The organism is Pseudomonas sp. GW101-3H06 (assembly GCF_059424605.1).
The window spans coordinates 3447746-3504076 of record NZ_JBWKZO010000001.1 but is presented as its reverse complement, the minus strand read 5'-3'; the positions used below and the strand labels follow the sequence as shown (position 1 = coordinate 3504076).

Sequence of the window (56331 nt, the reverse complement as noted above, 5' to 3'; positions counted from 1 at the left end):
GGGAAGGCTGGTGCCTTGGCGCTCATCGGTCCGAGTTCGCGCATCACCCGATTGAGAATCCCGCGCGCCGGGCGCCCGGTGAACAGGTTGGTGATGGCAGTCTCACTTTCCTTTGCTGTACGCAACGCTTTGTGATGCGATGCACTGACCTTGGCTTCCGGGGTAAACAGATACGCCGTCCCGACTTGCACCGCCGAAGCACCCAGCATGAACGCGGCCGCCACACCGCGCGCATCGGCAATGCCGCCAGCGGCGATCACCGGCACTTTCACCGCATCGACGACCTGGGGCACCAGCGCGAACGTGCCGACCTGACTGCTCAGGTCATCACTGAGAAACATCCCGCGGTGTCCGCCTGCTTCGTAACCCATGGCGATGATCGCGTCACAGCCATGTTGCTCAAGCCAGATGGCCTCTTCGACCGTGGTGGCCGAGGACAGCACTTTTGCTCCCGTAGCCTTCACCCGCTCCAGCAGGGATTTTTCCGGCAGGCCAAAGTGGAAGCTCACGACTTCCGGGCGAAATTCCTCGATCACTGCGCAGCCTGCAGCATCGAACGGCGCACGATTGGATACCGGTGTGGGCGCATCGAAGTCGACGCCCAGTTCGCGGTAATAGGGTTCCAGCAGATTCTTCCAGTCTCGCGCCCGTTGCTCGTCGGCCGGCGGCGGTTGATGGCAGAAGAAATTGACGTTGATCGGACGCTGAGTGTGTTGGCGAATCGTCTTCAGCTCTTCGCGCAATTGCTCAATGCTCAGCATCGCTGCCGGCATGGAGCCCAGGCCACCCGCGTTGCTCGCCGCGATGACCATGGCAGCGTTGGTGGCGCCGGCCATCGGCCCCTGGATGATCGGCAGTTCAATACCGAGCAGGTCAAGAATGCGGGTGTCTGGCCATTGGCTCATTTAGTTGTTCTCCGACGGTGGAATCGGGCAGGGGCGGTAGATCAGGATTTGTAGCAGCATGGGTGACCCAAGACCAGTCATGTTTTGTTTATAGCGCCGGTCGTTTCATGAATTGGCTTAAAGTCGAGTACGGCATTTTTTTGCGATGTGGTATTTAAATCGCACCACAACAGGTGAACCCACCGGAGGCAGTCATGTTCAAAGGCATTTTGATCGACAAAGACGACAGCGGTTACCGAGCCACCCTCCAAGAGATCAATGACGATCAACTGCCCGAGGGCGACGTGACGGTGCGTGTGGCGTACAGCACGTTGAACTTCAAGGATGGCCTGGCGATCACCGGCAGCAGCCCGGTGGTGCGCAAATTCCCGATGGTGCCGGGGATCGATCTGGCGGGGACTGTCGAAGTCAGCGGGCATCCGGACTACAAGGTCGGCGACCAGGTCCTGCTCAATGGCTGGGGTGTCGGCGAAGGGCATTGGGGCGGCCTGGCGCAGAAAGCGCGCCTCAATGGCGATTGGCTGATTCCGCTGCCCAAGGCATTTAGCGCTGCGCAAGCCATGGCCATCGGGACCGCCGGTTACACGGCGATGCTGTGCATCCTCGCGCTGGAACATAGCGGTGTGACGCCCGAGCAAGGCGAAGTTCTGGTCACTGGCGCCAATGGCGGCGTGGGCAGTTTCGCCATCGCACTGTTGAGCAAACTCGGTTACAGGGTGGTCGCGTCCACAGGGCGTACCTCGGAACACGACTACCTCAAGCAATTGGGCGCCAGCGAAATCATCGATCGCGCCACACTGTCCGAGCCTGGCAAGCCACTGGCCAAGGAGCGCTGGGCGGCGGTCATCGACTCGGTCGGCAGCCACACCCTGGCCAACGCCTGTGCCAGCACCAAGGCCAACGGCACCGTCGCCGCCTGCGGCCTGGCCCAGGGCATGGATTTTCCGGCTTCGGTCGCACCGTTCATTTTGCGTGGCGTAACCCTCGCCGGCATCAACAGCGTGACGCAGCCCAAAGCCAAGCGCATAGAGGCGTGGCGTCGCCTGGCGCAGGACCTGGATTTCAATCTGCTGCCGCTGATCAGCCACGAAATCGGCTTGAGTGAAGCCATTGAGGTGGCGCCACGCTTGCTCGCCGGGCAGTTGCGTGGGCGGGTTGTGGTGGATGTGAACCGCTGACAAGCAAAAGATCGCAGCCTTCGGCAGCTCGTGCAGAGGAACGCATTCCAATGGAGGGGCTGTCGCAGGCTGCGATCTGTTATTGGCTTTCCCGCTCCAGCAACTGCCGTTTACGCTCCACACCCCAGCGATAACCCGATAGATTGCCATCGCTGCGCACCACGCGGTGGCAGGGGATCGCCACCGCCAGGCTGTTCGCGCCGCAAGCTTGTGCCACAGCGCGAACCGCTTTCGGCGAGCCAATGCGCTGTGCGATATCGGCGTAGCTCGCAGTGCTACCGGCAGGAATCTCCCGCAAGGCTTGCCAGACCCGCTCCTGAAACGCCGTGCCGCGCACATCCAGCGGCAAGTCCAGGCCCAGGGCCGGGGCTTCGATAAAACCCACGACTCTGGCGATCAACTGTTCGAAGGCTTGATCGGCGCCGATCAGGTTGGCTCGGCGAAACTTGTCCTGCAGATCGCAGACCAGTTGCTGTGGATCATCTCCCAACAGGATCGCGCACACCCCGCGCTCACTTTGCGCCACCAGTATCGCTCCGAGGGAACACTGGCCGACGGCAAAACGAATGTCGTTGTTCTGGCCGGCGGCGCGGTAATCGGCGGGTTTCATGCCCAGCACCTGATCCGCCGCCTCATAGAAACGCCCGTTGGAGTTGAAGCCGGCATCATACAAGGCGTCAGTGACCGAACTGCCATCCGCCAGCCGCTCCCGTACCCGGCGTGAGCGATGGGCCGCGGCGTAACCCTTAGGTGTCAGGCCAGTGACGGCCTTGAACACCCGATGGAAGTGAAAGCTGCTCAGGCCCGCGGCTTCGGCCAGCTCGTTCAGTGCAGGAAGTTCTTCGGCGATTTCGATCCGACGGCAGGCGGCGGCCACAGTTGCCGCATGCCGGGCGGCCATCTCGCTCTGGTCCTTAGCCGCACGCTTGCTCGGACGATAACCCGCCGCTTGCGCCTGTTCGGCGGTATCGAAGAATACGACATTCTGCGGCTTGGGCAAGCGTGCCAGACTGCTGGGATTGCAGTAGATCCCGGTGGTTTTCACTGCGTAGACAAACTGCCCGTCCGCCTGCGGATCGCGGGCAACAACAGCGGCCCAGCGTGGATCGTTTTCGGTGCTGATTTTTGTCGATTGGCTTGTCATGGCTTTATATCCGTTGACCCGTTTGCCGCAGATTAACCACTCGCCAGTACGGCCACACTCCGGCGCTTGCGGTCAAACTCCAATCCTTCATCCAGCGGTGCGAAAAGTGAAGTTGATTCGCTGCTGCCCCAAATGCGGGTGCTGGCCATCCTTGATCGGCAGGACGCCGTGATAACGCAAGCGATCGACGCCGCCCCAGACCACGATGTCGCCATGCAACAACGGCACCCGTTGGCTTTTGTCAGCGCGTTCAAAACCGCCGAACAGGAACATGGCCGGCAGCCCCAGTGATACCGAAACAATAGGCGCCGCGTAGGATTTCTCGTCCTTGTCCTGGTGCAATGACATTTTTGCACCGGGGATATAGCGGTTGATCAGACAGGAGTCCGGCACGAACTCCGTGAACCCTGCTTCCCGCGCCGCGGCTTGCGCCAGTTGGAGGAACACTTCAGGCATGGGTGGCCAGGGCCGGCCAGTCTCCGGATCGTGGCGGGTATAGCGATAACCGCTGCGGTCGGTAGTCCAGCCCCATGTACCGCAGCTGCTCAAGGCGACGGACATGGTGAAACCGCCCGGCGTGACCATCTGCCGAAACGGCGCAGTCGCCAGCACCGCCTCCAGTGCAGGCAACAAGCGCTCCAGCCAGGGCAGGGCAAAGCCTCTCAAGACCCAGGATTGTTCGCCGATCCGCTCGCGTCGAGGTGGCTGCCCGGGTTCTTCATCGGCAAACAGGTCAAAGGTGGTCGGGTTCATGAGGTTCATGATGCGTCGTGGAAGATGATGCCAAGGGTATGCCGTTTTCCGCTGTGCAGGCGACTGACGCCATGACGCAGGGTCACTCGATAGTAACCGCGTGCACCTTTGACCGGGCGCTGATTGACCGCAAAGATCAGGCCGTCACCTTTTTTCAGGCCGATGACCTGCGGGCGCGACTGCATGCGCGGGCGCTGCTCGGTCAGCACGAACTCGCCACCGGTGAAATCTTCACCCGGTTCTGACAGAAGAATCGCTATTTGCAGCGGGAAGACGTGTTCGCCGTACAGATCCTGATGCAGGCAGTTGTAGTCCTGCGGCCCGTATTGCAGCAACAAGGGTGTCGGACGCGCCTGACCGGCGGCATGACAACGTTCGAGAAAGGCTTCATGCGTGTCAGGGAACCGGTTCGGCAAGCCCATCTGTTCATGCCAGCGATTGGCGATCGGCACCAGGCGCGGATAGAGCGAACGGCGCAACCGGGCCACGAGATCCGGCAGCGGGTATCGGAAATACTTGTACTCGCCGCGACCAAAACCATGACGGGCCATGATCACTTGCGAACGAAAAGGCTCGGATTGGGCGTACAAGGCGCTGATGTCATCACACGCCTTGTGGCTCAACAGCGACGGGATGACCGCGCAGCCGTCCTGATCGAGTTGCTGTTCAAGCAGAGGCCAATCCAGTCTGTTCAGGTAGTTCTCGCTCATTACCGGGCCTCACATGATTGAGGAACCAGTTTAGAAAGCTCTGATGATGCGGACACTCCGGCGCTTGCGGTCAAATTCAACGTGCGGATGCGTTACAGCGCTTTGCTCACACTGATTTCGCTGATGACGTCTTCACCCTGGCCGTGCAAAGCGTCCAGTGCCGCCTTCGCTTCTTCCTCGGTACCGTTTTCCAGTTGGGCGAACTCGAAGCGGCGTTCGCCGTTGAGCTTGTATTTGATGACGTATTTGGTTGTCTGGGCCACGGTCATACCTGTCTGTTTGATGCTCTGTTCAAAGCGGGGACGTCACTCAGCTCAGTTTCGAACTGGAGCGGCGGATGATCTTGATCGAATGGGTCAGGGTCGGTTTGCGGGTCACGCTGATTGCCCGGCGGTTGACCGTGTCGATGGTGATGTTCCAGAAACCGGTGCTCGGCGCAGTGATGCGGGCCGGGAAGGTGTCGAACGCGCCACCGTGGTAGGTGTGACGGCCGCCATTCTTGAAGCTGCGGAAGTTGGCGTCGTTCATCAAACGGATGTTGCACATCTGCGAGCATTGAATGACGACGATGTCGTCTTCGTTGAGGTGCTCGCGCTGGTGGATAAATTTCATGGGCGCCTCCAGAAGGGCTTTTTCTACAAAATCAAAACGATAGCAGTGGGCAATGGGCGCAGTTTATCAGCCCGCAGCCGTTATTATCTGGCTGCCTGGGTCCGCTTTGACAATTAAAAACGGTTATTTGGCATTCTTTCAGCGATAAATGCTGTCGGGCCCGGAGAAAAAACGCCTCTGTGCTGTCGGAGGGTCTTTATCGGAGGTTTTGTATGAAGTGGGGTGTGTGGGTCCTGCCAATGGCGTTGGCGACAGGTGGTTGTGCAAGTGTCTCGGACATCAACGAGACCCTGCCCACCATGAACGTGATTTCCGGCAAGAAACCCCATGAGTACGCGCAATGCCTGAGCGAAAAACTCGCCGGCAGTCGCGGCGCCCTGCAGATCGAGCCACAGAAAGACGGGGTTCGGGTGATTGTGCCGCAGAAACTGTCATCGGGGCCGGCCGCCGTATTTGATATCGAAGAGCGCTCCGGCGGCAGCGCGATCAAGCTTCATGAACGTATCTCCAACGTGCCGCTACGCCCCTTTGATGTACGCAATGCCGCTACCGCGTGCATTTCCGGCTGATCAACTGACTCTATTCAATAGGCAGGGGCAGGTCGCCTTACTTGCAGACCACGACCACGCTGCGGTTCTTGTAGTTGCCGACGTCGACCCCCAGGGTCTTGTCGCTTTCCTCGGGGGCCGGCGTGCCGTCGGTGCCTACGATGCGGTAACCGGTACCGGCACAGGAGGCATCGGCCTTTTCATAGCAGGCCGCCCAGGAATTGGCTTCCCCGGAGCAATCAATGGCCAGGCCTTGTTCGCCGTTGTTCAGATAGGTGGTTTCGGACGTCGCGCAGCCACTCAGGGCCAATACCGCAATCAGCGGCAAAAATCGGGTCATGTCGTTGTCATCGTCATAGTGATGGGCAAAGCCTGTGACAGCGTCGCGGGCAAAAGATTATAGCGAAAGGCCACTTTTCTTCAGTCGTCACAAAAAAGCCCTGCGCAATGGCAGGGCTGTGGGCATGTCAGTTCTTGTCTTTACCGCGCCGTTTAGGTTCCGGGTGTTCCAGCTCCAGCACCGACGCCACTTCGATCGCCATGGCTTCGGTCGGAAAAGGCCCGACGATATTTTCGCCCCCGGCGTTGCCTATCCACCACTGGCCGTCTTTTGCCTTGTTGATCAGGTACCCGTTGACGCTTTTTGCTGCCGACATCTATCTGCCTCGTTGGCTGGTTCAAGTGCGCCATAATAGCGCCAAATAACCTGGCGGGTGTCGAACGATGCGGCAGGTGTGATTGTTTGTCAGTAGACAGAGCGTGCAATCCTGGCGGTCTCTGCTATCACTTACAGGTTGCCGAAGGACGAACATCACCTCTTGCGGAACTATCCGCCAGAATATTTCTCTATGATGGCATCGGTTAGCCAGCGCGGGGCATTGTAAGGTGCACGCCGCCTGATTAGACTGCGCCGAAACTCGTACACACAGCCCTTTCAAGGACTTATATGATCAAGAAATGCTTGTTCCCAGCAGCCGGTTACGGTACTCGCTTCCTGCCAGCGACTAAAGCCATGCCCAAGGAAATGCTGCCGGTGGTAAACAAGCCACTGATCCAGTACGGCGTCGAAGAAGCACTGGACGCTGGTTTGAACGAAATCTCCATCGTCACTGGTCGCGGCAAACGCGCCCTGGAAGACCATTTCGACATCAGCTACGAGCTGGAAAACCAGATCAAAGGCACCGACAAGGAAAAATACCTGGTCGGCATCCGCAAACTGCTCGACAACTGCTCATTCTCCTACACCCGCCAGACCGAAATGAAAGGCCTGGGCCACGCGATCCTGACCGGCCGTCCGCTGATCGGCGACGAACCGTTCGCCGTGGTGCTGGCGGACGACCTGTGCGTCAACCTCGAAGGCGACGGCGTACTGACCCAGATGGTCAAGCTGTACAAACAGTTCCGCTGCTCGATCGTGGCGATTCAGGAAGTCGATCCACAAGAGACCAACAAGTACGGTGTCATCGCTGGCGAAATGATCCGTGACGACATCTATCGCGTTCACAGCATGGTCGAAAAACCAAAACCGGAAGACGCGCCATCGAACCTGGCCATTATCGGTCGCTACATCCTGACCCCGGACATCTTCGACCTGATCGAACAGACCGAGCCAGGCAAGGGCGGTGAAATCCAGATCACCGACGCCCTGATGAAACAGGCCCAGAACGGCTGCGTCATGGCCTACAAGTTCAAGGGCAAGCGTTTCGACTGCGGTGGCGCCGAAGGCTACATCGACGCGACCAACTTCTGCTTCGAGAACTTCTACAAGACGGGCAAGGCGTACTGATAGCGCGCTCGACCTGCTTGTATTGAAAAGCCACCTTCGGGTGGCTTTTTCATTTACGGCGCTTGCCCAGCGAGCGCTCACGGGTATGCTGGTCACCTGCCGAGGAGATAGAAAATGGCCCACGACTTTGACCTTTATGTGATTGGCGCCGGTTCCGGCGGTGTGCGGGCGGCTCGATTTGCTGCCGGATTCGGCGCCAAAGTGGCGGTGGCCGAGAGTCGCTACCTGGGTGGTACCTGCGTGAACGTCGGCTGCGTGCCGAAAAAGTTGCTGGTCTACGGCGCGCATTTCGCCGAGGACTTCGAGCAGGCGTCGGGGTTTGGCTGGAGTCTGGATGAGGCGCAGTTCGACTGGGCGACGCTGATCGGCAACAAGGACCGTGAGATCAATCGCCTGAATGGCATTTACCGCAACCTGCTGGTCAACAGCGGTGTGACCCTGCATGAAGGTCACGCGAAAATCGTCGACCCGCACACCGTCGAGATCAATGGCGAGCGTTTCACGGCGAAGAATATATTGATCGCCACAGGCGGCTGGCCGCAGATCCCTGACATTCCGGGACACGAACATGCGATCAGCTCCAACCAGGCATTTTTCCTCAAAGAACTGCCAAAGCGCGTGCTGGTGGTGGGTGGTGGTTACATCGCCGTCGAGTTTGCCGGGATTTTCCACGGCCTCGGTGCGCAGACAACGCTGCTGTATCGCGGTGAATTGTTCCTGCGCGGCTTCGATGGTTCGGTGCGCAAGCATTTGCAGGAAGAGCTGACCAAACGCGGCATGGACCTGCAATTCAACGCCGACATCGAGCGTATCGACAAACAGGCTGATGGCAGCCTGAAGGTGACGCTCAAGGACGGTCGCCAGCTGGAGGCTGATTGTGTGTTCTACGCCACCGGCCGGCGTCCGATGCTGGACAATCTCGGGCTGGAAAACACCGGGGTCAAACTCGACAAGAAAGGTTTTGTCGAAGTGGATGAGCAGTATCAGACTGCCGAGCCGTCGATCCTGGCCCTGGGCGATGTGATCGATCGCGTTCAACTGACGCCGGTGGCACTGGCCGAAGGCATGGCGGTGGCGCGGCGTTTGTTCAAGCCTGAGCAGTATCGCCCGGTGGATTACAAGATGATTCCGACCGCGGTGTTCAGCCTGCCGAACATCGGTACCGTCGGATTGACCGAAGAAGAAGCGCGCGATGCCGGGCATGAGGTGGTGATCTTCGAAAGCCGTTTCCGGCCGATGAAGCTGACCCTGACCGAATGCCAGGAGCGCACGCTGATGAAACTGGTGGTAGACGCCAAGACCGACAAGGTGCTGGGTTGTCACATGGTCGGGCCGGAAGCTGGCGAGATCGTGCAAGGTCTGGCGATCGCCTTGAAGGCGGGCGCCACCAAACGCGACTTCGACGAAACCATCGGCGTACATCCGACGGCCGCCGAAGAGTTCGTCACCATGCGTACGCCGGTCGCCGGTTAATCGTCCCTTGTAGGAGCGAGCTTGCTCGCGAAAAACGTCAAGGCACCGCGATCATTCAGGCGGGGCGCGTTATCGTTGACGTCCATCGCGAGCAAGCTCGCTCCTACATAGGGTCGGGCTCGCTCAGGCGCCTGCTTTCTTCAAGCTCCGCCCGGGCTTTGATCAACTCGATTTCCAGTGACTTGTTAATCTGTGCCTGTTCATCGACATTCTGTTTAAGCGACTGACTTTCCAGCAGGGCGACGCGCAAACGTTCCTGGAGGAGGGTGCGTTCGCCGTCGACACGGGTGGCTTGCTCCAGCAACTGGTCCTGACGGTTGTTGCTCTGCTTGAGCTGTTCCTGCAGCAGGCTCAGCTCGCGCAAGGTGCCGCGATTTTCCGTCAGCAAACGCTCGTTGTCGCGGTGCAGCTGGGTGATTTCATCCTGGCGCACCAGTGCGCTTTGCTGTGCCTGACGCAACTCCATCTGCAACTGCTGCACCTGACTTTCATGGCGGCTGTGTTCCTGCTCGCGTTGCTCCTTGACGGCATTGCGGTAGTGCTCAAGCGCGTCTCGCGCATGCAGGTGCTTTTCCTCCAGCGAGCGGATCTGCTCGTCTTTGTCCTGCAAGCGTAATTCAAAATCGGCCAACGCCTGGTTCAGCCCGGCATTGCGGGTTTGCTCGGTCTGCAGCAGGGCGCGGGTTTCGTGCAGTGCCTCGGACTCCTGGGTCAGTGCCAGGCTCTGAATCTCGTACTGCTGATGCAGTTCGGTGTTGGCTTCCCGGGCTTCTTCCAGCTGCGTTTCCAGCGCCTTACGTTGCGATTCGAACTGTTCGCGAGCCTGATCGATCGGCGCTTGCGCCTGCTCTTTCAAGCGTTGTGCCAGTCGTGAAACCAGTGCCAGCAATTCGTCGTCGATGGGTTCCGAGGCCTCTGTTTCCGCCGTTTCAGGGCCGTCGCCCAGTTCTTTCAAATACCGATGAATCGTGGTTTTCGAGCCGGTATTACCCATTTCGATCCGTACTGCATCGATGCTGGGGTTCTCGCCGCGAGCGAGGATCGCCAAACGCGCAGCTTGCACGACTGCCTTATTTACACCGCCACGGGCCATGACTGCTCCTACCATTTCGTGATGTGGTACGTATTACGTAAATACACATTGTACCATTGTGTTGTGAAAGTTAAATACAGCATGTTCTTGACACGGGATATACTGGTATTACCCCGTGTGAGACCCCGAAAGCCGGTTTTGTGTCTGTTCACACGGTACATTTTCAAGAGTCGACCCATGACCGAGCTGGACCGTTACCTGCAAGCCGCCACACGCGACAACACCCGTCGCAGCTATCGAGCCGCCATTGAGCACTTCGAAGTGACTTGGGGTGGATTTCTGCCAGCCACCGGCGACAGCGTGGCGCGTTATCTGGTCGCTCAGGCCGGTGTGCTGTCGATCAACACCTTGAAGCTGCGATTGTCGGCGCTGGCGCAGTGGCACAACAGCCAGGGCTTCGCCGACCCGACGAAAGCGCCGGTGGTACGCAAGGTATTCAAGGGGATTCGTGCGTTGCATCCGGCCCAGGAGAAGCAGGCCGAGCCATTGCAGCTTCAGCATCTGGAACAAGTGATCGAATCCCTGGAGCGAGAAGTGCAAACCGCCTTGAGTCAGGGTGATCGACCGGGATTGCTGCGAGCCAGGCGCGACACGGCGTTGATCCTGTTGGGTTTCTGGCGAGGTTTCCGTAGCGACGAGTTGTGTCGTTTGCAGGTCGAACACGTGCAAGCCACAGCCGGATCCGGCATCAGCTTGTATCTGCCACGCAGCAAAAGTGACCGCGAAAACCTCGGCAAGACTTACCAGACACCGGCCTTGCAGCGGTTATGCCCGGTGCAGGCATACATCGCCTGGATCACTGAAGCCGCTCTGGTGCGCGGGGCGGTCTTTCGCGGTATTGATCGCTGGGGCCATTTGAGCGAGGAGGGCTTGCACGCCAACAGCGTGATCCCATTGCTGCGTCAGGCGCTTGAGCGTTCCGGCATCGCCGCCGACCATTACACCAGCCACTCGTTGCGCCGCGGTTTTGCTTCCTGGGCGCATCAGAGTGGCTGGGACTTGAAGTCATTGATGAGCTACGTGGGCTGGAAGGACATGAAGTCCGCCATGCGCTACATCGAAGCCAGTCCGTTCCTCGGCATGACCCGGCTCTCGGAAAAACCTTTGTAGAGACTCTGCCCGCGATGACCTTGTTGACGACCATCGCGAGCAGGCTCGCTTCCCCAAGATCGTTTTCTTCTATTAATACCTGTGGCTAATAGCGAAAGCCAATCAGCGGCATCAGGTTTGCCAATGAGCCATCCGTCCGTCGAGTGGGTAAAGTCCACTCCATCAAGTTCTTAACCCCTGACGGAGAGTCAACGATGCCTATCATCAACAGCCAAGTTAAACCGTTCAAAGCTACTGCCTACAAAAACGGCGACTTCGTACAAGTGTCGGACGCTGACCTGAAAGGCAAGTGGTCGGTCGTGTTCTTCTACCCAGCCGACTTCACCTTCGTGTGCCCAACCGAGCTGGAAGACCTGGCTGACAACTACGACGCATTCCAGAAGCTGGGCGTCGAGATCTACAGCGTTTCCACCGATACCCACTTCGCTCACGCTGCCTGGCACAACACCTCGCCAGCCATCGGCAAAATCCAGTACACGATGATCGGCGATCCGACTCACGTGATCTCCCGCAACTTCGACGTGCTGATCGAAGAAGCTGGCCTGGCTGACCGTGGCACCTTCGTGATCAACCCAGAAGGCCAGATCAAAATCGTCGAGCTGAACGACGGCGGTGTGGGTCGCGACGCTTCCGAGCTGCTGCGCAAAATCAAGGCTGCCCAGTATGTTGCCGCTCACCCAGGCCAGGTTTGCCCAGCCAAGTGGAAAGAAGGCGAGGCCACTCTGGCTCCGTCCCTGGACCTGGTCGGCAAGATCTAAGTCAGTGACGCGTAATCCGGGGCGGAACTCCGCACCTGCTCAGTAAGCTGCACCGCCCAATAAAAACGCCCGGGCGAGATTCGCTCGGGCGTTTTTTTATGCAAAAAATTCAGTAAAGGAAATCGCCCGTATGTTGGACGCCAATCTTAAAGCCCAGTTGAAATCGTACCTGGAACGGGTCACCCAACCGATCGAGATCGTTGCTTCCCTCGACGACGGTGCGAAATCCCGGGAAATGCTCGAACTGCTGAAAGACGTTGCCAGTCTTTCTACCCAAATTACCTTGCTCGACAACGGTGACGATGCCCGCAAGCCATCGTTTTCGATCAATCGCCCGGGTGCCGATATCAGCCTGCGTTTCGCCGGCATCCCGATGGGCCACGAATTCACTTCGTTGGTGCTGGCTTTGCTGCAAGTCGGCGGCCACCCTTCGAAAGCCAGTGTCGAAGTCATCGAACAGATCCGTTCGCTCAAAGGCGAGTTCAACTTCGAGACTTATTTCTCGCTGTCCTGCCAGAACTGCCCGGATGTGGTCCAGGCGTTGAACCTGATGGCCGTGTTGAACCCCAACATTCGTCACGTCGCCATCGACGGCGCACTGTTCCAGGCCGAAGTCGATGAGCGCCAGATCATGGCGGTGCCCAGCATCTACCTCAATGGGGTGAACTTCGGTCAGGGTCGCATGGGCCTGGAAGAAATCATCGCCAAGATCGACACCAGCGGCATCGAGCGTCAGGCCGAGAAGATCAGCGCCAAGCAAGCCTTTGATGTGCTGGTGGTCGGCGGTGGCCCGGCCGGTGCTTCGGCGGCCATCTACGCCGCGCGTAAAGGCATTCGCACCGGTGTCGCGGCTGAGCGTTTCGGCGGCCAGGTGCTGGACACCATGGCTATCGAGAACTTCATTTCGGTGCAGGAAACCGAAGGGCCGAAACTGGCGGTGGCGCTGGAGGAACACGTCAAGCAGTACGACGTGGACATCATGAACCTGCAACGTGCCGACAAGCTGGTGCCGGGCACGAATGGCGAGCTGCATGAAATTCAATTCGTCAGTGGCGCCAGGCTCAAAGCCAGGACCGTGATCCTGGCGACCGGCGCGCGGTGGCGTGAAATGAACGTGCCGGGAGAGCAGCAATACCGCAACAAAGGCGTGGCGTACTGCCCGCACTGTGACGGTCCACTGTTCAAAGGCAAGCGCGTGGCGGTGATAGGCGGTGGTAACTCCGGCGTCGAGGCGGCCATCGACCTGGCCGGTATCGTGTCCCATGTCACTCTGCTGGAGTTCGATGTGCAACTGCGCGCCGACGCGGTGTTGCAGCGCAAGTTGCACAGCCTGCCGAACGTTACCGTGATCACCAGTGCGCAAACCACTGAAGTGACCGGCGATGGCCAAAAGGTCAACGGCCTGCGCTACAAGGATCGTCAGACCGACGAACTGCGCAGCGTGGAGCTGGAAGGCATCTTTGTGCAGATTGGCCTGTTGCCCAACACCGATTGGCTCAAAGGCACCATCGAGCTGTCACCGCGCGGCGAGATCATCGTCGATGCCCGTGGTGAAACCTCGATACCGGGCGTGTTCGCCGCCGGCGACGTGACCACCGTGCCGTACAAGCAGATCGTGATCGCAGTGGGCGAGGGCGCCAAGGCTTCCCTGAGCGCTTTCGATCATCTGATCCGCACGTCGGCTCCGGCATAAACGCCGAGGCTGAAAACACAAAACCCCATGACTGGTCATGGGGTTTTGTGTTTCAGGCATTGCACAGGGCAGGCCTCTTCTCTGTGGGAGCGAGCCTGCTCGCTCCCACAGGGGGCACACTGAAAGTCAGAGTGGGGCAGGCTGGATGATCTCGACCCAATAGTTATCCGGGTCCTTGATGAACGCCAGGCTCTTCATGCGGCCGTCATTCAGGCGTTTCTGGAAGTCGCAGCCCAGTGCTTCAAAGCGCTCGCACGCGGCAACGATGTCCGGCACCGAGATGCAGATGTGGCCAAAGCCGCGCGGGTCGGTGTTGCCGTTGTGGTAGGCGAAGCCCGGGTCGTTTTCGGTGCCGTGATTGTGGGTCAGTTCGAGAATGCCGGGGATCGATTTCATCCACTCGGTGCGCGCGGCGGCGTCAGCCGGGATCTGTGATTTATCGACCAGCGCGAGGAAGTACAGGCTGAATTCGGCTTCAGGGAAATCGCGTTTTTCCACCAGCGAAAAACCGAGGATGCGCGTGTAGAAATCCAGCGATCTGGTGATGTCCTTGACCCGAAGCATGGTGTGGTTGAAGACGAATTTTTGCGTCGCGGCATCAGGTTGGGCGGTGACGCCGGGGAAGGTGTTCAGTTCGTGCAGGCTCATGGGCCCTCCGGAATGTAAGCGGGGCTATCGAATGGCGACCATGATACGCAAGGGTTCGGACATCACCAAACCCAATGCGTCGGCTATTGCCTGGCAGCCGGCCCGGGCTCAGACTTCACGGTTCAAAACGCGAGTGTTGATTGCAATGATTCGATTCGGTAAATCGGTGTTTATCCTGGTTGGCATGCTGTCTTGGGTCGCCAGCACCCAGGCCGAGACGCCGGTCATGATCTGGCCTGCGGGTTGGCAGGTCGAAGAGATGGCCCCGGGTGATGCCGCTTCCGCTGTTTCCCGCCAGCGCGCGGTGAAAGTCGATTCGGGCGGCACGCCGGTGATGGTGATGGAATTGACCATGACGCAGGTGGAAAGTGGTCACCAGGTGAACCTTGAAGGCGTGTTGCTGGAGATGCGCAAATCAGTGCAGAAAGACTTTTTTCAGGGCGGCTATCAAAGTGTCTGCAACCGGATTCATCCGACGACCTTGAGCCGATTGTCGGCGCTGGAAACCACCTGCACCATTACGCAAAACGGCCGTCATGTGCTTTCTCAGACTTTGGTCGCTGCAGTGGACGCCAATAAAGCCTACGTTCTTTCCTACGCCGGGCAGGCCGAGGCTTATAAGGCCAGTCAGGATGAAATACAGGCGGCGCGTAGCGCCTTGAAACTTTAATCGAAGACTTTAGTGACTTCAGGCTTTATGCCCATGCGGAAATGTTTAGATACCCAAAAGGATTAAGCAGAAAGTTAGCCGGCAAGTAGCGAGTTGATCGACCAACATCGTTGCATTTAGCGGCTATTCATGAAAAAGCCCCGCATTCGCAGGGCTTTTTTAACGGCGCAAGTGCTTAGCCGCGCAACCAGGAATCAACGGTAGAGGCACCGTATTGTTCCTTCCAGGCTTTCAGGCCGCGGTGGTTGCCACCCTTGGTTTCAATCAGTTCACCGGTGTGCGGGTTCTGATAAACCTTGACCACACGAGCGCGGCGGGTTTTAGGCGCCGATGCCTGCTGCAGACCGGATTTGGCCGGGTTCGGATCGAGAATGGCGATGATGTCGCGCAGGCTCTTGCCGTAGGTTTTCATCAGCCCCTGGAGCTTTTCTTCGAATTCGATTTCTTTCTTGAGCCCGGCATCGTTCTTCAGGGACTCAAGCTGCTTGAGCTGCTCTTGAAGGGCCTTTTCAGCTGCACGAAATTCAGCGAGTCTGGACAATATCTTTACTCCAATAGTGTGTTTGGCTGATACCAACCGCAAACAAAGCTATAAGCCAAGAGCCTTGAAGCGACTCGGTGATAAATGGCTCGCCTGCCAAATAACCGCAGGCAAGAAAAATTGTAGTAGTTAATGAGGCAAGAGTAAATCATGTCTTTTTTTTCATGTAACCAAGCGCGGTTTTTTGTTTCAAATTGGTGCCTTCTATCGCTGTCTCGTCGCTTGAAAACGTTAGTTAATGGTCACTTAATGCACTAACGAACTCCACCCCGGGCATCGGTCGCCCATACAGATAGCCTTGCAGGAAGTTAACGTTATGGGCGGTCAGGTAATCACTTTGTGCCTGTGTTTCCACACCTTCTGCAACCATCGCCAGATCGAGCTTGGCGGCCAGTTCCATGATGCTGTCCAGAATGTGGCCGGACAGTGTGTCGATGCCGATCATCGCAACGAAACTCTGGTCGATTTTCAGGTAGTCGACATTGAACTGGCGCAGGTAGCCGAGACTGGAATGGCCGGTACCGAAGTCATCGATGGCGATCTTCACCCCCAGTTCGTGCAACTGCTCGAACAATTGATGGGTAACAGGCGTGGGCTCGATCAGTTCGCGCTCGGTCAACTCCAGCACCAGGTAAATGGACCCCGGCGCGAAAGCTGCGAGGAATCGGCGGCAATCTTCGACCAGGTCCAGATCCTGGCAGTGATTGGCGGTGATGTTGATGCCGATGTGAAAGGGCTCTTTGAACGACGCGGACAGCGGCGCCAGCAGCGCGGAGGTCTGTTGCATCAATGAGCGGGTCATCGGCACGATCAGTCCGGAGTATTCGGCGAACGGAATGAAAAGGTCCGGACGCACCAGGCCCTCTTTCGGGTGATTCCAGCGCATCAATACTTCAATACCCGACAGTTTTTTGCTGTCACCGTGCACGACCGCCTGGAAGTAAGGAACGAACTCTGCCGCTTCCAGCGCACGCTTCATTTCATGAGTCGGTGATGACGAGCGTTTTTGCAGCAGGTGCCCGATCAAACCGGAAACAGCACCAAAAAAGATCAGCAGGCTGAACAGCGGCGGATATTCACTGCTCATGTAGCGCCAGGTTTCGCCTTCGGGAAAACCGGCCTCTACGCCAAAGGCATAACGGGAAGACTCGAGCCTGGTTTGCGCCACCGGAAATTCTGGCAAGGCGTCATCATGAAACTGGCCGTCGGCGGACAACCAATTGGGGCCGACCTGCAAAACCAGCAGCGTCTTGCCGCCGATCATGCGCAAGACGTTACTCAGGTGATAGCCATCGAGCATGCTCATCGCGCCGCGTTTGCCTTCACCAAGCCGATACACCAGCAATGCGGTGTCGGGCGTGACCGGGTTGCCCTTCATTAATTGCAAACGACCCCCGGCATAGTCCCCAGATGCGATCTTCTCGTGATAGTCGCCAAACAGCGAACTGCAATAAATGGTGTCATCCCACACCAGATTGGTCGAACGCACGAAAGGGCGCCGGGTGACTTGTTCGCGCAACGCCAGGTTGACATCGATGCAACTCTGTCCGGCCAGTGGCAGTAATTCCCGTGCAGCCTGAGCGGTGTTGTCGAGCATCAGTTCGAATTGACGGGTGGCTGCTTCGGCGGTTAGTTCAGCGCTTTGTTTAAGTGTTCGTTCAGCCTGCATATAAAGAATGACAGCACCCAGCACGACCGGGAGCAATCCGCTTGCGAGGGTCACAGAAATCCTGGTGCTGCGTTTGCGGGTCTTGGCGTTCAGTGGCATTCGCGAAACCTGTCGCAATAACATAGGGCTCTCAAATGCCGGCAGGACGCAACGCCCTGCGAGAAGAGTTCAAGTTCGAGCCATGATAGTTGGCTCTTGGCACTTGTGCCGCTCAACGGTAATCGAGCCGCTGGGCCAGTTTGATGAAGGCCAGCGCCGCCGGTGATGCCTGGCGCTGATCGAGTACGGCCAGGCCGACCTGTCGGACTACGGCGGGGGACAGATTCTTTTTCACATAGCGGCTGTCATTCAGTTCGGGTAACGAGCCTTCGGCGACCACGGTCAAGGCCTCGCCGCGCCCCACCGTGTCGAGGGTGCTCAGCAACTGCGAGCAGCGGAAACGGATATTAGGGGTCAGTCGGGCGGCGTTGAACAACCGTGTCACCAGCTCCGAGGATCCGGCCTCGGTCAATACGAAAGGGGCGTGGCACAAGTCGCTCAGGCTCACGCTGTCGCGGGTCGCCAGCGGATGATTGGCCGGCAGCAGCGCGACCATCTGGTCCTCCATCAGCGCCACTGTGTCAAAACGCTCGTCAGGCAGCACCACAAAACCAATGTCGATGCGCCGTTCTTCCAGCCACTGGACCACCTGACGATCCGGGCCTTCGTCGATGTGAACCTCGATGCCCGGATGTTCGGCGCGGTAGTGCTGCAGGATCGAGGGCAGCAATTTGATCGACGAAGTAGGGCCGAATGAGCCGATGCGCAAGGTACCGCGTTTCATGCCCCGGGCATCCGCCGCTTCCTGGCGCAAGGTATTGGCCAGCCCGAGCATGGCCCGCGCGCGCAGCAAAAGCTGCTGGCCGATATCGCTCAATTCAACCGGGGATTGATGGCGGCGCAGCAGTTCGACGCCCAGTTCCTGCTCCAGGGATTTCAACGCATGGGACACCGCCGATTGGGTCATCCCCAGGCGATTGGCCGCCGCCGTGAAGCCGTGGAGTTCAGCCACGGTGGAGAAGATTTCCAGTTGTGTGAAGGTCATGAGTGATTACTCATTTTACGATGACTGAGTATTAGTCCAATGATACAACATCCCTTCGATTGCGAACCCGGAGACGTATGTCCACATGTGAACAAAGCTTGTCCAGACAGTCCAATGTGCCCGTTTATTTGAAATTGGCGACGGTCACCATGATCTGGGGCGGCACCTTTGTGGCCGGGCGGTTTCTGGCTGACAGCCTCAGTCCGCTGTTTGCCGCCAGCCTGCGGTTCCTTCTGGCCAGTGCGGCGTTGCTGCTGTTTTTATTCCTGACCCGCGTACGGCTGGTGCGTCCCAGCCCCAGGCAATGGTTGCAATTGGTGCTGCTGGGGTTTTTCGGGATCTTCTTTTACAACCTCTGTTTCTTTTATGGCCTGCATTACATCAACGCCTCGCGGGCGTCGTTGATCGTGGCGCTGAACCCGGCGGTGATCGGCCTGGCCTCGTGGCTGTTATTCAAGGAGCGCTTGAGTCCGCTGAAAGTCATCGGTATCGCCATCTGCATTGCCGGCGCAAGCCTGGTGATCGTCAGCCGCAACCCGCAACTGCTCGCCGACAATCCCGACGCCTGGATCGGCGACCTGTTGATTCTCGGTTGCGTACTCGGCTGGGGGATTTATTCGCTGTGCTCCAGGGAGCTGAATCACGGCCTGGGGCCGGTGCAAACGGTGACCTGGTCGATTTTGCTGGGCACCTTGATGCTATGGCTGATTTGTGCGATTCGCGGCGAGGTGAGTGTGCAAGCACTTGCCAGTCTTGGCCCGACACAGTGGCTGAGCCTGATGTACCTGGGCGTATTGGGCTCGGCCCTGGCGTACATTGGCTACTACGACGGCATCCGCAAGATCGGTGCGACCCGCTCCGGTGTGTTTATCGCCCTGAACCCGCTGACAGCGGTGATCCTCGGCGCGCTGCTGCTGGGTGAGCAACTGACGCTGGCGATGTACGTGGGGGGAGGGCTGGTTCTGACGGGGATTTACCTGTGCAACAAACCCCTTGCGTCTACGGGTAAAAAGCGGATTTTATACAGAAGGCGGACAAACTGATTTACGCTGTGTAGAATCAGGTTACGCATATAAGAATAACGTCTTCTGGCAGCAGAAGCCTCGCCCGCAAGAGCCTTGGGTCGACAATGAAGAGTTTTGGGTTTCAATTGATCTACGGTGACTTCCTCGCCCGCAGCGTGCGGGGCATCTCCTGCGCGCCACCCACCGGTCTCAGCATTGCTAGCAACTAACCTTTGTTAATTGATTAGAATGATGAGGCGCCAACCATGGCAGATTTATACGAAAACCCAATGGGCCTGATGGGCTTCGAGTTCATCGAATTCGCATCGCCAACCCCCAACACCCTGGAGCCGATCTTCAAGATCATGGGCTTCACCAAGGTCGCGACCCACCGCTCCAAAGACGTGCACCTTTATCGCCAGGGCGCAATCAACCTGATCCTCAACAACGAACCCAACAGCGTGGCCTCGTACTTTGCGGCCGAGCACGGTCCGTCGGTGTGCGGCATGGCGTTCCGGGTCAAGGATTCGCAGAAAGCCTATAAGCGTGCCCTGGAACTCGGAGCCCAGCCGATCCATATCGAAACCGGCCCGATGGAGCTGCACCTGCCGGCGATCAAAGGCATCGGCGGCGCGCCGCTGTACCTGATCGACCGTTTCGGTGAAGGCAGCTCGATCTACGACATCGACTTCGTATACCTCGAAGGCGTGGACCGCCACCCGGTCGGTGCCGGCCTGAAGATCATCGACCACCTGACCCACAACGTGTATCGCGGCCGCATGGCCTACTGGGCGAACTTCTACGAGAAGCTGTTCAACTTCCGCGAGATCCGCTACTTCGACATCAAGGGCGAATACACCGGCCTGACGTCCAAGGCCATGACCGCGCCGGATGGCATGATCCGCATCCCGTTGAACGAAGAATCGTCCAAGGGCGCCGGGCAGATCGAAGAGTTCCTGATGCAGTTCAACGGCGAAGGCATCCAGCACGTTGCGTTCCTGTCCGACGACCTGATCAAGACCTGGGATCACCTGAAAAGCATCGGCATGCGCTTCATGACCGCGCCACCGGACACCTACTATGAAATGCTCGAAGGCCGTTTGCCGAACCACGGCGAGCCGGTCGGCGAACTGCAGGCAAGGGGCATTCTGCTGGACGGCTCGTCCGAATCGGGCGACAAGCGTCTGCTGCTGCAGATCTTCTCGGAAACCCTGATGGGACCGGTGTTCTTCGAATTCATCCAGCGCAAGGGTGACGATGGTTTCGGCGAAGGCAACTTCAAGGCGCTGTTCGAATCCATCGAGCGCGACCAGGTTCGTCGTGGTGTGTTGTCTACTGATTAACCCGGTCTACCGCTAAAAACTGTGGGAGCGAGCAGGCTCGCTCCCACATTGATTTGTGTTTGCCTTAAGGCCGTCGCTGGCGCATCAGGTGTTTGAACCCTTCAAACACCAACACCAGCACTGCCAACCAGATCGGGATATAGGTCAGCCACTCACCCGGCTTGATGCTTTCACCCAGCAACAACGCGACACCGAGCAACAGCACCGGCTCTACATAACTCAACAAGCCGAACAGGCTGAACGGCAGCAAGCGGCTGGCGATGATGTAGACCACCAGTGCCGAGGCGCTGATCAGGCCGAGCAGCGGAATCAGCCAGGCCAATGCCGGGTGTTGATCGAAGACGCCGAAGCCTTGCTCGCCACCGTGCACGAACCAGTAGGCAATCGGCAGCATCAGGGTCATGTCCACCCACAGTCCGCCGAGGTTGTCAGCCTTCAGCCATTTGCGCAGCACGAAGTACAGCGGATAGCCCACGACCACCACCAGTGTGGCCCAGGAAAAACCACCGACCTGATACAACTCATTGACCACGCCCAGGCTGGCGAAGAACACCGCGACTTTTTGCAGGTACGACAGGCGTTCACCGTAGGCGATGCGCCCGGTCAGCACCATGGCCAGCGGCAACAGGAAATAACCCAGCGACACGTCGAGGCTGTAGCCGTTGAGCGGTGCCCACATGAACAGCCAGAGTTGTACACCCAGCAACGCCGACGAGACGATCAGGCCGCCGATCAACTTCGGCCGGAGGCTGATCCGCCGTGCCAGGTCAGCCACACGCCGCCATTCGCCGGACACCACCATGAACACGGTCATGCACGGCACGGTCAGCAGCATGCGCCAGCCGAAAATCTCCACGCCGCTCAGGGGGGTGAGCAGCGAAGTGTAGTAATACATGACGGCAAACAGCACCGAGGCTGAAACCGATAGAGCGATACCTTTAGACAAGCTGTCCTCGCGAGGTTTGAAGGTGAAACGGGGTGCGGAGGATACGTGGTTTTTGTGCTGAATATTGTTCGGGTGATCAATATTTCCCACAGCCCAGTGACGAACCCTTGTGGGAGCGAGCCTGCTCGCGAAGGCGGAGGAGCAGTCAGTGATGATGTCAACTGACCTGGCGCTTTCGCGAGCAGGCTCGCTTCCACAGGTGGGCTATGTGTTACTTCAGTTGTTGTGCGGTTTACGACCTGAGACGAAATGGCTCACATCATTGAACCCCGGTGTCGACGCATGACCCGGCGTCACGAGTGAATCAATGAACGCTTCATCTTCAGTCGTAATCTTCACTGCCTGCGCCTGAGTGTAGGCATCCCACTGCGCTTCGGTGCGCGGGCCGACGATGGCCGAGGTGACGGCGCGGTTGTTCAGCACCCAGGCGATGGCGAACTCGACGATGCCCACCCCGCGTTCCTGGGTGTATTGCTGGATCTGCTGGGCGATGCGCAAGGACTCTACGCGCCATTCGGTTTCCAGGATGCGTTTGTCCTGGCGCCCGGCGCGGCTGTTGGCGTCCGGTTTCACGTCCGGCGCATACTTGCCGCTGAGCACGCCGCGCGCCAGCGGGCTGTAGGGCACCACGCCCAGTCCATAGTTTTGCGCGGCGGTGATCTGCTCGGTTTCGGCCTGGCGGTTGACGATGTTGTACAGCGGCTGGCTGATCACCGGCCGGTCGACCCCCAGCTTATCGGCGACACGTATGACTTCGGCAATGCGCCAGCCCCGGTAGTTCGACAAACCCCAATAGCGGATCTTGCCCTGACGAATCAGATCGCCAATCGCCGACACCGTGACTTCCAGCGGCGTGTTGTGGTCTTCGCGGTGCAGGTAATAGATGTCGAGGTAGTCAGTACCGAGGCGCGTCAGGCTGGCGTCGATGCTATTGAACAGGTGCTTGCGGCTCAGGCCGCTGCGGTTCGGCACCCCATCCACCGGACCAAAACCGACCTTGGTGGCCAGGACCCATTCATGGCGGCGACTGGCGATCGCTTCGCCAACGATTTCTTCGGAGCGGCCGTTGGTGTAGACATCGGCGGTGTCGATGAAATTGATGCCCTGATCCCAGGCCTTGCCGATGATCCGCAGGGAATCTCCGGGGCTGGTCTGTTCGCCGAACATCATAGTGCCCAGGGTCAGAGTGGACACCTGCAAACCCGAATGACCCAGCGTGCGGTAGCTCATGATGAAGTCCTTTTGCCAGTGGGAAGGCTCAATCAAATACCAGAACAATCGCGCGGGGCAAACTGATTTATCAACTACACAAAATCAAAACGGTGGGAGCGAGCTTGCTCGCGAAAGCGGAGTGTCAGTCAACTTGTTTGTTGAATTTCATACCGTATTCGCGAGCAGGCTCGCTCCCACAGGGGATTGGTATTACACCCGCAGCGTGCGCGTCATGCGCAACGCCAGCAGACTCCCGCCGACAATCACCCCCGCCAGTACATACAACGCCGCATCGGTCGACCCGCTAGTGTCCTTGACCCAACCCACCAGGTACGGGCTGAGGAAACCGGCCATCTGCCCCATGGAGTTGATCAGCGCCAGGCCACCGGCGGCTGCGCCGGCGCTGAGCATTGCGGTCGGCACCGGCCAGAACATCGGCAGGCCGGTGAGGGCGCCCATGGTGGCAATGGTCAGGCCGAGGATGGCGATGGCCGGGTTGGCGGCGAAATTCACGGCGATCAACAGACCGAGCGCGCCCATCAGCATCGGCACCACCAAATGCCAGCGGCGTTCCTTGCGCAGGTCCGCCGAGCGTCCGACCATCAGCATGAACAGCGCTGCCAACAAATAGGGGATCGCACTCAGCCAGCCGATCACCAGATTATCGCTGAAGCCCAGGTTCTTGATGATCGATGGCAGCCAGAAGTTGATCGCGTAAACGCCGCTCTGGATACAGAAGTAGATCAGGCCGAAGGCCCAGATCGCCGGGTTCTTGAACACCGCCAGCAGCGAATCGCTGGTGGTTTTCGGCTTGTTGGCCAGGTCCTCGGCGTGGTCGGCTTCCAGCACCGAGCGTTCGAACGGCGTGAGCCACTTGGCGTTGGCGTAACTGTCGCTGAGCAGGAAGTAGGCGAGGGCGCCGAGGATCACGGTCGGAATGCCTTGCAGCAAAAACATCCACTGCCAGCCCGCCAAGCCACCTTGGCCAGCGGCGAAGTGGTTGAGGATCCAGCCGGAAAACGGACTGCCCAACAGGCCCGATACCGGGATCGCCGACATGAACAGCGCCATGATGCGGCCACGGCGGAAGGTCGGGAACCACTGCGAAAGGTAGAGCACCACGCCCGGGAAGAACCCGGCTTCGGCCGCGCCGGTGAACAGGCGCAAGGTGTAGAACTCGGTCGGCGTGGTGACGAACAGAAGGCAGGTCGACAGCGTGCCCCAGGTGATCATCATCAGCGCGATCCAGCGCCGTGGTCCAAATTTGGTCAGGGCCAGGTTGCTGGGCACGCCGCACAGCACGTAGCCGATGAAGAAGATTCCGGCGCCAAGGCCGTAGACCGTTTCGCTGAACTTCAGCGCGTCGAGCATCTGCAACTTGGCGAAGCCGACGTTGACCCGGTCGAGGTAGTTGAACAGGTAGCAGATGAAGATGAAGGGGATCAAACGCAGGGTGATGCGCTTGTAGACGGCGTTTTTCTCGTCAACGATGGCCTGGGTAGCGGCGGCGCTCTGTGACATGGCGGCTCTCTCTTTATTATGATTTTTTGCGATGCAAAGGGTAACGTTGATCGCCCTGCGAGTCTCGGCCACCGCCCGGGTCGTTGTCTTTGTGCCGGCGCACAGGGTTTGCCACCCAGCCCTGTGCGGGCGAACAATCAGCCCATCACGAATTCAAGGAACACCGCTATGTTCGAACTCGATCACGACCTGGCCCAGGACATCGTCGACCGGGCAATGGCCATCCTGCCGTACAACGTCAACGTCATGGACAGTCAGGGATTGATCCTCGGCAGCGGCGAACCGGAGCGGGTCAATACCCGCCATGAAGGCGCGCAACTGGTGCTGGCCAACGGGCGCGTGGTGGAGATCGACGCGCAGACCGCGGTTCATCTCAAAGGCGTGCAGCCGGGCATTAACCTGCCATTGATGCTCGACCAGCGCTTGATCGGTGTGCTGGGCATCACCGGCGAACCCGAACAATTGCGCACTTACGCCGAACTGGTACGGATGACCGCCGAGATGCTGGTGGGCCAGCGCAATCAACAGGCCGAGCAGCAATGGCGGCGCCAGCGTTGCGATGACCTGTTGGCGTTGCTGCTCAGCGACGCCGGGAGTTCACCGCGATTGATCGACGAGGCGCAACAGCTCGGGTTGAAGCCGCAAATGACCCGGGTGCCGTACTTGTTCGAACTGGGCCTGGAGCACGGGCCGGGGCAAACCGTCGAGGCGCTCAGTGCCTGGTTGACCAGCCGCTATCCCGACAGTTGGTGCGTGAGTTCGGCCAAGTCCTCGTTGCTGTGGTGCCGGCCGGCGAACCAGAACGTCGAGCATGACCGCCTGCTGGAAAAACTCGACGGCCTGGGCTGGAACATTCTGCGCATCGCCGTGGGCGGGCAGGCCGATGGGCTGACGGGGTTGTGCCGCTGTTATCGTCGGGTCGGTGACTTGCTGGCCTACGGACGCGATGTGCTGCCGCAATCGCGCTTGTTGACACTGACCCGCTATCGCTTGCCGGTGATGCTCTGGCGTCATCGCAACGACGACGCCCTTGATGAATTGCTCAACCCGTTGCGCAAAGTCATCGCCAAGGACAGCAACGGCCAACTGTTGGCGACCCTGCGCAGTTGGTGCGACCACGACGGCCAGAGCCAGGCCTGCGCTGAAGCGCTGGGGATTCATCGCAACAGCTTGCGCTACCGGATGGAGCGGATCGCCGAGCTGAGCGGCGTCGACCCACTGCGCCTCGATGGCATGCTCGCCCTTTACCTCGGCGTTCAGCTACTCCCCCAGACCGACGACACATCCCCCCTGTAGGAGTTGCCGAAGGCTGCGATCTTTTGATTTTGCTTTAGATCAAGATCAAAAGATCGCAGCCTTCGGCAACTCCTACAGGGGAAGGGCGCGCAGAAGGTTTTGTGGAAATGAACAATAATCCTCATGACCGCTTGTGCAGCGGACCGGCGTCATTGTGCTTGCCGGCTGGCAGCATGGGGGCATTGGAACTGGAGAATTCCCATGAAAATCGTGATTGCCCCCGATTCGTTCAAGGACAGCCTGAGTGCCCAGGGCGTGGCCGATGCCATTGCCCTTGGCTGGGCCGAGGTCTGGCCCGATGCACAGTTGATCAAATGCCCGATGGCTGACGGCGGGGAAGGGACGGTGGAGTCGGTGCTGGCGGCGTGCGATGGTCAGCTTCGGCATGCCGTGGTGCAAGGGCCGCTGGGTACGACGGTCGAAGCCGCCTGGGGCTGGTTGCCCGACAGCCACACCGCGATCATTGAAATGGCCGAGGCCAGCGGCTTGCAATTGGTGCAGGTCGATCAGCGCGATGCCTGCATCAGCAGCACTTTCGGCACCGGTGAACTGATTCGCGCCGCTCTCGATGCAGGCGCACAGCGAGTCATTCTGGCCATCGGCGGCAGTGCCACCAATGACGGCGGTGCCGGGGCGATGCAAGCGTTGGGCGTGAAACTGCTTGATGCCCAAGGCCAGCCCCTGGCACCGGGCGGCCTTGCCCTTGCGCAGCTGTTCCGCATTGATCTGAGCGACATCGATCCACGCCTGGCCGAGGTGCGTTTCGACATCGCCGCCGATGTGAACAATCCCCTCTGCGGTCCCCACGGCGCTTCAGCGATTTTCGGCCCGCAAAAAGGTGCCTCGCTCGAGCAGGTTCAACTGCTGGACCACGCCCTCGGTCACTTCGCCGATCACTGCGCAAATGTGTTGAGCAAGGATGTACGCGACGAGCCCGGTAGCGGTGCCGCTGGCGGCTTGGGATTTGCCGCCAAGGCGTTTCTCGGTGCGCAGTTCAAGGCAGGTGTCGAGGTGGTGGCGGAGTTGGTCGGCCTGGCGGATGCCGTGCAAAACGCTGATCTGGTCATCACCGGCGAAGGGCGTTTCGATGCCCAGACCCTGCGTGGGAAAACTCCGTTCGGCGTCGCTCGGATTGCCCGGCAACAGGGTGTTCCAGTGATCGTCATCGCCGGCACCTTGGGCGAGGGGTATCAGGCGTTGTATGAGCATGGCATCGACGCCGCATTCGCCCTGGCGAGCGGGCCGATGACTCTTGCGCAAGCCTGCAGCGAAGCGCCTCGCCTGTTGCGTGAGCGGGCGAGCGATATTGCCCGCGTGTGGCGGGTGGCTGCGCGCAGAGCCTGACTCTGCTGCGGTTTCAAAGTGGGTGTTCGCACTGCCTTCACCCGGCTACCTGTCAACTTTGACAGTATCGCGTTAAAAAAAAACGGCGCTTAATTCTTCCAGGTCTTGCGACCGGGCAGAACGACAAGCGCTTAGCAGTGTTTAGCCATGGGTTGAACTGCCAGAGAAGTTTGAAGGCCATGACGCTGTTCATGGCTGAACTGAAACGGATTTGGAGAGACAAACATGGCCAGTTCATTCCAGAAACTGACTGCTGAGCAGGTGCGGGACCGTTATCGTCAAAGGTTCCCCCGGGCCGATCTAGTGAAACCCACGATCGTTGATGCCATGGATGGCACTGGATTGATACACAGCAGCAAGCTTGATTTCGCATTGAAAGTCAAAATTCCATTGTGGACTGAACGAGCACCCTTTCCGGGGGCGGTCAATGTGTTGACGATGGAGTGGCTGCTTCCCTCTTCAAAGCAATGGCGAGGCTTCGGTGACCCGGAAGATATTCCCTGGCCCGGCGATTTGCCCGACTCCGCATTCCCACTGGATAGGAGTATCCCGGTTGAGGTATTCAGTGAACACGAAGGGCCGTTTGAATTTCGTTACCGCGTAAAAAACTGGAATAACGCAACCGAACGAGTATCACTGACGGCCCCGGTGCTGCTCGATAGATCCGGGCCGCCCTGGGTCAATCCGCTCACGGCCATGATCGATATCGTTGAAAAGCCCGTGATCACCGATGCTGTTTTGGCGCGAGACGGAGGGGTCTATTGCTTCATCCCGGATTTTGTCGACGCTGACAGGGATGATGTATGGGTTGACGTGTACTGGATGACCAGGCCGCCTTTGCCGACGGAGACTATTACCGATTTTCTCGTGCTTAGCACCCAGCTTCCTTCAGATCGCAAAGTGTTGATACCTGAGGATGTGATCAAGGGTTATGGCTCCAAGACCCAATACGCTGTGGCTGTCCTGCGCGATAAGGCAGGTAACCCCGGTGAACGGTCGCTTCCGGCTACGGTACCGGTTGCGCTGGGTATTCTGCCCAGTGGCTTGCAGCGTTGCACGGTACCTCTGGCCGAGGACGCCGAGACATTGATTGATCGGGCCGACGCGGCTTTTCCAACCAAGGTCCATATCGAGGAGTACACAGGATGGGACGATAGTCATGGCGTACAGATTTGGTGGGGGGGGGCAGAAGCTTCCCCTCACATCCGTTGGCTCACACAATAAGTGGCCACTGGAAATTCAAGTGCCCTGGTCCATCATGTCACTCGTGTACGACTTTGACTCGACCACGCATGTACAAGCCATCGATGTCGACTACCAGATTCTGGTAGGCGATTACCCCTTTGATTCACCGGGTCCTGTCAATATCAATACGGACTTCGCGACTCCCAAGCCGGGTGACCCTGACCCCGAGCCAATCGATATTAGTCTGAATTTAATTGAATTCTTGAGTTTTAGTGGCAGCAGTACCGAATTGACACTGAACGATATCGATGAAGACGCAACCGTATTTATCGAACTGTACGATGGCCCTGAGATCGGCGTTACCTTTACGCCTCGCTACAATGGCGTTCCCCTCTTGGCAGCCCCTCATGTCGTCGATGGAAATGAAGAACCAAACGAAAAAATACCCTTCACCGTGACGTGGGACGAAATCAAACAGTTTCCAGTCATGGAAAACTTGCCGATTGATTACACCCTGACGCATCCAGACTTCAAGAACCCGCAGCAATCAGGTCCTGCCCACATTGATGTGCTCGTTGAAACCGTCCAACATCCTGATCCGCAATTCCCGGAAATACCGGGCGAGCCGGCGAATTTGATCAACTGTAACTTCCTGCGCGAGAAAGGTGGGGTATGGGGCATTGTGATGCACGTTCCAAAATCGACCTATCTGAAAAAAAATACCGCGATAGTGCTTGAGTGGAAAACTTATGAGCCCGGTGGTACGGAAATAGCCACCCACACCGAGACGCTGACTGTTTCCCAGGAAGAGGAAGATAACGGTCTCGATTGGCTCGTACCCCATGACAAATGCCTGAAACCGACGTATCCCGATTACAGTTATGGGGTAGGCAAGATGAAATACACAATCACCGTGCGCGGAACTCCTGTGCCATCCACCACGGTTGAAAGGTTCATTGCCGTATTTGAAGCTGACGGCGGTGCGGGCAACATGAACTGCAAAATCCCCAGACCTTGAAGCCATTTAACAACAGGCAGCAGGAAGAGCGCATTTTCCTGCTGCCGGTCATTGAGTGTGGCCAGATTTCGGAAAAGTCCTACAGACGCATCTGAGGGTTCTGAATAACTTTGCCGCCCCGGTTTGTAGGGCAAGGCATAAGCCCTGACGAACTCCAGCTCAATGACTTTTGTGGTGCTTGATGAACGCTAGACGAACCTTTGCCTTACATCCTCTTTCGGCTTCCTTGAAGTGGATGACGCTCTTGCCCCTGTTGCTGACCAGTACTCATTCGTTGGCAAGAATCATTGATGGTGGCCTGCCGGTGGAGATTGACAGCAGCGTGCCCGCCGAATCGTACTTGTTGCGAAATGCGGCGCATCTGATGGCCAATGGTGCGACCACTCACAATATCCGGGCTGAATCCAATTCTTCCGTGACCCTGAATGCCTCGACGGTGACCTCGGTGACCAGCAACGTCGGCGTCGAGTTGGTCGACAGCAATGCAACGATCACCGGCAGCAGTGTGATCGGGAACAGGGAGGGGCTTTCTCTTGGTTCCGCCGCTGCTGCCCCGGTGGGCTCCACGGCAACAGTGACTGACAGTCTCATTTCAGGGGGAAATACCGGTATTACAGCCGGTGACCTGAGCAAGTTGACCCTGAATCGATCCGTGGTCACCAGTGGAACCACCGGGCGGGGGCTTCAGCTTGCCAATGGTTCGGTCTCGGCAACGGCCAGTACTATTCGTGGCGGCGACAATGGAGTGCTTTTCGTGCCCAGTGGCAGTGTCGGCACGCCCGGACGCCTGGTACTCGACAGCACCCTTGTGCAAGGGCAAAACGGTGCGGCGATTGTCGTCAATGACTTTGGCCTGGCACCCGTTTCAGCCACGATCGAAGTGAACAACGGCTCCACCCTGGTGGGTGGTAACGGGCGGATCCTGCAAGTCGATGGCGTATCGACGGCCAATCTGACGGTTGATAACAGCCTGCTGGTGGGTGACGTCGTTGCGGGCTCCGGCGCAACCGCGAACATCACCTTGCAAAACCACGCAACCCTGACCGGCCAGCTTGAAAACGTCAATCGGTTGGCCATCAACAGCGACGCTCGCTGGGTGATGGTCGGTGACGGCAGCGTCGCGAACATGGAGCTGAACGGTGGTGCTGTGCAGTTCGGCAATCGGGGAGAGTTTTTCAAGCTGACGGTGGGTAACTTGTCGGGCACCGGCGGTACATTTTCAATGCACACCAATTTCGGGCAGATCGATACCCTGACCGTCACCGGAACCGCGACGGGCAATCACAGCGTTGAAATCGATGCCAGCGGGTTTGAACCCGTGGCTGCCGGTGCCATTCCGGTGATTCATATCGCGGCGGGTGACGCAGAGTTTTCGTTGCGTGATGGTCCGGTCGACCTGGGTGCTTACTCCTATGAACTGCTTAAACAAGGCAATAACGACTGGTACCTGAATACGGCAACAAAGGTCATCAGCCCTGCTGCGGCATCGGTCATGGCGTTGTCCAATGCCACCCCCACGGTCTGGAATGGCGAGCTCACGACATTGCGCAGCCGCATGGGCGAAGTGCGGATGGACCACGGTAAGGCCGGTGGGTGGGTTCGCGCCTATGGCAACAAGTTCGATGTCGATGCCGGTTCCGGCGCGGCTTACCAGCAAAGCCAGCAAGGTTTTTCGTTTGGCGCCGATACGCCCGTGGGGGACGAGTGGCTGGTGGGCCTGCTGGCCGGTTACAGCCAATCCGAGCTGAATCTGAGCCACGGCACCCGCGGTACGGTCGACAGCTATTATGCCGGCCTTTACACCACCTGGTTGGCTGCCAACGGTTACTACTTCGACGGGGTAGTGAAGTTCAACCACTTCCAGAACGCGTCTGACGTGCGCCTCAGCGACGGTAAAAAAACCAAGGGTGACTACAACACCAACGCTGTCGGTGCCTCCCTGGAGTTCGGCCGGCATATCAAATTGGCCGACGACTATTTTGTCGAGCCGTACACCCAACTGTCGGGCGTGATCGTTCAAGGCAAAAGTTATGCCCTGGACAACGGTCTGACAGCCGAAGCCGATCACACAGGTTCATTGCTGGCCGAGGTCGGAGCGACCGCCGGACGCAACTTCATACTGGGTGAGGGCAAAGTGATTCAGCCCTACCTCCGTGCCGCTTACATGCACGAGTTTGCCAGGAGCAACGAGGTCAAGGTCAACAACAATGCGTTCAACAATGATCTGTCCGGCTCCCGTGGCGAGTTGGGTGCCGGGATTGCGCTGACCCTGACCGACCGGGTTTCGCTGCATGCTGATGTTGAATACAGCAAGGGCGACAAGATTGAACAGCCGTTGGGTTTCAACATCGGTGCGCGCTATAGCTGGTGAACACACCGAAAGGGACGGCGGGGGAGGGAATGCCTTCCCCGGTTCTTCTGACTTTAACACCGGCCTTTTAGCGGCCTGTGACACAGGTAAAAACATGACGATGCAGTTTTTAACAAACCTGCCGTAGACCCCCTGAAAGGGAATGTCCCGGCGCACCACTGAATGAGGGAATCATCATGCCCAAGCATTCCGCCCCTTCCGATAAGCCTCAAAACCTTCCTGCTCCTACAGTTGTCGGAATCGTTCCTCCAATGCCGGGCGGTGAAGAGAATCTGTTACCTGTGGGGGCGTGGCAGTTTCCACTGCGCATCGTGTTTGATTGGTGGGAAGATCCCTCGTCATTGCCAATGTACGCCGATGTCGTCCAGCTTATCTGGAATGGTGACGAGGCTAATCCCGTCGCGGAAAAACGATATGACGGGAGCAACTATCCGAATCCCCCTCCTGATCTCTGGCTGGATGTTCCTCCCTCTCGATTGGAGGAAGGGATTCATACCTTGTATTACCTGCTCAAACCCTGGAATGGTTCGACGCCACAGCCATCGGCACCTGTGACCATCACCATCGATAAAACAGCACCCGTCCTCGCCACGTCCAGCAAACTGATTTTCCCTCCAGCCGTTCTCCCCCCCAACAAACTCGACGCCCGCTATCTTGAGCAAAACGGCGACCAGGTGAAGGTCAACCTTCCTGCCTATACGACACCCAAGCCCTGGGACCGCATCACCTGGTTTTATGGGACAACGCCAGGCACGACGAATCAGGGTGGATTCATCGAGCTTGACGAAAGAAACTACGCCGAGCCCGTTGTCATCACGATTGAAGGTCAGTTCCTGCGGGACAAGGGCAAAGGCCATCGGTATGTGAGGTATGAGGTACAGGACCGCGCAGGCAACAAAAGCTTGAGTTCCGACGTTGTTGAACTGGACGTTGATGCCATGCCGATCCCGCGGACCTTTCTACCGTCAAAGGTCAAGGAGGCCAGCGGCGGTGCAAACAGCGGCGTGGTGAAACCAGGCGATTTGGTTGCTGGTGCCACGGTAATCATCCCGTCCGGGGCGATCTTTTATGCGGGCGAGCGGGTGTTCGTGCAATGGGCGGCGCGGGGCACGGTCGGCGAGTTCCGAACCGAAGTGCCGGTTGCGACAGAGCCGCGAGAGTGCAAGATCCCGAACACCAACATTGCCCAGCATATGGGCAAGAGCCTGCCGGTGAGATATGAAGTGTTCGAGCGGCCGGACAGCGAAGAGCCACTTAAGTCGCAACTTTACACTTTGCGGGTCGAGGAGTTGACCGGACTTCCTACCGTTCAGTGCGAGAAGGTGTCGGGCGGAAACCTGAGCCTGGCCAGTCTCACGACAGGTTTCGCCGACTTCACTCTCGAAAGGTGGACTTTCATGGCCACCGATCAGTTCATAACCGTCACGGTAGAAGGAATCGATGCCAGCAATGAAAAACTGGTGATTCCCGTCCTCACGGAATCTCCGGTTCGGCAAGTCGCCCAGGTCATCCCTGTCGGGCGAATATCCAAAGTCAATCTGCAGCGTTTCAAACTTAACGTCGGGATTGATGTGAAGGTCAAAGTCAGCTTCGATAACAAGCTGACCTGGAAGACTTTCCCCATGTTGCAACCGAAACTGATCGCTTGAGTCATGGGCGCTTCCGTTAACGGGTTTGCCTGCCAGGGCAAACCCGTTTTTTTTTTCAGCGCATTTACTGGTAGGTGATAGTGAAGCTCAGCGCACCTTTGGCCAAGCCTGGGCGAACCGCTGTCGAGGGTTCGGTCTGATAGAAGCGGGCTTTGAACTTGAGTTCAGTTTCGCCTGGCACAATGGGGATGATTGGCGCTTGCGTGGCAAGTTCCACTGGCGCGCCGTGATTGTCCAATACCTCGCCTGGGCGTTCAGGGCGAATACGACGAAGCCGATTACAGATACGATGAGAAAAACGCGCGTCTGCTGTTTTGTCAGGAGCTGGGGTTACAGCTCACCCGCGAGTACTTCAGCACCGGTGAGTTGAAAAGCGAAAAGCGGGAAGGGCCGGGCGGTGAACACACCATGTATTATCGATACAGCCGGCTTGGCCGTTTGCTGAGCTACACCGATGTTCTTGGCCAGGAACAGGGTTACGACTATGACCCTCAGGGACGTTTGATAAAGACCCAGCTGGGTACTACGGTCTCGACCTTCGACTACGACTCGCTCGGCCAGACGAAATCGATCAACACCAGCGACAGCCTCAGTGGGCAAAGCGTGGGTATTACCCTGCAATACGATGAATTCGGTCGGGAAACCCTGCGCAGCTTCGACCTCAATGGGGTCAAGCAGACGTTGAGCCAGGTGTATAACGATGTCGATGGCTTGACGCAGCGAACCCTGATGGAGGGTACTGATGTACTGCGTGACGAGACCTATGGGTATGACCTTCGGGGACGATTGACCAACTATGAATGCATCGGTCCCCAATCCCCTGTTGACCCCTACGGTAAGGTCATCCAGAAACAGGTGTTCACATTTGACCCGCTGGATAACATCACGTTGGTGATGACCTATTTTGACGACAAATTCAATCGGGCGAGGTATTTCTACGACAATCCGGACAAGGTGCAACTGAGCAAGGTCACCAACACTCATGCGGACTATCCACCGGTGATCAATCTACGTTACAACCTGGACGGGCACCTGATTCAGGATGAAGAGCAGCGCACCCTCGAATACGATGCCCTTGGCCGATTGATCAGCGTCAGCGAACCGTCGGGAGGGGCGTCGAAAAGCACCAACTACACCTACACCCCCCTGGATAATATCGCTGGCAATGACGACGGCAGCGGACAGGCGCAGCGTTTTTATCAAGGTGATCAGTTGGCCAACCAGGTCAAGGGGGCTGACAGCCGTACGTTCATGTGGGGTGACAACACTGCGCTCGCTGAGCTCCAGGCAGGTGGTGTCCCAAAGTCTTGATGCTGGCCGGTGACAACAACAACACTGTGCTGAGTGAGGCGAGCCAGTCGGGACGCAATAATGCCGCCTACACGGTATACGGTCATCGTGCGAGCGATGCGCTGATGGACACTGCACTTGGCTATAACGGAGTATGGCTTGAAGTGGAAACCGGTGGTTATGCCCTGGGCAGTGGTTATCGATTTTATAGTCCGAAGTTGATGAAGTTTTTTGTTCCCGACGTTGAGAGTCCATTTGAGAAAGGTGGACCTAATGCTTATGCATATTGTGAAGGGGACCCAATGAATTATGTGGATCCGACGGGGACTTGGGCCATGCCGTCGTGGATGGGCAGGCTCGCGGCCTTGTTTACCAAGAGTTCCGCGAAGGATGTGGCAAAGCAAGCAACCAGAACAGCAAGGACAAAGGCCCCTAAAGTCCCTAATGTCAATAAAAAAGCGAGCAGTGCAGCGCCTTCAAGATCGAAGGGAACAGTTCAAAATGGGAGAATAAAAGGCGGTTTTTTTGAAGATTTAAAGAATGGAGTAGAAAAACGCAGCTTTGAGCCCAAAGCACCGAGGACAGGCCGTGGCGTTTCTCAGGTTGCCGGAGCGTCAAAGTTCGATGATTCACTGGCAAACCCGGCATCTGGTTTGGATCGATTAAAAGAAGGGCTAAAGCAACCTTGGCTGAAAGAAAGTGTTGTTGACAGCCATAGGTCAGTTACGCCGAACGGACCGTCGGTTTTTCAGTCGGCAGTGAATAGTAACGCTGCGCGGAGTGGATCAGACTTACCATCGATGTTTGAAGCTACAGCCAGTAAAGTGGCCGCAGCTCCAAGCCGAAACAAGCAAGATCTGGAAAGCGTTAATCGGGCTGCTTATAAAGTACGGGGACAGTAAATTTGAGCCCGTTCATGCTCGTCGTTGTTGGGCGAGCATGAACTTCTCTTGACGGGCTCAGAGACCCTCTTTAAAGACGCCACCCGAATTCACTTCGGGCCGTACTCAAGGCAACTCAATCAACCCCAATTCCAACGCCTTGACCACGGCGCAGCCGCGAGAACTCACACCAAATTTCCGGCGGATATTGGAAAAGTGATAGTTCACACCCGCCTCGGTGCAGTTGAAGATCATGCCGATTTCCCAGGAAGACTTGCCGGCGGCACTCCACTGCAGCACCTCCTTTTCCCTGGCGGTCAGTTTGATGGTCGTGGTTTGCTCCGGACCCTGATGTTGAAAATGGGCCTGAGCCGGTGATGAATGCAATTGCGCTGATTGGGCACGGTACATATTCGGTGTCTCCCATCTATCGACAATGATTGCGGGCTGCGCTCAATCGTCCTGCTCCACATCGGCAGGGGGGCGCGTGACTTTCCCTCGGCCGTCCGGGCAGGCGGCTGCAGGTTCGAATTCCTTATATCCCGAATGAAAATTTCTGGGACCTGTCACAAATTACAGGTGGTTGACCTGGATCTGTGTAAGCTGCTGAGTGTGTTGTTTTTTTCCCTCAAAAAAAATGGACTGCTGCGAGTTCTCTCGGTTGATCATCTATTTCAAACGCCGCGCTGGCGCGTTTCCCGATTTGAGATAGGGTTGAGGCTGGAACCCGCGCGAATGGAGAACGACATGCGCTATTCAGCCTTGACCCAACGAATCGCCGGTGACGGAGCAGCGGCCTGGCGGATTCATGATCGAGCGCTGGAGTTGCGCGAACGGGGCGTCGATGTGCTGCTGTTGTCGATCGGCGATCCTGACTTCGATACGCCACGGTCCATCGTCCGGGCCGCCATCGACAGCCTTGTAGCCGGTGACACTCACTATCCTCCCGTGCGCGGTACCCAAGGATTGCGCAGCAGCATCGCCCGTCGACACACACAGCGCAGCGGCCAGGTGGTTGAGGCCGGGCATGTGATTGTGTTTCCCGGCGCCCAGTGCGCGGTGTACTCGGTCGCGCAATGCCTGCTCGACCCCGGCGATGAAGTGATTGTCGCCGAACCGATGTACGTCACGTATGAAGGCGTGTTCGGTGCCATCGGCGCGAAAGTGCTGCCGGTGGCGGTACGGCCGGAGAAAGGCTTTCGGGTTGATCCCGAGGATGTCGCAGCCTTGATCACGTCCAGGACCCGCGCCGTTCTGCTCAACAGTCCCAACAACCCTTCCGGTGCCAGTTTGCCGCTATCGATCTGGAAGGCATTGGCGGCATTGTGCATTCGTCACGACCTGTGGCTGATCAGCGACGAGGTCTACAGCGATTTGTTGTACGAGGGCGAACACATCAGCCCTGCCAGCCTGCCGGGCATGGCTGAACGCACCGTGACGATCAACAGTTTGTCCAAATCCCACGCCATGAGCGGCTGGCGGGTGGGCTGGATGATCGGGCCGCCACCCTTGGCCGATCACTTGGAACATCTGTCGTTGTGCATGCTGTTCGGGATTCCCGAGTTCATTCAAAACGCCGCGCAACTGGCGATGGATGAGGATTTGCCTGAGGTGGCGTTGATGCGCGAAGAGTATCGCCGGCGGCGTGACCTGGTGTGTGCAAGTCTCAACCATTGTCCGGGCATCCGTGCCATTCAACCGGATGGCGGCATGTTCGTGATGGTCGATGTGCGCCCGACCGGATTGTCCGCCCAACACTTCGCCGAGCGGCTGCTGGAAGGCTATGGCGTGTCGGTGTTGGCCGGTGAGGCCTTCGGGCCAAGCGCGGCGGGGCATATTCGCATCGGGTTGGTGGTGGACCGACCGAAACTGGCGGATGCCTGTCGGCGGATAGCATTGTGTGCGATCGACCTTCTGGAAGCTCGCCGGGCCTGAAAGTTGTGTGTTGCCGCTGCCGGCCTCTTCGCGAGCGGGCTCGCTCCCACAGGGGATCGGTTAACGCCGCAGATCAAATGTGGGAGCGAGCCTGCTCGCGAGGGCGGCCTGACAAGCAAAGAGATTCTCAAGCCTTCCAGGCCCTGTCATTCACCAAATTCCCTGGTCGCTCCCCCGACAGCGCCGCCAACAAATTGTCCACGGCACACCTGGCCATGGCTTCCCGCGTCTCATGGGTCGCCGAACCGATGTGCGGAGTCGCCACCACGTTATCCAACTGCAACAACGGCGAATCCGGGTCAAGCGGCTCGCGCTCGAACACATCCAGCCCGGCCGCCCGAATCTGCCCCGAGCGCAACGCCTCGATCAGCGCCGCTTCATCCACCACCTTGCCCCGTGAAATATTGATGAAGATCGTCTCCGGCCGCATCTGAGCAAACTGCTGCGCGCCAATCAATCCTTCGGTTTCAGCGGTCAGCGGCAAGGTCAGGCAAACGAAATCCGCCTGCTGCAATAGCGCCGACAAGCTGCGGTACTGCGCATTGAACCGCTGTTCCACTGCCGGTTTCGGCGAATGGCTGTGATAGATCACCGGCATGCCGAACCCGAAATGCCCGCGCTGGGCCAAGGCTTCACCGATCCGCCCCATGCCGATGATGCCCAGGGTCTTGCCGTGCACATCGGTACCAAAGTGCGCGGGACCGATGTTGCGCTGCCAGTGGCCGGCGCGAACCAGGTTCGCCAGCTCCACCACGCGCCGGGCGGCTGCCAGGATCAGGGCGAAGCCGGTGTCGGCAGTGGTTTCGGTGAGCACGTCCGGGGTGTTGGTGAGCAGGATGCGCCGCTCGGTGAGGTAGTCGATGTCGTAGTTGTCGACGCCCACCGAGACGCTGGCGATGGCCTCCAGATTCGGTGCCAGGTCCAGTAGTTGCGCGTCCAGTTTCAGGCTGGCGCCGAGCAAGCCCTGGGCATGGGGCAGGGCGGCACGCAATCGGTTCAAGCCATCGGCATCGAGGCTGTCGATCAGCGTTACCTCGGCCTGTTCCTGAAGGCGGGCCATCAGCGACGGCGAGAGTTTCTTGTACAGCACAACCTGCTTTTTCATCGTGGGTTCTCTCCTTCAATTCAAGGGTGGGCAGGGCGGGTCACAGTAACCGGGGGCCGTTCGCGGTCACTGGCGCCGGGCTTGAGGACAATCGTCAGCACCACCGAGAGCATCAGCGCACCGCTCATCAACAGGTACGAGGCGCCGGGCGAGCCGGTGGAACTGTTCAGGTAACCGACCAGCCAGGACCCGCCAAACGAGCCGAGGGCGCCCATGCTGTTGATCAGCGCCATGGCGCCACCGGCGACGTTGGCCGGAAGGATTTCCGGGATGATCGCGAAGAACGGCCCGTAGGGTGCATACATGCAGGCACCGGCAATCACCAGCAGGGTGTAGGACCACCAGAAGTGTTCGGCACCCAGGGCGTAGGAGCCGTAGAAGGCAATCGAGGCGATCAGCAGCGGCGGCCAGACGAAGCGTTTGCGCTTCTGCAATTTGTCCGAGCCCCAGGACACCAGCAACATGCCGATCACCGCCGCCAGATACGGCAGCGCCGAGAGCCAGCCGGCTTCGACCATGTCCATCTGCGCACCGGCCTTGAGGATCGACGGCAGCCACAGCACGAAGCCATAAACACCGATGCTCCAGCAGAAAAACTGCAAGGCCAGGATGATCACTTTCGGCGAACGGAAGGCTTCGGCGTAGTTCTTAACGGCCTTGATGCCCACCTGTTCGGCGGCGAGGGCGCTTTCCAGGTCGTGTTTTTCCTGGTCGTTGAGCCACTTGGCCTGGGCTGGGCGATCATCGGCCAGCTTCCACCAGATGAACGCCCAGAACACTGCCGGCAAGCCTTCGATGATGAACATCCAGCGCCAGCTGTAATGCTGCACCAGATAGCCCGACACCACCGACATCCAGAGCATGGTCACCGGGTTGCCGAGGATCAGGAAGGTGTTGGCCCGCGAGCGTTCGGCACGGGTGAACCAGTGGCACAGGTAAATCAGCATCGCCGGCATCACCGCGGCCTCGACCACGCCGAGCATGAAGCGGATGACGATCAGCCAGTAAGCATTGGAGACGATCCCGGTCAGGGTCGCCAGGCTGCCCCAGAGGATCAGGCTGACGAAGATCAGCTTCTTCACGCTGTGCTTTTGCGCGTAGATCGCCCCCGGCACCTGGAAGAAGAAGTAGCCGAGGAAGAACAGCGCGCCGAGCATCGACGACAGGCCCGGGGTGATCATCAGGTCGGCGGCCATGCCGGATGCGGCGGCGAAGCCGTAGTTGGCGCGGTCCAGGTACGCCAGGCTGTAGGTGATGAACACGATGGGCATGATGTACCACCAGCGGCGGGTGGCGAGGGTTGCGGTTTTCATGGGTGGTGCTCCTGAGCTTGTTGTTTTTGTCGCAGCAGGTAACGGTTTAAATCTCTATTGACTGGACTGACGCCTTCGAGAGCAGGCTCGCTCCCACAGGTACGGTGGTGTCCTTGTGGGAGCGAGCCTGCTCGCGAATGGCGGTTTCGAATTCGACGGACATCTCGGCCCGGGTCGGCAACCCCTCCATATCCCCCCGACTCTGCACCGCCCGGCTGCCCACCCAGTTGGCGCGCTTCACAGCGTCGGCCATGCTGTGGTTTTCCAGCAGCGCGCTGATCATGCCCACGGCAAAACCATCGCCGGCACCGACGGTGTCGACCACCGTTTCCACCGCAACGCCTGCGACGAAGCCTTCGTCCAGATGCGTGCGGTAATAAGCGCCGTGCGGGCCAAGCTTGATCGCCACTGCTTCGACACCTTGGTCAAGGTAGAACGCGGCAATGTCGGCCGGGTCTTCGAAGCCGGTCAGCAAACGACCTTCACTCAAGCCCGGCAGCACCCAGTGGGCGAGGGCGGCGAGGCGGTTGATTTCGCTGATCATCTGTTGCGTACTGGCCCACAGGCTCGGGCGCAGGTTGGGGTCGAAGGACACGCTGCGCCCGGCGTCGCGCATACGGGTCATCAGCTCGAAGGACATTTCCCGCGCGCTGGCGGACAGCGCCGCAGGAATGCCGGTGGCGTGCAGGTGCCGCGCCTTGAGCAATCCGGCAACGATCGACTGCGGAGACAGGTGACTGGCCGCCGACCCACGACGGAAGTACTCGACCCGGGGATCGTCGCCGTCGTCGGTGCGCGACTTGAGTTGAAAGCCGGTGGGGTGCGCGGTGTCGGTCACGACATGGGTGCAGTCCAGGCCTTCTCTTTGCAGCGTATCGACCACGAACCGCCCCAGTGAATCATCACCGACCCGGCTCAACCACGCCACCTTGAAACCCAGGCGTGACAGACCTATGGCGACGTTGCTGTCGGCCCCGGCAATGCGTTTGTGGAAATGCTGGACCTTGGCCAGGTCGCCGTTCTGATCGGCAACGAACATCGCCATGGTTTCGCCGAACGACAGAATATCGATCTCAGACATGGGCGCTCTCCAGCTGTGGCTGACCGAGGCAGGAGAGGACGGCGACATGCTCGGTGGTGAGCTGCACCAGGTCATCGCCTTGCAGCGGATATTCAGCGGCGCGCATCACGCCTTGGGGCATATGCCGCAGCAGTTGTTCCCACAGATGCAGGTCGCTGGCAGCCGGTGGTATGGCGACCAGTTTGCTGTCGGCCCGCCGTGACACGGCCTTGCAATGCACATAGCCAACATGGCGGCCGAGCAGCCGCGCGGCGCTGGCGGCGGACTGATCCTGCCAGTGCCAGTTGCCGATATCGAAGGTCATCTTGATGGGCAGCCTGTGCTGCTCGACTTCAGTGAAAAAACGCTGGAAAGGTTCGATGCGGCCGCCGTGGAGGGTCTGGTCGTTTTCCACCAGCAACTGCACCGGGCTTTGCCCCAGGACGCGGGCCAGGATTTGCAGGTCGTTGTTGTCGGTGAAGTAGCCCAGTGAAACCTTCAGCCATTTGGCACCGAAGGTTTGGGCGCGTTGCAGGGCGTTGATCAGTTCGGGGTTGGGCTTCGACTGGCCGGCCAGCCACAGCTCCATGGGCGAGGAATACACGCTTTCAAGCCCTTGGGTACGAGTAGCCTCGGACAGTTGTGCAGGATCTTCGTCTGTCAGCAATTCTTCGCGCCATTCGATGCGATTGGCGCCGGCGGCGGCCAGTATTTCGATGAAGCTGCCCTGGCCACGCTGGCGTACCAGATCGGCGCCGTAGCTGGATAGACTGATGGAGACGGCGGGTTTGTTCATTTTTTTTCTACCTCTGAAACCGGTTTCATTTTTGTTCAAAAAAATAGGTGTTGTTCTTTCGGGCCTCTTCGCGAGCAGGCCCGAACAATCACCGAGAAATCCAGCGGGTCGACCCCCGCACAATCAACCGCGCCGAAAAATCCAGGGTCCGCACCGGCCCGTCATCCCCGCGCAAACGCTTGAGCAGACACTCAAACGCACTCGCGCCAATCTCTTGCGTCGGCTGGGCGAGGGCGGTGATGCCGCTGCCCACCAGCGGGTACCAATCCAGATCATCCAGGGCAATCAAACCCACGTCTTCAAACAGCTTGCACTGGAGTTCACGCAAGGCATGGGTGCTGGCCAGCGCCGCAATGCCGTTGGCACAGAACAGCGCTTTCGGGCCGGGGCCAGGGGCGTCGAGGAAGGATTTGAGGTTGGCGGTCAGCTCGCTGCCGGTTTCGACGATTGATCCGCTCAGCGTCGAGCGCTGTGCGATCTGCGCTTTGAATCGGCTCACACGTTCAATCCGCGAACTGGTGCCGTCAAACGGTTCAGTCACCAGCAGCACATCACGATAGCCACGCTCCTCAAGATGCGTGAGGGCCATGTCGACGGCTTGCGGGTTGTCCAGCCCGACCATATCGCTCTCAAGGTGCTCGACCTTGCGATCCACCAGCACCAGCGGCATTTCCCGGTGCAGTTCGTGCAATTCGTCGCGGTGATGGCCGAGGGTGTTCACGATCAGGCCTTCGATGTTGTACGAGCGCAGCAGGGCCAGGTGCTGGCGTTCCTGCTCGTCGTCGCGGTCGGTGTTGCACACCACGAGGCTGTAGCCGTGCTGCCGGCAGGCGGTCTCCACCCCATGCATCACGGCAATCGAATAAGGATTACGGATATCGGCCACCAGCATGCCGATCAGGCGGGTGCGCCCGCGTTTCAGGCCGCGAGCCATCTGGTTCGGCCGATAGCCCAATTCGGCAATCGCCTGTTCGATGCGCTGGGCAATGGCGTCGGAGAGCAGGGCGCGGTCGTCACCGATGAACCGCGACACGCTGGCCTTGGAGACCTTGGCGTGTTCGGCCACATCGAGCATGGTGACGCGGCTGCGCTGGGCGGCGGAGAAATCGTTCACGGGTTGAAACCTTCTTATTGGATTTATACGGTCGGGTGCGCTGTGAAGTCGCACTGAAACCGGTTTCAGAAGACACCAAAAGCAGATTCGCCGTCAAGCCCCGCGTGAGTGATTGCCCGACAAATGGGCTTCAAGCCAAAACGCTTAACCATGCCGAACCCAGCAACAACAGGGCCATGCAGCGATTGAACCTCTGCATGGCGCGAGGCGAGCGCAACCAGTGGCTGGAGCCTGCGCCGAGCAACCCCCAGACACCCAGACACGGCAGCGAGATCAGAAAAAAAGCCAGGGACAGATACAGCACATGTGCCAGGCGATCTTCTCCCGTGCCGGCAAACACGCTGACCACGGCCAGCGCCATCATCCAGGTTTTCGGGTTGATCCATTGCAGGCTGGCAGCGCCCCAGGCGCCGAGGCGGGCTGTGGTTTTTTGCGAAGTAACGGCTATGGCCGGGGCGCTGAAAATTTGCCACGCCAGGTAACTCAACCAGGCCACGCCGACCCACTGCATCGCGGTTTGCACGACGGGCCGGGAGCTCAATGATGAACCCGCTCCCATACCGACCAGCAGCACAAGGATCGCCGCGCTGGCACAAGCGCCAACGATGATGGGAACCGTGGCGGCCATACCGAATCGGGCACTGTTGCTCAGCACCAGAATATTGGTCGGGCCGGGTGTGATAGACGCCACGAAGGCAAACAGCAGGAAGGGCAGAAACGTCGGGAAAGAAGACAGCATCGCAGGCAAACTCCGGTGAAGATCAATGAGTGGATCTTCACCATTGCCAGGGCTATCTGTCTGGAAGGTTTGAGCAGCGCTTGCGGTACAGCGCCGGCGTCAGGCCGTAGGCGCGCACGAACCAGCGTCCCAGATGACTCTGATCAGCAAAACCCAGCGCCATGGCCACCGCCGCCGGCTGCTCGCCCCGGGCCAGCATCCGCCGGGCCGTGGCCAGTCGCAATTGCACCAGATAAGCGTGGGGAGCGATGCCATAGGCGGCCTTGAAGGCGCGGGTCAGGCGGAAGCGGTCGACCCCTGCGGCGGCGGCCACCTGGTCGAGGCCGATGTCTTCGTGGGCATGGGCGTGCAGAAAGTCCCGAGCCTTTTGCGCCACCAGCGGCAAGCGCGGGTCGTTGGCATAACGGGCGCGCCAGTGCAGGTGCGCCGTGAGGCGTTCAAGCAAGCCGTCGAGGGCGGTCTGGCGAACGATCTTCAGCTCGCCCCGATGCAAGGCTTCGAACGCCAGGCGCGTGGCGTGGGCCAGACGCACGTCGATCGCCAGTGTGTTGGCGAAGCTCAACTCACCCTGGTCGGGCGCGCTGTCGAACACAGCGCTGAGTTCGCGCTTCAACCACTGCGGATCGAGGTACAACGTGCGGTAGGTAAACCCGTCGACCGTCGGCGCTTCGCCGTCGTGGATGTCACCGGGTTCGAGCAGGAACACTTTGCCTGGCGTGCTCTGATGCCTGGCTCGCCGACAGTTGAATTGCTGCACCCCTTGCTCGGTGATGCCCACCAGATAGCTGTCATGCCAGTGCGGATCGTAGGCGTGACCCTCGAAATGCGCGCGCAGCGTCTCGATGCCGGTATCGGCGTCCTGGGCCAGGTCGATCCAGTTGTGAGAGGTCATGTGGCACCTGCGGGACGGATTACCGAGTCATTTAACGCCTGCAGCGGGGGCAATGACTAGAACGTTTGTGCACAAAGGTCAGTTGAACAGTCCGGCGGCGATGTTGATCGAAAACCCGAGAATCGCCGTATTGAACAGAAAGCCGATCAGCGATTGCGCCAGCACAATCTTGCGCAACTCCCGAGTCGCCACGCCGACATCCGATGTTTGTACCGCCACGCTGAGGGTGAACGAGAAGTACAAAAAATCCCAGTAGTTGGGCGTGGTCAATCCTTCGGCAAAGCGCAGCGCCGGTTCCTTGCCGTCCCAGGTGTAGAACAACCGCGCGTAGTGCACGCTGAAAATCACCCCGATCAACAGCCACGAACCGAGTACCGTCAGCGCGGTGAATCCGTAATGCAGCAGTTTGCGGGTGGTTTCCAGGTCTTTGCTGCCGGCCAGTTCGAAGGCGATGGTTGCCAGGCTGGCGATGGCGGCGATGCACACGATCAACAGCACCAGTCCGGCGTTTTCGTCTTCGATCTCGGCAATGCGTTTCACGTCCGGGGCTTTGGAGCGTACGGTGAGCCAGAACATCAGCATCAGATAAGTCCAGACCCCGACGTTCCAGCCAATGAGGATTTTGCTGATGATTGAATCGACGGGAATCAGAATGCCCGCGGCGATGCCCAGGGTGGCAGCGGCGGACAGGCGAGGGTGGGTGTGGGTGAGGTAGGGCATGGAGGCTCGATGAGTCGGGGGCTTGCAGACACCTTAGTCCAGCGCGGTCGAGTGTGGCCATATTCCCGAACGCCATGAGAACCCTTGTGGGAGCGAGCCTGCTCGCGAAGAGGTCGTCACATCCAACACTCATGTTGACTGGTAGACCGCTTTCGCGAGCAGGCTCGCTCCCACAGTGGGGCGGCGATGTGGCTTAAGCCTGCCGGTGGCGCCTGCGCACGAGCTTCATCACCACCACAAAAAACACCGGCACAAACACCACCGCCAGGGTCGCGGTGATCATGCCGCCGATCACCCCGGTGCCGATGGCTTGCTGGCTTGCCGAGCTGGCGCCGGTGGCAATCGCCAGCGGGACCACGCCGAGGATGAACGCCAGGGAGGTCATGACGATCGGCCGCAAACGCAGGCGCGAGGCTTGCAGCGTGGCGTCGATCAGGTCGTGGCCTTCGTCGACCAGACTCTTGGCGAACTCGATGATCAGGATCGCGTTTTTCGCCGACAGACCGATGATGGTGATCAAACCGACCTTGAAGAACACGTCGTTGGGCATGCCACGCAACGTCACGGCCAAGACCGCGCCGAGCACACCCAGCGGCACCACTAAAAGCACCGAGGTCGGTATCGACCAACTCTCGTACAACGCCGCCAGGCACAGGAACACGATCAGCAACGACAAGCCGAGCAGGATCGGCGCCTGACTGCCAGACAGGCGTTCCTGTAACGACAGGCCGGTCCATTCCTGGCCCAATCCCGCCGGGCCAAGTGAAACCAGGCGCTCGATTTCGGCCATGGCTTCACCCGTGCTGTATCCAGCCTTTGGTTCGCCGGAAATGCTGATCGCCGGATAGCCGTTGTAGCGGGTCAGCTGCGCCGGCCCCTGGGTCCATTTCGCCTGGACAAACGCCGACAGCGGCACCATGTTCCCGGCGTTGTTGCGCACGTGGATCTTCAGCAAGTCCTCGACCTGGCTGCGTTGATCACCCTCAGCCTGCACCACCACCCGCTGCATGCGCCCCTGATTGGGGAAGTCGTTGATGTAGGCGGAACCGACGGCGGTGTTCAGCACACTGCCGATATCGGCGAAGGACACACCCAGCGCATACGCCTGTTTGCGGTCGACGATCAGCTGCACTTGCGGTGCTTCGGCCAGGGCGCTTTCGCGCACGTTCATCAGGATCGGGCTCTTCTCGGCGGCCGCCAGCAGCTCGGTGCGCGCGCGCATCAACGTGGCGTGACCGAGGCCGCCACGGTCCTGCAAGCGGAACTCGAAGCCGCTGGAGGTGCCGAGGCCGTCCACCGGGGGCGGCAAGACTGCGAAGGCCATGGCGTCCTTGATCTGGCTCAGGGCGATATTGGCGCGATCGGCAATTGAACTCGCCGAGTCATCGCCGCCACGTTCGGACCAGTCCTTGAGCGTGGTAAACGCCAGCGCCGCGTTCTGGCCGCTGCCGGAGAAGCTGAAGCCGAGAATCACCGTGCTGTCGCCAACGCCCGGTTCCGTGGCGTTGTGCGCTTCGATCTGTTCGACCACCTGCACCGTGCGGTTCTTGCTCGCGCCTGGCGGTAGCTGAATGTCAGTGATGGTGTAGCCCTGATCTTCCACCGGCAGGAACGAGGAGGGCAGACGACTGAAGCACAGCCCCAGCCCCACCAGCAGTACCCCATAGATCAGCAGATAACGACCGCTGCGTTTCAACGCATAGGCGACCCAGCCTTGATAGCGCGTGGTGAGTCGCTCGAAACGGCGGTTGAACCCGCCGAAGAACCCGGTTTTTTCATGATGCTCGCCCTTGGCGATGGGCTTGAGCAGCGTCGCGCACAGGGCAGGGGTCAAGGTCAGGGCGAGGAAGGCCGAGAACAGAATCGAGGTGGCCATGGACAGCGAGAATTGCCGATAAATCACCCCGACCGAACCCTGCATGAACGCCATCGGAATGAACACCGCCACCAGCACCAGGGTGATGCCGATGATCGCGCCGGTAATCTGTTTCATCGCCTTGCGGGTCGCATCCCTGGGCGACAGGCCTTCGGTGGCCATGATCCGCTCGACGTTCTCCACCACCACGATCGCATCGTCCACCAGGATGCCGATGGCCAACACCATGCCGAACATGGTCAATACGTTGATCGAGAAACCCAGCGCCAGCATGGTCGCAAAGGTGCCCATTAACGCCACCGGGACCACCAGGGTCGGGATCAGCGTGTAGCGGATGTTTTGCAGGAACAGGAACATCACCGCGAACACCAGCACCATCGCCTCAAGCAGGGTGTAGACCACTTTGGTGATCGAGACTTTGACGAAGGGCGACGTGTCGTAGGGAATCTTGTATTCGACGTTGGCCGGGAAGTAGCGCGACAGTTCATCCATCTTTGCCCGCACCCGCGTCGCGGTGCTCAGGGCATTGGCCCCCGGCGACAGCTGCACGCCGACGGCGGTCGACGGCTTGCCATTCAGGCGTGTGGAAAACTGGTATTCCTGACTGCCGATCTCGACCCGAGCGACATCGGCGATGCGCACCGTCGAGCCGTCCGGGTTGGCCTTGAGCGCGATGTCGGCGAATTCTTCGGGCGTCGACAGCTGGCCTTTCACCAGAATGGTCGCGGTGATTTCCTGGGTCGTGCGGCTCGGCAAGTCACCGATGCTTCCTGCCGAAACCTGGGCGTTCTGCGCGACGATGGCGGCGTTGACGTCGGCCGGGGTCAGGTTGAAACCGATCAGTTTCTGCGGGTCGATCCAGATGCGCATCGCCCGTTCGGCACCGTACAACTGGGCCTTGCCGACACCGTCCAGGCGCTTAATCTCGTTCATCACGTTACGCGCCAGATAGTCGCTGAGCGCCACGTCGTCGAGCTTGCCGTCGCTGGAGGTGAGGGTGATCAACAAAAGGAAGCCGGCGGAGACTTTTTCCACCTGCAAGCCTTGCTGATTGACTGCTTGCGGCAGGCGCGACTCCACGACTTTCAAGCGGTTCTGCACATCCACCTGAGCCATTTCCGGATCGGTCCCCGGTTGGAACGTCGCCTTGATCGTCGCGCTGCCGAGGCTGCTTTGCGACTCGAAATACAGCAGGTGATCAGCGCCGTTGAGCTCTTCCTCGATCAGGCTGACCACGCTTTCGTCGACGGTCTGCGCCGAAGCACCGGGGTACACGGCATAGATTTCGATTTGCGGCGGCGCGACGTCGGGGTATTGCGCCACCGGCAACTGCGGAATGGCCAGGGCACCGGCCAGCAAGATGAACAGGGCGACCACCCAGGCGAACACCGGGCGGTCGATAAAGAACTGCGGCATAAACAAGCGTCCTGCTTACTGGCCAGAAACCTGGGCAAGTGGAAGAGGGGAGTCGTCGATCTGCACGTGTTCGCCGGGTTTGGCGTGTTGCAGGCCTTCGATGACAATGCGGTCGCCGGGCTTGAGGCCGCGGGTGACGATCCAGCGATCGTTCTGCACCGCGCCCAGTTCCACCGGTTGCTGGCCGACCCGTTGTTCGGCATCGAGCAGCAGCACTTGGGCAACGCCGGCGCTGTCACGCTGGATCGCCCGTTGCGGCACGCTGATGCCTTGCTGGTTGACCGCTTGCTCCAGGCGCACCCGCACAAAACTACCGGGCAGCAAATCGAGGTCCGGGTTGGGGAATTCGCTGCGCAGGATGATCTGGCCGGTGCCCGGGTCGACCGTGATGTCGCTGAACAGCAACTTGCCCGGCAACGGGTAGAGGCTGCCATCGTCCTGAATCAGCGTGGCTTTGGCCTGGCCCTGGCCGACCTCCTGCAACTGGCCGGAACGGAAGGCGCGGCGCAGATCGTTGAGTTCGCGGGTCGATTGAGTGAGGTCGGCATGGATCGGGTTCAGTTGCTGAATCAGCGCCAGTGGCGTGGTTTCGTTCTGCCCGACCAGGGCCCCTTCGGTGACCAGTGCACGGCCGATGCGTCCGGAAATCGGCGCGGTGACGGTGGCGTAGCCAAGGTTAAGTTTCGCCCGTTCAACGGCCGCCTTGCTGGCGGCAACGTCGGCGGCGGTCTGTCGCGCAGTGGCCCGGGCGTTGTCGTAGTCCTGGCCGCTGATAGCCTTGTCGTCGATCAATTGCGCGTAACGCTGTTCTTGCAACCGGGCCTGGAATGCGTTGGCTTCGGCCTTGCGCAACGCTGCTTCGGCACTGTCCAGATCGGCCTTGAACGGCGCCGGGTCGATGCGGAACAGCACATCGCCTTTTTTCACGTCGCTGCCTTCGCGGAAGGTGCGCTGCAGGACCACGCCGGCGACACGGGCACGGACTTCGGCGATACGCGGCGCGGCGATGCGTCCGCTCAGCTCACTGGTGATCGATAGCGGCCGGGCTTCGACAGTCTCGACACGAACACTGGCCAACGGCGCCTGTTCTTCGGCGGTCGAGGCCTTGTCGCACGCACTTAACGTCAACGCCAGGGCCAGAAGGCTGAGTCTGGCAAGCAGATTCTTAGACATGTATTACCCCAATAATGACCCCCAGCATCCTACTGGTCGGCGGCGAGGGTAGCGGTGAAGCTTTGTTGGCGCTGTGTGAAATTGTGTAAGGGTTTTACTCAGGAGTGTGCGGGGGCGTATATCCTTGAACCCTTGAAATTTATTGCGCCTGTCAGACCGCCTTCGCGAGCAGGTCCGCTCTCACAGTTGAAATGCGTTCGCCTGTGGGAGCGAGCCTGCTCGTGAAAACATCTATCGGGTGCCACTGCACTTTCTGGAAACACCCATGCCCAACATCCTCCTGGTCGAAGACGACACCGCACTCGCCGAACTGATCGCCAGCTACCTGGAACGCAACAGTTATTCTGTCAGTGTCATCAGCCGTGGCGATCAGGTGCGCGAGCGGGCGCGGGTCACGCCGCCGGATCTGGTGATCCTCGACCTGATGCTGCCCGGTCTCGACGGCCTGCAAGTCTGTCGCCTGCTGCGCGCCGATTCCGCGACACTGCCGATCCTGATGCTGACCGCCCGCGACGACAGCCACGATCAGGTACTGGGCCTGGAAATGGGCGCCGACGACTACGTCACCAAACCCTGCGAACCGCGGGTATTGCTGGCCCGGGTGCGTACCTTGCTGCGGCGCAGCAGTCTCAGCGAGCCGCAGACCGCCAACGACCGCATCTTGATGGGCAACCTGTGCATCGACCTGTCCGAGCGCACCGTGACCTGGCGCGAGCAGCCGGTGGAGCTGTCCAGCGGCGAATACAACCTGTTGGTGGTATTGGCCCGGCATGCCGGCGAAGTGCTGAGCCGCGACCAGATCCTGCAACGCCTGCGCGGCATCGAGTTCAACGGCACCGACCGTTCGGTGGACGTGGCGATCTCCAAGCTGCGGCGAAAATTCGACGACCATGCCGGCGAGGCACGCAAGATCAAAACCGTGTGGGGCAAGGGTTACCTGTTCAGCCGTTCCGAATGGGAATGCTGAGGTCATGTTCAGACTCCTGTTCCGCCTGTACCTGGTGACGATCATTTCGTACAGCGCAGCGATCTATCTGGTGCCGGACCTGGTGATCAAGGTGTTCCAGGAGCGTTTTCTCACCTACAACCTCGATTACTCCCGAGGGCTGCAAACCCTCATCGTCAAACAGTTCAAGGCGGTACCGACCGAAGAGTGGCCAGCGTTGGCGGCGGAAATGGACAAGGAGTTCCATCCACTGCACATCGTGCTCAGCGCCAATGACGATCCTGATTTGTCCCTGGATGAGCAGGCACGATTGCAGCGTGGCGAGAACGTCGTGCGCATCGGTGACTGGGGCTGGCGTACCCTGGCGGTGGCGCCATTGGACGAGCACACCGTGGTGCAAATGGTGGTGCCGCCGGATCCGATGGACGTCAGCCTGTTGTACTGGAGCATCAACGTGCTGATCGGCGCAACCATGCTCGCGTGCCTGCTGCTGTGGCTGCGTCCGCACTGGCGCGATCTGGAACGACTCAAGGGCACCGCTGAACGCTTCGGCAAAGGCCAGTTGAGTGAGCGCACGCAGATTCCCACCCATTCCAACATCGGTAGCCTGGCCCGCGTCTTCGACACCATGGCCGGTGATATCGAAAACCTGCTGAACCAGCAGCGCGATCTGCTCAACGCGGTGTCCCACGAATTGCGCACACCCTTGACCCGCCTGGATTTCGGCCTGGCCCTGGCCCTGTCCGACGACCTGCCGGCCACCAGTCGTGAGCGCCTGCAAGGGTTGGTGGATCACATTCGCGAGCTCGATGAATTGGTGCTGGAGCTGCTGTCCTACAGTCGCCTGCAAAACCCGGCGCGGGTGCCGGAACAGGTCGAAGTGGCGCTGGACGAATTCATCGACAGCATCCTGGGCAGCGTCGACGATGAGCAATCACCGGACATCGTCATCGACGTGCTGCTGCACGGCCAGCTCGAACGTTTCACCCTCGACCCGCGCCTGACCGCCCGCGCCTTGCAAAACCTCTTGCGCAACGCCATGCGCTACTGCGAAAAACGCATCCAGGTCGGCGTGCAGGTATGCCCCAAAGGCTGCGAAATCTGGGTGGACGATGATGGCATCGGTATTCCGGATGACGAGCGCGAGCGGATTTTCGAACCGTTCTACCGCCTCGACCGCAGCCGCGACCGCGCCACCGGCGGCTTTGGCCTGGGGCTGGCGATCAGTCGCCGGGCGCTGGAAGCTCAGGGCGGGACCTTGACCGTCGAAGCCTCGCCGTTGGGCGGGGCGCGGTTCAGATTGTGGTTGCCGACGCGGGTTTGACACCACATGAACTGTCAAACCTGACAGTAGTCACCTTTGCCATTTAGGCGTTTCATGGTCCCTGTGCAGTCAGGCTGTCGCACCAGGCACTGATGACTGGAGGGTGGAGATGGATGCGCCAACAACAAGAATTGGCAAAGGGACGATCAACGCGATCAGGTTAGTCTGGGTCGATACCCTGTGGACGAAGTTCGCCATGGTCATGCCGGATGACGGTTGTTCCAGGCTGGCGGTCAGGATCGGCCCCAATCTCACGCCGGAGGGACAGGATCATTTTCTGGTGGGCGACAAGGTGAAATACACGTTGGTGCTGGACTCTTCAGGGCAATTTCCGAAGGCGCAGGATCTTGTGAAGTCTGGAGCTGGCAGCAGGTCTGTCTGATCGCCGGCGATTCTGCGGCGAGGGAGCGAGCTCCCTCGCTACAAAGGGCTCATCACGCACTTAAGCGGGTGCGCAACGCCTTGGCCATGCCCTCCAGCTCTGCCATCGGGTTGCGCCCGATCAACATCCACGCATGTTCCTTGTCAGCCCAGTAAACGATGTTCATCTCATGCCGGCGTTCCTGGGCGAAGTCCCGGCTGCCGCTGTTGGAACGGGTGATGCACAGCGCCATCGGTCCATGGATCGGATCGAGGAAGTTGATCTGGGCGATGGGGACGCCGTCGTATTCGAGGATTTGCGCGCGTTTGAATTCGGCGCGGGGCAAGGTCAACTGCGTGGGCGCGAGGTGCAAGCCCAGGCGCTTGTCAATGGTGCGCAGTTGCAGGCGTTGGGCGGCTTCGTCGTTGGGCAAATGTTCAAGGGTCTGCGGCACATAAAGCACCATGTAGTCCGCCACCAATTGGCGCCAGCTACTATTTTCCTGGCTCGCTTGCCAGCCCAGAAACAGTCGGTCCGCCAGCACGCCACTCACGACCAACCCGGCCGCGGCCGCCAGGAACCAGCGGCGATTGAGTGCCGGACGGGCCGGCGAGGGCAGGGTGTCGAGCATGGCTTGCAGGCGATCCACTGGCGCCTGGTGCCCCAATTCATCGTAGGCTGCCTTGAACGGCAGACTGCTGCGGTTGAGCCATTGCAGGCGCAGGCCGAGCATCGGGTCTTCGGCCATGGCCGCGTCGATGCGCCGGCGCTGTTGGGCGTCGAGTTGGTCGTCCAGGTAAGCCACCAGTTGCTCATCCGGGATTGGCGCGTTCATCGACGTTCTCCGGTGGAAGGGTTGGACACGGACTGCAACGGCGGGTATTCAGCGAGTTTGCCCCGGGCGGCGGCCAGGCGACTCATGACGGTGCCGATGGGCACTTGCAGCACGTCGGCGACTTCGCGGTAGGACAAGCCTTCGACATAGGCCAGGAACACCGTTTCGCGCTGGGCTTCAGGCAGCGCATCCACACGGCGGATGACTTGCGCCGCCATGACATGGGTTTGCGCCACGTATTCACCGTCGAACGACAACACCTCATCACCCTCTATTGTGCCTTGGCCGTGACGCACCCGCCGCGCACGCACCTCATTGAGCCAGATCGAATGCAGAATGCTCATCAGCCAACGGTCCATGCGCGTGCCCGACTCAAATTGCCCGGCCCGTTCCAGCGCCCGCACGCAGGTGGCTTGCACCAGGTCTTCGGCGACGTGCCGCTGTCGGGACAGCAGCAGACCGTAGCGCCACAAACGCGCCAGGTGCTGGCCCAGTTCTGTCCGTATTGCCTGATCGCTGGCGATAACGGCCTCCGTTATTTCGGGATATCAGGTTTTCGATGAGTCGTTGATGGCTTCGGCCAGGTCCTGGTATTCCTCGCAGGTGGTGTTGCCGCAGATCGATTTGATTGTCTGCAACTGTTCCCGGGCGAGATTCAGTTGACCCTTGATGACGTAGGCTTCGCCGAGATACTCGCGGACCTTTGCGTAGTGCGGGTCGAGCTTGACCGATTGCAGGTAAAAGCCGATGCCTTCATCGGTGCGCCCCAGTTTACGCGTAGCGTAGCCGCGATAGTTCAAGGCCTTGGCGGTGTCGGGTTCCTTGAGCGTGTCGAGCAATGCCAGCGCTTCTTCGTAACGTCCGTCCTTGGCCAGTTGATACGCGTAATCGGTACGGTCCGCATCGGACACCCGGTTGCTGGTCTGCTTGACGCATTTGTGCGACTTGGTGTCGTAGACCTGATCTCTGGGGCACTGGGGTTTGGCCGGGGTGTCTTCTTCGCCGTTGGCCCAGGCGGGCGAGCCGGGCAGGACAGTCGCCAATGCCAGCGCAACGGTGAATATCGAATAACGGCTAATCATGGAAAATGCTCCACGGGTGTCAGGGTTGGGACATCGAACCGACCGAAAAAGTCGAGAGCCGGTGACCCTCTGAACTTGAACACTACAGCGTGAACAATTATTCATTTTTTTGTGGCGTTCTGTGCAAGCAAAGCTCAAATCGGTGTTGCGGCCATTCGCGAGCAGGCTCGCTCCCACAGTGGAATGCATTTCAAATGTGGGCGCGAGCCTGCTCGCGAAGAGGGCCGCCCAGACACCCCATGGCCAAAAGCAGTCCCGCTTTTGGCCGAACCGCTGCCTTACTGCCCACCTCCATGCCTTGTTATAGTCGGGTCTCTTTTTTGCCCGCTAAAAGGATCACCGGCATGTCTCAATACACCGCGTTCACCGTCGAACTGGTCGATAAAATCGCTCATGTGCAGATCAATCGCCCGGAAAAGATCAACTCGATGAACGCTGCGTTCTGGAGCGAAATCGTCGAGATCTTCCAGTGGATCGACGACACCGACGAAGTGCGCGTGGTGGTCCTCAGCGGCGCCGGCAAACACTTTTCCTCGGGCATCGATCTGATGATGCTGGCTGGCGTAGCCAATGAACTGGGCAAGGATGTCGGGCGTAATGCGCGTCTGCTGCGGCGCAAGATCCTCACCCTGCAGGCGTCGTTCAACGCCGTCGACAACTGCCGCAAACCGGTGCTCGCGGCCATCCAGGGTTACTGCCTGGGCGGTGCCATCGACCTGATCGCCGCGTGCGACATGCGTTACGCCGCCGAAGATGCGCAGTTCTCGATCAAGGAAATCGACATCGGCATGGCCGCCGACGTCGGCACGCTGCAACGCTTGCCGCGAATCATTGGTGACGGCATGCTGCGTGAACTGGCTTACACTGGTCGCTCGTTCGGCGCCGACGAAGCGCGTGGCATGGGCCTGGTCAATCGCGTCTACAGCGACACCGCCAGCCTGCTCGACGGTGTCATGGGCATTGCCCGCGAGATTGCGGGCAAGTCACCGATTGCCGTCACCGGCACCAAGGAGATGATCAGCTACATGCGCGACCATCGCATCGATGATGGCCTCGAATACGTCGCTACCTGGAACGCCGCCATGCTGCAATCCACCGACTTGCGTGTGGCCATGGCCGCCCATATGAGCAAACAGAAACCCGAATTTCTGGATTGATTGAAAAATGACTTCACGCTGGACCACTGCAGTTCTGGACACCGATCAACCTGGCGGCTGGGCCGTGGCGCGTAGCCCCGAAGGCTTCCTGTTCGATGACAACGGCGCGTTGTTCCCCCGTGAATGGCTCAAGCGCCAGGACCTGTCGATACTCGCCGAACACGGTATCGGTCATCTGGATGGCGAGCCGGTGTACCTGCTGGAGTTGCGCAGTCACAGCGACGTGTCGGGCTGCAACTGGAAAGGCCTGCGGGCTTTCATGCTCGAAGGCGATCACACGGTCTACAAGGTGCTCGGTTACGCGGCGCAGATCGGTACCTGGGCCCGCGAGCATCGTTTTTGCGGCAACTGCGGTCAGGCCATGACCCAGGTGCCGCGCGAACGGGCAATGTACTGTCAGCCGTGCGATCTGCGCAGCTACCCGCGGATTTCGCCGAGCATGATCGTGCTGGTGACCCGTGGCGATGAAGTGCTGCTGGCACGCTCGCCGCGGTTCGTCACCGGGGTCTACAGCACGTTGGCGGGGTTTGCCGAGCCGGGCGAATCGGCCGAGGACTGCCTGATTCGCGAAGTTCGCGAAGAAGTGCGGATCGAAGTGAAGAACATCCAGTACATGGGCAGCCAGTGCTGGCCGTTCCCGCACTCGATGATGCTCGGCTTCCATGCCGAGTACGCCGGGGGCGAAATCGTCTGCCAGGAGGACGAGATCGAAGACGCCCAGTGGTTCAACGTTCATGCGTTGCCGCCGTTGCCGGCGTCACGCTCGATTGCCCGCTACCTGATCGACGTCTACGTGGCGCGGCGTTTAGGCCACGCTGAACCAGTGTTGCCAGGCTAGCCGCACGGTCAGCCCCAGCACCACGGTGATGAACACCGGACGAATGAATTTCGCGCCGCCGCTGATGGCGGTGCGAGCGCCGAAGAAGGCGCCGACCATCACCGACAGGCCCATGCACAGGCCGATGATCCAGTCCACCTGCCCGGAAAACACGAACACCGACAGCGCCGCGATGTTGCTGACGAAGTTCATGCTGCGCGCCACGCCGCTGGCC

At 59.3% G+C, this 56331-nt stretch carries 55 protein-coding genes (2 of these 55 only partly in view); 24 read left to right on the top strand and 31 right to left on the bottom strand.

All coding sequences use genetic code 11. The features are described from left to right. Positions 1 to 905, bottom strand: partial view of an NAD(P)H-dependent flavin oxidoreductase gene (locus AC07ZE_RS15940; protein WP_207265657.1) — the 5' portion only. Its footprint begins 160 nt before the window's first position; only the first 905 of its 1065 coding nucleotides appear in the window; its start codon is at positions 903 to 905; its stop codon lies off the left edge, out of view. Positions 906 to 1099: 194 nt separating this feature from the next. Here AC07ZE_RS15940 and acuI point away from each other — a divergent pair, with 194 nt between their 5' ends. Beyond that, entirely contained in the window at positions 1100 to 2083 is a 984-nt protein-coding gene (gene acuI, locus AC07ZE_RS15935; protein WP_207265656.1) for an acrylyl-CoA reductase (NADPH), read from the top strand. Positions 2084 to 2162: 79 nt separating this feature from the next. Here the strand turns inward: acuI and ada are convergent, their stop codons facing one another. The 5 genes from ada to AC07ZE_RS15910 form a co-directional block, all read right to left on the bottom strand. Then, complete coding sequence (ada, locus tag AC07ZE_RS15930; protein WP_207265655.1) at positions 2163 to 3227, bottom strand: bifunctional DNA-binding transcriptional regulator/O6-methylguanine-DNA methyltransferase Ada; 1065 nt, start codon at positions 3225 to 3227, stop codon at positions 2163 to 2165. An 87-nt stretch (positions 3228 to 3314) separates the two neighbouring features. Then, entirely contained in the window at positions 3315 to 3980 is a 666-nt protein-coding gene (gene alkB, locus AC07ZE_RS15925) for a DNA oxidative demethylase AlkB (protein WP_207267828.1), read from the bottom strand. A gap of 5 nt (positions 3981 to 3985) precedes the next feature. Beyond that, positions 3986 to 4690, bottom strand: coding sequence for a 2OG-Fe(II) oxygenase (locus tag AC07ZE_RS15920; protein ID WP_207265654.1), 705 nt, complete (start codon positions 4688 to 4690; stop codon positions 3986 to 3988). Positions 4691 to 4782: 92 nt separating this feature from the next. Continuing rightward, on the bottom strand, positions 4783 to 4953 hold the full coding sequence (locus AC07ZE_RS15915; protein ID WP_095194899.1) for a hypothetical protein: 171 nt from the start codon (positions 4951 to 4953) through the stop codon (positions 4783 to 4785). Positions 4954 to 4999: 46 nt separating this feature from the next. Continuing rightward, the gene (locus AC07ZE_RS15910) at positions 5000 to 5302 is read right to left on the bottom strand and encodes a DUF1883 domain-containing protein (RefSeq protein ID WP_057400164.1); all 303 of its coding nucleotides are present in this window, start codon (positions 5300 to 5302) and stop codon (positions 5000 to 5002) included. Between the two features lie 212 nt (positions 5303 to 5514). On the opposite strand from AC07ZE_RS15910, the gene AC07ZE_RS15905 reads away from it, so the two are divergent. Then, positions 5515 to 5871 (top strand): hypothetical protein, encoded by a 357-nt coding sequence (locus tag AC07ZE_RS15905; RefSeq protein WP_207265653.1) that lies wholly within the window; start codon positions 5515 to 5517, stop codon positions 5869 to 5871. 37 nt (positions 5872 to 5908) lie between these two features. On the opposite strand, the gene AC07ZE_RS15900 is transcribed toward AC07ZE_RS15905, so the two are convergent. After that, positions 5909 to 6190 carry a hypothetical protein gene (locus tag AC07ZE_RS15900; protein WP_137806317.1) on the bottom strand — a complete coding sequence of 94 codons (282 nt, stop codon included), beginning with the start codon at positions 6188 to 6190 and terminating at the stop codon, positions 5909 to 5911. Between the two features lie 127 nt (positions 6191 to 6317). Further along, complete coding sequence (locus AC07ZE_RS15895; protein ID WP_095194737.1) at positions 6318 to 6506, bottom strand: hypothetical protein; 189 nt, start codon at positions 6504 to 6506, stop codon at positions 6318 to 6320. A gap of 290 nt (positions 6507 to 6796) precedes the next feature. Here AC07ZE_RS15895 and galU point away from each other — a divergent pair, with 290 nt between their 5' ends. Together galU and gorA are read left to right on the top strand one after the other, a co-directional pair. Then, positions 6797 to 7636, top strand: coding sequence for a UTP--glucose-1-phosphate uridylyltransferase GalU (gene galU, locus AC07ZE_RS15890; RefSeq protein ID WP_095194738.1), 840 nt, complete (start codon positions 6797 to 6799; stop codon positions 7634 to 7636). Positions 7637 to 7750: 114 nt separating this feature from the next. Further along, a complete protein-coding gene (gene gorA, locus AC07ZE_RS15885) occupies positions 7751 to 9109 on the top strand; it encodes a glutathione-disulfide reductase (RefSeq protein ID WP_207265652.1) in 1359 nt (452 codons plus the stop codon). A gap of 103 nt (positions 9110 to 9212) precedes the next feature. Here gorA and AC07ZE_RS15880 read toward each other — a convergent pair whose 3' ends face one another. Continuing rightward, positions 9213 to 10202 carry a DNA-binding protein gene (locus AC07ZE_RS15880; RefSeq protein ID WP_207265651.1) on the bottom strand — a complete coding sequence of 330 codons (990 nt, stop codon included), beginning with the start codon at positions 10200 to 10202 and terminating at the stop codon, positions 9213 to 9215. Between the two features lie 177 nt (positions 10203 to 10379). Here AC07ZE_RS15880 and AC07ZE_RS15875 point away from each other — a divergent pair, with 177 nt between their 5' ends. From AC07ZE_RS15875 to ahpF, 3 genes are all read left to right on the top strand, one after another. Then, positions 10380 to 11312 carry a site-specific integrase gene (locus tag AC07ZE_RS15875; RefSeq protein ID WP_207265650.1) on the top strand — a complete coding sequence of 311 codons (933 nt, stop codon included), beginning with the start codon at positions 10380 to 10382 and terminating at the stop codon, positions 11310 to 11312. A 194-nt stretch (positions 11313 to 11506) separates the two neighbouring features. Then, positions 11507 to 12070 carry an alkyl hydroperoxide reductase subunit C gene (gene ahpC / locus AC07ZE_RS15870; protein WP_095194743.1) on the top strand — a complete coding sequence of 188 codons (564 nt, stop codon included), beginning with the start codon at positions 11507 to 11509 and terminating at the stop codon, positions 12068 to 12070. Between the two features lie 130 nt (positions 12071 to 12200). Next, positions 12201 to 13763: an alkyl hydroperoxide reductase subunit F gene (ahpF, locus tag AC07ZE_RS15865; RefSeq protein WP_207265649.1), complete on the top strand. Its 1563-nt coding sequence runs from the start codon at positions 12201 to 12203 to the stop codon at positions 13761 to 13763. 126 nt (positions 13764 to 13889) lie between these two features. On the opposite strand, the gene gloA is transcribed toward ahpF, so the two are convergent. Next, the gene (gloA, locus tag AC07ZE_RS15860; protein ID WP_207265648.1) at positions 13890 to 14411 is read right to left on the bottom strand and encodes a lactoylglutathione lyase; all 522 of its coding nucleotides are present in this window, start codon (positions 14409 to 14411) and stop codon (positions 13890 to 13892) included. A 145-nt stretch (positions 14412 to 14556) separates the two neighbouring features. Between gloA and AC07ZE_RS15855 the strand changes: the two genes are divergently transcribed. After that, entirely contained in the window at positions 14557 to 15081 is a 525-nt protein-coding gene (locus tag AC07ZE_RS15855; RefSeq protein WP_207267827.1) for a DUF4946 domain-containing protein, read from the top strand. Positions 15082 to 15256: 175 nt separating this feature from the next. Here AC07ZE_RS15855 and AC07ZE_RS15850 read toward each other — a convergent pair whose 3' ends face one another. The 3 genes from AC07ZE_RS15850 to AC07ZE_RS15840 form a co-directional block, all read right to left on the bottom strand. Further along, complete coding sequence (locus AC07ZE_RS15850) at positions 15257 to 15622, bottom strand: histone-like nucleoid-structuring protein, MvaT/MvaU family (protein WP_207265647.1); 366 nt, start codon at positions 15620 to 15622, stop codon at positions 15257 to 15259. A gap of 235 nt (positions 15623 to 15857) precedes the next feature. Further along, complete coding sequence (locus tag AC07ZE_RS15845) at positions 15858 to 17390, bottom strand: EAL domain-containing protein (RefSeq protein WP_207265646.1); 1533 nt, start codon at positions 17388 to 17390, stop codon at positions 15858 to 15860. Between the two features lie 112 nt (positions 17391 to 17502). Beyond that, entirely contained in the window at positions 17503 to 18375 is an 873-nt protein-coding gene (locus tag AC07ZE_RS15840; protein ID WP_207265645.1) for a LysR family transcriptional regulator, read from the bottom strand. A 77-nt stretch (positions 18376 to 18452) separates the two neighbouring features. On the opposite strand from AC07ZE_RS15840, the gene AC07ZE_RS15835 reads away from it, so the two are divergent. Together AC07ZE_RS15835 and hppD are read left to right on the top strand one after the other, a co-directional pair. Beyond that, positions 18453 to 19418, top strand: a complete 966-nt coding sequence (locus AC07ZE_RS15835) for a DMT family transporter (protein WP_207265644.1) — start codon at positions 18453 to 18455, stop codon at positions 19416 to 19418. 227 nt (positions 19419 to 19645) lie between these two features. Beyond that, a complete protein-coding gene (hppD, locus tag AC07ZE_RS15830) occupies positions 19646 to 20722 on the top strand; it encodes a 4-hydroxyphenylpyruvate dioxygenase (protein ID WP_095194752.1) in 1077 nt (358 codons plus the stop codon). Between the two features lie 64 nt (positions 20723 to 20786). Here the strand turns inward: hppD and rarD are convergent, their stop codons facing one another. The 3 genes from rarD to AC07ZE_RS15815 form a co-directional block, all read right to left on the bottom strand. Then, entirely contained in the window at positions 20787 to 21668 is an 882-nt protein-coding gene (rarD, locus tag AC07ZE_RS15825) for an EamA family transporter RarD (RefSeq protein WP_207265643.1), read from the bottom strand. Between the two features lie 216 nt (positions 21669 to 21884). Further along, on the bottom strand, positions 21885 to 22898 hold the full coding sequence (locus tag AC07ZE_RS15820; RefSeq protein WP_207265642.1) for an aldo/keto reductase: 1014 nt from the start codon (positions 22896 to 22898) through the stop codon (positions 21885 to 21887). 192 nt (positions 22899 to 23090) lie between these two features. Continuing rightward, complete coding sequence (locus AC07ZE_RS15815; RefSeq protein ID WP_207265641.1) at positions 23091 to 24401, bottom strand: MFS transporter; 1311 nt, start codon at positions 24399 to 24401, stop codon at positions 23091 to 23093. 168 nt (positions 24402 to 24569) lie between these two features. Between AC07ZE_RS15815 and AC07ZE_RS15810 the strand changes: the two genes are divergently transcribed. The 8 genes from AC07ZE_RS15810 (at position 24570) to AC07ZE_RS15775 (ending at position 35456) form a co-directional block, all read left to right on the top strand. Beyond that, positions 24570 to 25697: a sugar diacid recognition domain-containing protein gene (locus tag AC07ZE_RS15810; protein ID WP_207265640.1), complete on the top strand. Its 1128-nt coding sequence runs from the start codon at positions 24570 to 24572 to the stop codon at positions 25695 to 25697. A 201-nt stretch (positions 25698 to 25898) separates the two neighbouring features. Then, positions 25899 to 27041: a glycerate kinase gene (locus AC07ZE_RS15805; RefSeq protein WP_207265639.1), complete on the top strand. Its 1143-nt coding sequence runs from the start codon at positions 25899 to 25901 to the stop codon at positions 27039 to 27041. Between the two features lie 225 nt (positions 27042 to 27266). Then, positions 27267 to 28265 carry a hypothetical protein gene (locus AC07ZE_RS15800; protein WP_207265638.1) on the top strand — a complete coding sequence of 333 codons (999 nt, stop codon included), beginning with the start codon at positions 27267 to 27269 and terminating at the stop codon, positions 28263 to 28265. Positions 28266 to 28284: 19 nt separating this feature from the next. Further along, entirely contained in the window at positions 28285 to 29244 is a 960-nt protein-coding gene (locus AC07ZE_RS15795; RefSeq protein WP_207265637.1) for a hypothetical protein, read from the top strand. A gap of 181 nt (positions 29245 to 29425) precedes the next feature. Further along, the gene (locus AC07ZE_RS15790; protein WP_207265636.1) at positions 29426 to 31615 is read left to right on the top strand and encodes an autotransporter outer membrane beta-barrel domain-containing protein; all 2190 of its coding nucleotides are present in this window, start codon (positions 29426 to 29428) and stop codon (positions 31613 to 31615) included. Between the two features lie 176 nt (positions 31616 to 31791). After that, entirely contained in the window at positions 31792 to 33264 is a 1473-nt protein-coding gene (locus AC07ZE_RS15785; RefSeq protein WP_207265635.1) for a hypothetical protein, read from the top strand. A 192-nt stretch (positions 33265 to 33456) separates the two neighbouring features. Next, positions 33457 to 34575, top strand: a complete 1119-nt coding sequence (locus tag AC07ZE_RS15780; protein ID WP_207265634.1) for an RHS repeat domain-containing protein — start codon at positions 33457 to 33459, stop codon at positions 34573 to 34575. Continuing rightward, on the top strand, positions 34575 to 35456 hold the full coding sequence (locus AC07ZE_RS15775) for an RHS repeat-associated core domain-containing protein (protein ID WP_207265633.1): 882 nt from the start codon (positions 34575 to 34577) through the stop codon (positions 35454 to 35456). Before AC07ZE_RS15780 ends, AC07ZE_RS15775 begins: the two co-directional genes overlap by 1 nt. 105 nt (positions 35457 to 35561) lie before the next feature. Here AC07ZE_RS15775 and AC07ZE_RS15770 read toward each other — a convergent pair whose 3' ends face one another. Continuing rightward, the gene (locus AC07ZE_RS15770; protein WP_095194764.1) at positions 35562 to 35846 is read right to left on the bottom strand and encodes a helix-turn-helix transcriptional regulator; all 285 of its coding nucleotides are present in this window, start codon (positions 35844 to 35846) and stop codon (positions 35562 to 35564) included. A gap of 336 nt (positions 35847 to 36182) precedes the next feature. Here AC07ZE_RS15770 and AC07ZE_RS15765 point away from each other — a divergent pair, with 336 nt between their 5' ends. Further along, a complete protein-coding gene (locus AC07ZE_RS15765; RefSeq protein WP_207265632.1) occupies positions 36183 to 37370 on the top strand; it encodes a pyridoxal phosphate-dependent aminotransferase in 1188 nt (395 codons plus the stop codon). A gap of 127 nt (positions 37371 to 37497) precedes the next feature. Here AC07ZE_RS15765 and AC07ZE_RS15760 read toward each other — a convergent pair whose 3' ends face one another. The 10 genes from AC07ZE_RS15760 to AC07ZE_RS15715 form a co-directional block, all read right to left on the bottom strand. Continuing rightward, positions 37498 to 38475, bottom strand: coding sequence for a 2-hydroxyacid dehydrogenase (locus AC07ZE_RS15760; protein WP_207265631.1), 978 nt, complete (start codon positions 38473 to 38475; stop codon positions 37498 to 37500). Positions 38476 to 38495: 20 nt separating this feature from the next. After that, positions 38496 to 39788: an MFS transporter gene (locus tag AC07ZE_RS15755; protein WP_207265630.1), complete on the bottom strand. Its 1293-nt coding sequence runs from the start codon at positions 39786 to 39788 to the stop codon at positions 38496 to 38498. A gap of 46 nt (positions 39789 to 39834) precedes the next feature. Next, complete coding sequence (locus AC07ZE_RS15750; protein ID WP_207265629.1) at positions 39835 to 40869, bottom strand: sugar kinase; 1035 nt, start codon at positions 40867 to 40869, stop codon at positions 39835 to 39837. Beyond that, positions 40862 to 41644, bottom strand: a complete 783-nt coding sequence (locus tag AC07ZE_RS15745) for a sugar phosphate isomerase/epimerase family protein (RefSeq protein ID WP_207265628.1) — start codon at positions 41642 to 41644, stop codon at positions 40862 to 40864. The genes AC07ZE_RS15750 and AC07ZE_RS15745 overlap by 8 nt, the downstream gene beginning before the upstream one ends. Before the next feature lie 88 nt (positions 41645 to 41732). Then, positions 41733 to 42758, bottom strand: coding sequence for a LacI family DNA-binding transcriptional regulator (locus AC07ZE_RS15740; RefSeq protein WP_310650371.1), 1026 nt, complete (start codon positions 42756 to 42758; stop codon positions 41733 to 41735). A 130-nt stretch (positions 42759 to 42888) separates the two neighbouring features. Continuing rightward, the gene (locus tag AC07ZE_RS15735; protein WP_207265627.1) at positions 42889 to 43497 is read right to left on the bottom strand and encodes a LysE family translocator; all 609 of its coding nucleotides are present in this window, start codon (positions 43495 to 43497) and stop codon (positions 42889 to 42891) included. A 52-nt stretch (positions 43498 to 43549) separates the two neighbouring features. Further along, complete coding sequence (locus tag AC07ZE_RS15730) at positions 43550 to 44389, bottom strand: AraC family transcriptional regulator (RefSeq protein WP_207265626.1); 840 nt, start codon at positions 44387 to 44389, stop codon at positions 43550 to 43552. Positions 44390 to 44467: 78 nt separating this feature from the next. Continuing rightward, positions 44468 to 45109, bottom strand: coding sequence for a DUF1345 domain-containing protein (locus AC07ZE_RS15725; RefSeq protein ID WP_207265625.1), 642 nt, complete (start codon positions 45107 to 45109; stop codon positions 44468 to 44470). Between the two features lie 193 nt (positions 45110 to 45302). Beyond that, entirely contained in the window at positions 45303 to 48401 is a 3099-nt protein-coding gene (locus AC07ZE_RS15720; protein ID WP_207265624.1) for a multidrug efflux RND transporter permease subunit, read from the bottom strand. Between the two features lie 15 nt (positions 48402 to 48416). Next, complete coding sequence (locus tag AC07ZE_RS15715; protein WP_207265623.1) at positions 48417 to 49574, bottom strand: efflux RND transporter periplasmic adaptor subunit; 1158 nt, start codon at positions 49572 to 49574, stop codon at positions 48417 to 48419. Positions 49575 to 49839: 265 nt separating this feature from the next. Here AC07ZE_RS15715 and AC07ZE_RS15710 point away from each other — a divergent pair, with 265 nt between their 5' ends. The 3 genes from AC07ZE_RS15710 to AC07ZE_RS15700 all read left to right on the top strand — a co-directional run bounded on the left by AC07ZE_RS15710 (position 49840) and on the right by AC07ZE_RS15700 (position 52226). Further along, positions 49840 to 50541, top strand: coding sequence for a response regulator (locus AC07ZE_RS15710; protein WP_207265622.1), 702 nt, complete (start codon positions 49840 to 49842; stop codon positions 50539 to 50541). A gap of 4 nt (positions 50542 to 50545) precedes the next feature. Then, complete coding sequence (locus AC07ZE_RS15705; RefSeq protein WP_207265621.1) at positions 50546 to 51844, top strand: ATP-binding protein; 1299 nt, start codon at positions 50546 to 50548, stop codon at positions 51842 to 51844. Positions 51845 to 51953: 109 nt separating this feature from the next. After that, on the top strand, positions 51954 to 52226 hold the full coding sequence (locus tag AC07ZE_RS15700) for a hypothetical protein (protein WP_207265620.1): 273 nt from the start codon (positions 51954 to 51956) through the stop codon (positions 52224 to 52226). Between the two features lie 52 nt (positions 52227 to 52278). On the opposite strand, the gene AC07ZE_RS15695 is transcribed toward AC07ZE_RS15700, so the two are convergent. The 3 genes from AC07ZE_RS15695 to AC07ZE_RS15685 form a co-directional block, all read right to left on the bottom strand. Further along, positions 52279 to 53040, bottom strand: a complete 762-nt coding sequence (locus AC07ZE_RS15695; protein WP_207265619.1) for an anti-sigma factor family protein — start codon at positions 53038 to 53040, stop codon at positions 52279 to 52281. Then, positions 53037 to 53522 carry an RNA polymerase sigma factor gene (locus AC07ZE_RS15690; protein ID WP_259332029.1) on the bottom strand — a complete coding sequence of 162 codons (486 nt, stop codon included), beginning with the start codon at positions 53520 to 53522 and terminating at the stop codon, positions 53037 to 53039. Before AC07ZE_RS15690 ends, AC07ZE_RS15695 begins: the two co-directional genes overlap by 4 nt. A 66-nt stretch (positions 53523 to 53588) precedes the next feature. Beyond that, positions 53589 to 54122, bottom strand: a complete 534-nt coding sequence (locus AC07ZE_RS15685) for a tetratricopeptide repeat protein (RefSeq protein WP_207265618.1) — start codon at positions 54120 to 54122, stop codon at positions 53589 to 53591. Positions 54123 to 54466: 344 nt separating this feature from the next. Between AC07ZE_RS15685 and AC07ZE_RS15680 the strand changes: the two genes are divergently transcribed. Both AC07ZE_RS15680 and nudC read left to right on the top strand, forming a co-directional pair. After that, positions 54467 to 55279, top strand: coding sequence for a crotonase/enoyl-CoA hydratase family protein (locus tag AC07ZE_RS15680; protein WP_207265617.1), 813 nt, complete (start codon positions 54467 to 54469; stop codon positions 55277 to 55279). A gap of 7 nt (positions 55280 to 55286) precedes the next feature. Next, entirely contained in the window at positions 55287 to 56117 is an 831-nt protein-coding gene (nudC, locus tag AC07ZE_RS15675) for an NAD(+) diphosphatase (protein ID WP_137806277.1), read from the top strand. Here the strand turns inward: nudC and AC07ZE_RS15670 are convergent. Beyond that, positions 56085 to 56331: the 3' portion of a TSUP family transporter gene (locus AC07ZE_RS15670; RefSeq protein WP_207265616.1), read on the bottom strand. The gene runs 533 nt beyond the window's last position; the window shows 247 of its 780 coding nt (coding positions 534-780); its start codon lies off the right edge, out of view — the gene reads right to left on this strand; its stop codon occupies positions 56085 to 56087. The two genes, nudC and AC07ZE_RS15670, sit on opposite strands and share 33 nt — an antisense overlap.

What these genes read in the sequence shown, in the direction of transcription:
- AC07ZE_RS15715 (WP_207265623.1), bottom strand. Translation starts at nt 49,574, where the DNA reads ATGTCTAAGAATCTGCTTGCCAGACTCAGCCTTCTGGCCCTGGCGTTG.
- acuI (WP_207265656.1), top strand. Translation starts at nt 1,100, where the DNA reads ATGTTCAAAGGCATTTTGATCGACAAAGACGACAGCGGTTACCGAGCC.
- AC07ZE_RS15700 (WP_207265620.1), top strand. Translation starts at nt 51,954, where the DNA reads ATGGATGCGCCAACAACAAGAATTGGCAAAGGGACGATCAACGCGATC.
- AC07ZE_RS15720 (WP_207265624.1), bottom strand. Translation starts at nt 48,401, where the DNA reads ATGCCGCAGTTCTTTATCGACCGCCCGGTGTTCGCCTGGGTGGTCGCC.
- AC07ZE_RS15820 (WP_207265642.1), bottom strand. Translation starts at nt 22,898, where the DNA reads ATGAGCTACCGCACGCTGGGTCATTCGGGTTTGCAGGTGTCCACTCTG.
- AC07ZE_RS15785 (WP_207265635.1), top strand. Translation starts at nt 31,792, where the DNA reads ATGCCCAAGCATTCCGCCCCTTCCGATAAGCCTCAAAACCTTCCTGCT.
- AC07ZE_RS15760 (WP_207265631.1), bottom strand. Translation starts at nt 38,475, where the DNA reads ATGAAAAAGCAGGTTGTGCTGTACAAGAAACTCTCGCCGTCGCTGATG.
- AC07ZE_RS15775 (WP_207265633.1), top strand. Translation starts at nt 34,575, where the DNA reads ATGCTGGCCGGTGACAACAACAACACTGTGCTGAGTGAGGCGAGCCAG.
- AC07ZE_RS15765 (WP_207265632.1), top strand. Translation starts at nt 36,183, where the DNA reads ATGCGCTATTCAGCCTTGACCCAACGAATCGCCGGTGACGGAGCAGCG.
- AC07ZE_RS15875 (WP_207265650.1), top strand. Translation starts at nt 10,380, where the DNA reads ATGACCGAGCTGGACCGTTACCTGCAAGCCGCCACACGCGACAACACC.
- AC07ZE_RS15730 (WP_207265626.1), bottom strand. Translation starts at nt 44,389, where the DNA reads ATGACCTCTCACAACTGGATCGACCTGGCCCAGGACGCCGATACCGGC.
- hppD (WP_095194752.1), top strand. Translation starts at nt 19,646, where the DNA reads ATGGCAGATTTATACGAAAACCCAATGGGCCTGATGGGCTTCGAGTTC.
- gloA (WP_207265648.1), bottom strand. Translation starts at nt 14,411, where the DNA reads ATGAGCCTGCACGAACTGAACACCTTCCCCGGCGTCACCGCCCAACCT.
- gorA (WP_207265652.1), top strand. Translation starts at nt 7,751, where the DNA reads ATGGCCCACGACTTTGACCTTTATGTGATTGGCGCCGGTTCCGGCGGT.
- AC07ZE_RS15755 (WP_207265630.1), bottom strand. Translation starts at nt 39,788, where the DNA reads ATGAAAACCGCAACCCTCGCCACCCGCCGCTGGTGGTACATCATGCCC.
- AC07ZE_RS15910 (WP_057400164.1), bottom strand. Translation starts at nt 5,302, where the DNA reads ATGAAATTTATCCACCAGCGCGAGCACCTCAACGAAGACGACATCGTC.
- AC07ZE_RS15920 (WP_207265654.1), bottom strand. Translation starts at nt 4,690, where the DNA reads ATGAGCGAGAACTACCTGAACAGACTGGATTGGCCTCTGCTTGAACAG.
- AC07ZE_RS15705 (WP_207265621.1), top strand. Translation starts at nt 50,546, where the DNA reads ATGTTCAGACTCCTGTTCCGCCTGTACCTGGTGACGATCATTTCGTAC.
- AC07ZE_RS15800 (WP_207265638.1), top strand. Translation starts at nt 27,267, where the DNA reads ATGGCCAGTTCATTCCAGAAACTGACTGCTGAGCAGGTGCGGGACCGT.
- AC07ZE_RS15790 (WP_207265636.1), top strand. Translation starts at nt 29,426, where the DNA reads ATGAACGCTAGACGAACCTTTGCCTTACATCCTCTTTCGGCTTCCTTG.
- alkB (WP_207267828.1), bottom strand. Translation starts at nt 3,980, where the DNA reads ATGAACCCGACCACCTTTGACCTGTTTGCCGATGAAGAACCCGGGCAG.
- AC07ZE_RS15835 (WP_207265644.1), top strand. Translation starts at nt 18,453, where the DNA reads ATGTCCACATGTGAACAAAGCTTGTCCAGACAGTCCAATGTGCCCGTT.
- AC07ZE_RS15695 (WP_207265619.1), bottom strand. Translation starts at nt 53,040, where the DNA reads ATGAACGCGCCAATCCCGGATGAGCAACTGGTGGCTTACCTGGACGAC.
- AC07ZE_RS15685 (WP_207265618.1), bottom strand. Translation starts at nt 54,122, where the DNA reads ATGATTAGCCGTTATTCGATATTCACCGTTGCGCTGGCATTGGCGACT.
- AC07ZE_RS15735 (WP_207265627.1), bottom strand. Translation starts at nt 43,497, where the DNA reads ATGCTGTCTTCTTTCCCGACGTTTCTGCCCTTCCTGCTGTTTGCCTTC.
- AC07ZE_RS15840 (WP_207265645.1), bottom strand. Translation starts at nt 18,375, where the DNA reads ATGACCTTCACACAACTGGAAATCTTCTCCACCGTGGCTGAACTCCAC.
- AC07ZE_RS15770 (WP_095194764.1), bottom strand. Translation starts at nt 35,846, where the DNA reads ATGTACCGTGCCCAATCAGCGCAATTGCATTCATCACCGGCTCAGGCC.
- AC07ZE_RS15905 (WP_207265653.1), top strand. Translation starts at nt 5,515, where the DNA reads ATGAAGTGGGGTGTGTGGGTCCTGCCAATGGCGTTGGCGACAGGTGGT.
- AC07ZE_RS15815 (WP_207265641.1), bottom strand. Translation starts at nt 24,401, where the DNA reads ATGTCACAGAGCGCCGCCGCTACCCAGGCCATCGTTGACGAGAAAAAC.
- galU (WP_095194738.1), top strand. Translation starts at nt 6,797, where the DNA reads ATGATCAAGAAATGCTTGTTCCCAGCAGCCGGTTACGGTACTCGCTTC.
- AC07ZE_RS15805 (WP_207265639.1), top strand. Translation starts at nt 25,899, where the DNA reads ATGAAAATCGTGATTGCCCCCGATTCGTTCAAGGACAGCCTGAGTGCC.
- AC07ZE_RS15900 (WP_137806317.1), bottom strand. Translation starts at nt 6,190, where the DNA reads ATGACCCGATTTTTGCCGCTGATTGCGGTATTGGCCCTGAGTGGCTGC.
- AC07ZE_RS15845 (WP_207265646.1), bottom strand. Translation starts at nt 17,390, where the DNA reads ATGCCACTGAACGCCAAGACCCGCAAACGCAGCACCAGGATTTCTGTG.
- AC07ZE_RS15880 (WP_207265651.1), bottom strand. Translation starts at nt 10,202, where the DNA reads ATGGCCCGTGGCGGTGTAAATAAGGCAGTCGTGCAAGCTGCGCGTTTG.
- AC07ZE_RS15810 (WP_207265640.1), top strand. Translation starts at nt 24,570, where the DNA reads ATGTTCGAACTCGATCACGACCTGGCCCAGGACATCGTCGACCGGGCA.
- AC07ZE_RS15745 (WP_207265628.1), bottom strand. Translation starts at nt 41,644, where the DNA reads ATGAACAAACCCGCCGTCTCCATCAGTCTATCCAGCTACGGCGCCGAT.
- ahpC (WP_095194743.1), top strand. Translation starts at nt 11,507, where the DNA reads ATGCCTATCATCAACAGCCAAGTTAAACCGTTCAAAGCTACTGCCTAC.
- AC07ZE_RS15680 (WP_207265617.1), top strand. Translation starts at nt 54,467, where the DNA reads ATGTCTCAATACACCGCGTTCACCGTCGAACTGGTCGATAAAATCGCT.
- ahpF (WP_207265649.1), top strand. Translation starts at nt 12,201, where the DNA reads ATGTTGGACGCCAATCTTAAAGCCCAGTTGAAATCGTACCTGGAACGG.
- ada (WP_207265655.1), bottom strand. Translation starts at nt 3,227, where the DNA reads ATGACAAGCCAATCGACAAAAATCAGCACCGAAAACGATCCACGCTGG.
- AC07ZE_RS15855 (WP_207267827.1), top strand. Translation starts at nt 14,557, where the DNA reads ATGATTCGATTCGGTAAATCGGTGTTTATCCTGGTTGGCATGCTGTCT.
- AC07ZE_RS15710 (WP_207265622.1), top strand. Translation starts at nt 49,840, where the DNA reads ATGCCCAACATCCTCCTGGTCGAAGACGACACCGCACTCGCCGAACTG.
- AC07ZE_RS15725 (WP_207265625.1), bottom strand. Translation starts at nt 45,109, where the DNA reads ATGCCCTACCTCACCCACACCCACCCTCGCCTGTCCGCCGCTGCCACC.
- AC07ZE_RS15750 (WP_207265629.1), bottom strand. Translation starts at nt 40,869, where the DNA reads ATGTCTGAGATCGATATTCTGTCGTTCGGCGAAACCATGGCGATGTTC.
- nudC (WP_137806277.1), top strand. Translation starts at nt 55,287, where the DNA reads ATGACTTCACGCTGGACCACTGCAGTTCTGGACACCGATCAACCTGGC.
- AC07ZE_RS15895 (WP_095194737.1), bottom strand. Translation starts at nt 6,506, where the DNA reads ATGTCGGCAGCAAAAAGCGTCAACGGGTACCTGATCAACAAGGCAAAA.